This is a genomic window from Bryobacter aggregatus MPL3, from assembly GCF_000702445.1.
GTDB lineage: Bacteria > Acidobacteriota > Terriglobia > Bryobacterales > Bryobacteraceae > Bryobacter > Bryobacter aggregatus.
In genome coordinates this window covers 1,669,264-1,726,934 of record NZ_JNIF01000003.1, presented here as the reverse complement: position 1 = coordinate 1,726,934, position 57,671 = coordinate 1,669,264, and the positions used below count along the sequence as shown (strand labels likewise).

Sequence of the window (57,671 nt, the reverse complement as noted above, 5' to 3'; positions counted from 1 at the left end):
CTCCACTTAACCTACTTGTGCTTTTGATCTGGCGGGTAGTGTCTGCACGAGTTTGATCCGAAAACTCAGGAGAGGTGATACCAGCATGAACGGCGACCTTTGCAGCTTGCGGCGGATTGCCGCTGTGGTTTGTGTCTTGTTGCCGATGACGGTGGAACTCGGTGGCGCAGAAGCTGACAGGCAACTTCGCGTCATTGATGCCCAGAGTGGCGATGCCATCGACGGCGCATTGGTGGTCTTTCGATTCGCTGACGGGACGGCGGCGGAGATTCGACTTGACTCCGAGGGAATCCTGAATCTTCCGAAGGTGCCACAGAGTGGATGTGTGTCCGAGGTCCGGCGTGCTGGCTATCTTTACTTCTCGAATCTGGGCGACGCTTGTTCGCACACGGTCACAACAGTTCCACTTCTGCGCAGTGGAGTGATCAGCGGCTCTGTTCAGTTGAGCTCGCAGCGTCCGGCACATGGCGCGCTTGTCCAGGTGATGCGTGTGGATGACTTCGATCTGAAGACAGAGACCCTCACGCATTGGAGTTGCGATGACGAGGGCAAGTTTCGCGCCTATGGTTTGGCGCCGGGGCGCTATCGCATCACGGCGAGTCTGCCGGAGCTTGGGGCTTCCCTTCCCGTCTACTATCCGGGCGAAACGGAAGTGAGCAGAGCGCAGGAGGTGGAGTTGCGGCCCGGGCAACTTCTCGATGGGCTGCAATGGACGATTCCTTCGTTTGAACGTGCTTCGATCGTTGGCATTATCTCGAACCCAGTGGGGAAACGCGTGGAGATGGATCTGCGTGCGTCGGGTGGAAGGGCGGCCGTTCTCCATACTCGCACCGCGAAGGTGGGCGTCGAGTTTGCTTTCTCAGATTTGGCAGCGGGGAGCTACTCGCTGACCTTTCGCGAATCGCCCGAGGATTGGAGCAGCCAAGGATTGGCTGATGGGTCAGCGGCGCGCGCGGCTGCGTTGGTGGTCGAGACAGGCACGACGACGGAGGTGGCCTTGCTGCCCACTAGTCGCTTTCAGTTTGACTTTATTGGTGAGGCGAGTTGTAAGCGCAGGGGCAGGCTGATTCTCGACTCGACGCAGGCGGCTTGGGAGGATGAGCCCGCGAGCTATGCGCTGACTGGGGCTCCACTGCGTACGCTGCGTCTTCCTCGTTCGACTTACAGTGTTCGCCTTGCTGGTCTTGAGCTGGGCTGTTATCTCGCCAGCCCAGTGGAGGCGCATCTCGCTTCCGATCTCACGCTGCAGCTTGAGTTGCGAAGGGGCAGCGCAACTGTGTCTGGCAAGATTGTTGGTTCCGGGCAGCACGTATTGCTGTGGAAGGATGGCGAAGCCCTGTGGACAGGACGGGTCGAGAGCTTGGACTCTGAGGGCCGATTTGCATTCGTTCAGTTGCGTGGAGGCCGCTACCGAATCCTCGCATTTACAGAGTTCGCCGAAATCGCGAATGGCGTCGCCAGCGCGGGGCAGGCATTGGAAGTAGTCGATGACCATGTTGTGAATCTATCGATTGGAAAGGGCGCACAATGAAGATGCTTTGGGTTCTGATGCTGATTCCGCTGGGTCTCGCGGCGCAAGACAACTGGGAAGTCTCCGGCCGGGTGACGGGTGTGGAGGGCTCGCCAAAGGACTTCTATGTGAACTTACAAGGGCCGCAATATGTGAAGCCGGTGCAGACCGATGGCGACGGACGCTTTTCATTCCAAGGGACACAAGCGGGGGTGTACGTTCTGCATGTCGAGAAGAAGCACAACACGAGCGAGCCACGCTCGCGGACGCTGCGGCTGTCGGCAGGACAGAAGATGAGCGGCATCGAGATCCAGATTCCCGAGGCTGGCGTCATTTCCGGACGCATTCGAGATGACGCGGATCAACCGGTTGCGGGGCTCTTAGTGTTGGCGATGTCGCGGGCTGTGCGAGATGGCAAAGCGCGCTTTGAGCTCAAAGGCAGCGATCGCTCCAATGATCTGGGCGAGTATCGGATCGGAGGGGTTCCACGGGGCGCATACATGATTGTGGCGATGGCTCGGCCGGCCCTGCCCGTCAGCAAAGTTTCCGCGACGCCGACTGCTCCGAAGCCTACTGTAAGCAATGCTCCACTCGTCGTTTTTGCGCCGGAAGGTCGAGCTTACGAAGCAGCCAGCATTGTGAATGTTCAGACTGGAGAGAAGCGGCCAGGCGTCGATATTCGCTGGCGGAAAGAAGCAACGCATTGCGTGAGCTTTGAGGCGACAGGCGCCGTTCGGGATGCAGAAGCTCCCAGCATGCTCTATGTGTCGTTGAAGTCATGGAGCAGCGGAGAGGTGCTGCAATCGATCGCGGAAGGCATGATTGAGGCGAACGAGGCTCATCAGATTTGTGGGGTTCCGTCCGGCAGCTACAAGCTCCATCTCTCCAGCTTCACGAAGGACAGGCGGCGAGGGATTGGCTATACGCGCGTGAGTGTCGAGGTTGGGAAGAGCGCCGTACAGCTTGGCGTCATTCCGTTGCACGCATCGTTGCCGGTAGAAGGGACGATTCGCATAGAGGGCGCGGCGCCGGAAGCGACGGTACCGTCGGGCATGCAGTTCAGACTGGTGCGCGGTGATCGCGGGATTATGATCGGCGAACATCAACAGGAGAAGGTGGATGCGGATGGGAAGTTCCGCTTCCCGGCGATCTATGCGGATGGCTATGGAATGGTGATCGAAGGGATGCCGCAGGGGCATTACATTCGGAAGGCGAATCAAAATGGTCGCAATATTTTGGTGGATGGGCTGAGACCAGGGGATGGTCGCGTGGAGGTTGTACTGGCGTCGAATGGCGCGTCTGTTCAGGGTCGAGTGCTGGGAGAGAAGGATGTCGCCATTCCGGATGCGACGATCTTTCTTGCGCCGCGATCAGGTGGGGAGGCGCTGATTGCGCAGTCTGACCAGCACGGTGTTTTCAGCTTTCCCTCTGGGCTAGCGCCTGGTGAATATTCGGCAGTCGCAGTTGCAGATCTGATGGAAAGCGAACGTCGTTCTGCTCACGTGTGGCAGCGCTATTCCATTCAGACGTTGAGTCTTCGCCTTGGCGAGAAGGAATCGAAGCAGCAGGACCTGAAAGCGATTCCGGCCGTTGCGAGATGATTAGATCTCCCACCGCACCGTCGCGTTAGAAGTGGAGCGCTCCCCGGCGATTGTGAACAGAATCGATTGTGCGAGTGGGAGCTTGGGTGAAGTGAGCCCTAGTTCAAACTGAGGATGTCGACCCGGTACACAGTTGAATTTTATGGCCGATTCGTATCGCGGGAGTAATGATTATTGGCATAGCTGCAGTTTGTGGCCTTCTCCTGTTCGGAGATCGTCAGCTAGCGTTTCGAAATGGAGAAATGGTGTGGGAGGACATTGCAATGCTTTCCGATCTTGATCGGCCTGGGCGTCAGGCTGATCTTGGGGAAGAAGCGGGCGACCGCTTTGTACATCGCTGGACAACAGCTTCCTCCACATGGGTGATCTATGAGTTGATCTGCAATTGGATACTACATCTCAGTCTCTTCTATCTTGGAGTTCTTCTCATCTACATGTCGCCAACTTTTGCAATAGTGGAGCAATAGAAGCGACTTTACGGAAAGCATCAGTTGAGGTCGAAAGCAGATTCCGACCTCAACGCTGCATCTCTTTAGTTCCCTACCTGCACCGTCGCGATTGTGGATGAGATTTCAGCACCAATGGTGAAACGGATCGCTTGTTCTCCGGCTGGGGCGTTGCCGGGAATTCGAGCATTTATCTGACAGACTCCCGCCACCAGGCCCGGCGCGGCGCCCGCGTAGAGAAGTTCCGCCGGGAGCTTCGCGATCTGTACCGTCGTCGTCGCGGCCAAGGGGCCGGCCGCGCTGGCCACCGAGCCTGCCGTGGCTGCAGGATTGGTTTGGCCGCAGCCCGTCAGATAGAAGGTCACAATCGAGTTGCGCGGCGCAGGGTTTGCCGCGGTGTTGAGCATTCCATTCTGATTCAGAGCTGCGGCCAGTCCAGAGCCGCTGCCATCCTGCGTGAAGACAGCAGGTTGACGAGGAACAAAACGGAGCCGCACGGGAGCCGACTGCACATGGTTTCGCTCGACTACCACTTGGAGGAGTTGGTCCGATTCCTCTAGATTCGGCGTGATGGCGCTGGCTTGGTTTGAGAACGTATAGACCATCGGTGCAGGTCTTCCGTTGACCAGGACCCGGGTTCCACCCAGTTGTTCTTTGACGCTGTTGTTCGCATCTAACTGCAATGTCTCAATCGACTCGGGACCCATGTTGTTGCCAAAGAGAGTGATCAGGCCGAGAGGGTTCAAGCTACCGGCGTCGTAGTTTGCCGCATTCAGGACCGCGCTCAGACTGGGCATGCCCACGGGAAGAATCGAGATCGTGAAGGCGCGGCTTGCGCCGTTATCCGCACGGAGCGTGAAGCTGTAATTGCCAGCGAGAGTTGGCGTGCCGCTCAGTGCGCCGTTCGCTTCGAGACGGAGTCCGGGAGGCACGGCAGTTGTAGTCCAGGAATTGGCGGTAGGCGTCGCAGAAAGCGTCGTGTAATAGGATGCGCCGACACTGCCTCCCGGGAGGCTCGGTTCATTGACGGCGGCTGCCCCAGCCCCTGGATGGACTTGCAGCCCCAGAGTGCGCGAGCCATATTCTCCAGTCGCAGAGATTGTCAGCAGCCCGAAGACATAAGCGCCGGGAGTAGTGGGCGTGCCACTGAGCTTGCCGCTCGCATCAATGCTGAGCCCTGCGGGCAGAGCTCCGGGAAAGCTGTTGTCGAGCGAGTATGTCGTGGCGTTGCCACTCAGAGTTTGCGTGTACGAAACACCGACGCTCGCCGCATAGAGGTTTTCCGGAATCGCGATGTCGAGATGGGTCGGCAGTTCGTGCGTTGCTCCGCTTGCGTCGGTAACACGGAGTGTAAAGTTCGAAGCGCCCCAGACCAGGGGACGTCCGAGGACTTGTCCTGACTCTTCGAGCCGCATTCCGCTCGGTAGGGAGCCGCTCGCCAGCGCCCAACGATAGGGCAACGAACCAGCAGCAGCATTGAAGCGGAGCGTGGGCGTTTGTCCATAGAGCAAGCTGTTGACGGGAGGTTCAAGGATGGTGAGCTTTGTCAGCGCGGGTTCGATGTTGAGCGTCGCCTGGGTGTCTGCCGTCTGGTTTGCATCGTCAGTGGCGCGAAACGTTAAGAGGAAGGTGCCAGTCTGAGTGGGTTTGCCGCTTAGCAAACCGGTGCTGCTCAGAGTAAGACCGGAAGGAAGCGCCGTTGCCGCAAGGTAGCGAAGCGCGCCGCCACCACCCTGTGCGCTAATGCGCTGCGAGTAATCGAGATTGACATAGCCTCGCGAGAGTTGTGGCGCGGGGAAGACAATGGGCGTCGAGGTAATGGTGAGCGTGTAGGAGGCATCCGCCGTAACGCCTGTTGCATCGGTAACACGCACTCCGAGAGAAATGCTTGCGGCTTGGGTTGGAGTGCCGGAAAGGAGGCCGGCGGTGCTCAGCGTCAGTCCCGCGGGAAGAGTGCCAGAACGCAGTGAGTAAGTGTACGGCGTGACTCCACCGCTGGCAGCCAGGGTGGCAGCATAAGCGACGCCAGCGCGCCCGCCGGGGAGAATGCCGCTCAAGACAAGAATCGGAGGGTTGATGAGGATCGTCATGAGGGCTTCAGCTTGGCTTGCCGTGCTATCGGTGGCTCGGATGGTGAAAGAGAAGTTCCCATGCTGGGTGGGAGTGCCATTGATGCGGCCCGTGGCGGGAGTGAGGCTGAGGCCCGGCGGTAGGCTTCCACCCACCAATGCATAGGAAACAGGCGAGTTGCCGTTGCTCGAGGTAACGATGTATTCGTAGGCAACGCCGACCCGGCCAGTGGGAGGCCCCGGATTATCGACCGTCAGATTCGACTGCACCACTTTGAAGGTGAGTTGCCCACGGCCTTTGGTGCCAGACCAGTCCGCCGCAACCCAGGTGCTGACAAAGCTACCAAGGGTCTTGGGAGTGCCGGAGATGAGCCCTCTGTCCGTAGCCGAAAGTCCGGGAGGAAGATCGCCACTCTCGAGATAGAAGACGTGGTTGTTGATGCCATCGCCACCCGACGCGGTGAGCTGGTAAGCATAGGGCTTGTTGAGGACTGCAACCGGTGGATTGAGGCTGGTGAGCTTGACAGGCGCGTCGGTAATTCGAATCGTTACGCTTGCAGAAACCGAGCGGCCCGAGGCGTCGATTACGGTGATCCTGCTCTCGGCATTACCGAGAACTGTGGGCGTGCCGGTGATCAGGCCACGCGGAGACATCGAGAGCCCTGGAGGAAAACTTCCACTGGAGAGAAGAAACTGGTAGGGTTCCCGCCCGTTGTCGACCGAGAGTTGCTCCCGGAAGGGTTCCCCGAGGAAGCCATAGAAGAAACTCCCCGAGAGGAAGAGTTGAGCCTCCTGGATGCGGATGACAATGCGTCGCGTATCACTTCCATTTGCATCATTGAGCTGGGCGTGGAACGCAAACTCGCCGCTAGTGGTGGGCGTGCCCGAGATGAATCCGCTCGCGGAAAGAGAGAGCCCGGGCGGAAGGCTGCCCCCACCAACCGAGAAGACGATTGTTGTGGGAGCTTCAGAAATATATTCGAGCTGCGTGCCATAAGGCTCGCCGATCTTACCGGAGGGCAGATTCTCTGAGTTGATGGCGGGACGAGAGGCCGCCAGAGCAATGTGTGTGAAAAAGACCAGGGAAACAACGAGGGTACCGAAGGACTGACGCATGAACTCCTGCCAGTGTAGCGAAGTACCTCATAGATCAGAACTTAGCGTAGTTCGACAATCGTTGCCCCGCTGCCGCCTTCCGCGTTAGTTGCTGCAAAGTGATTGGCGACGTGCGGATGTTTTGCGAGAAGTTTTTGGATCGCCTTCTTCAACACACCAAAGCCGTGGCCGTGGATGATACGCACGCGAGTGATCGAGCCAAGCGATGCTTTATCGAGGAAGCGGTCGACGTTATCAATCGCTTCTTCGGCGTGTTGGCCGATGACGTTGATCTCGCGCGTCGGCGTGTCCCAACTAGGGCCGGGCTCAAAGCGCACATTGCTGGGGAGCTGCTTGGCCGCCGCCGCATTCGAGAGGACTTCCACAATCTCGTCGCGCGAGACCTGCATCTTGAGAAAGCCAGCCTGCACCTCGACACGGCCGTTGTCGAGTAGGCGAAGCACCTGCGCGGGTTCGCGGACACCTTCGATCTTGACCTTGACGCCGATGGCAAGCTTCGCTTCCTTCTGCGCCGCGGGCTGGCCTTCGGGCCGCACCGCACTCTGTACTTCTGCCTGGAATTCGCGCTTGAACTTGGCCGCCTTCAACTGCGCTTGCTCCCCGGCCTTGCGGGCGTCGGAGCCTTGCTTGATCTGCTCGATCGTTGCGCGGGAGTTGCGTTCAAACTCATCAAGCAGCTTGGCCGTCTTGGTTTCGAATTCGCGAATCCGTTGGCGGTCGCGCTTGTCGAAGTTGTCTTGCAGTTCTTTCTCGCGCCGGGTGAGTTGCTGGTCCTTCTGGCGCCAATCCGCTTCAAGAGCCGTTGCGCTATCGAGCTTCTGCTGCAGCTCATTGAGGAAGCGGGCGATGTCGAGATCACGCGTCGTCATCGCGGCGCGGGCCCGATCAATCACCTCAGGCAGAATGCCAAAGCGCGCCGCGGTATCGAGACCCGCCGAGCGGCCCGGTGCACCCACACGGAGCTCAAAGGTGGGCAGCAGCGTCGCGTCATCGAAGCCCATCGAGGCGCTGAGCACGCCTTCGTGATTGACGCCGTAGATCTTCAGCGCGAGTAAGTGCGTTGAGGCGAGCGTGAAGCAGCCGTCGCGATGGAAGCGATCGACAATTGCGACGCCCAGCGCACCGCCTTCTTCAGGATCTGTCGAGCGCCCGATTTCATCGAGGATAACGAGGCTATCAGGCGAGGCTTGGTCGAGCAGTTCAGCCACATGACGCATATGCGAGCTGAAGCTCGACAAGCTGGTCTCAATCGATTGGCTGTCGCCGATATCGGCGAGCACCTGATCAAAGATCGGCAGTATCGCTTCTTGCGCAGGCACCGGCAGCGCACTTTGCGCCATCAGCGCCAACAGGCCGACCGTCTTCATTGCCACCGTCTTGCCACCGGTATTGGGACCGCTGATCAGAAGCGTGCGCAGGCCTTCGTTCAAATCAAGATCGAGCGGCACGGCGCTCAGGCGCTTGCGTCGCAGGACGTCAGTGAGCAGCGGGTGTCGCGCTTGCTTGAGGTGCAACGAGCGATCGCGATCGCTCGAAAAAGTGGGAATCGTACAGAGGAACTCCGCACCAAAGCGGGCCTTGGCGAAAACGAATTCGAGCGCACCCATCACCTCCACTGCTTCGGCAATCTCGACGTGCTTCTCGCGCATGAAGCCGGTGAGTTCACGCAGGATGCGATGGCATTCGCGCAGTTCTTCTTCAATCAGCCGCACCAGATCGTTGTTCAGCTGGATGGTCTCGATCGGTTCGACAAAGAGCGTTTGTCCAGAACCACTCGCGCCATGCACCACGCCTTGCACGCGTCCTTTGAAATTGGCGGCAACAGGCACGACAAAGCGATCGCCACGCACTGTGACATAGTCGTCCTGCATGACGCCATCGTCGCGGTGCGACTTCATGAAGCGTTCAAGCGAACGCTGGATGTTTTCGCGCTGGCGGCCAAGCTCCTGCCGCAGCCGCTTCAGCGCGACGCTTGCGTCATCTTCGAGCATACCGTCGGGACGGATCTTGCCGTCGAGCGAACGTAACAGAGAACGGAAATCCGCAATGCGTTCTGCTTTGTTCCAGAGAAGAGGAAAGCGGTGTGGCGATTCGCTGAGACCTTGGCGGAATTCAGTCGCACGTTGCAGCCAGGCACGGACGGCCAGAATCTCCAGACCATCGAGAACAGCGCCTTCAATCCGGATGCGAGCAACGGGCTCGGCCACGTCTTCGAGATTGGTGAAGCGCAGCCGCGGCAGGCCGGAATCTTCGCTGTCTCCTGCAGTAAGGAACTCAAGAGCCTCGCTCAGTTCGGAGAGCTTTGCTTCGAGAGTGTCGCGATCGCTCGAGGGCTGCATCGCTTCGAGTTGCCTGTGTCCAGCGGCTGAAGAGACATAACGTCCCAACAGGCTGCGCAGTCCCTCATACTCTAATAATTCTTCGCTCCAGTTCGGCATCGCTCCACTACTTCCAGGGTGCCCGAGGTGACGGACACCGTATTCAATTCTTCCGGGCTAAACCAACGTACGTCGGCCGAGTCGCTTCCCGATTTGAGGACTCCGCCTGTCACTTCGCAAATGTAATCGAGCATGACGTAGTGATACTCGACATTGCCTGCGGAGTCGTGCATGATGCGCTCAAAGATCTCGCCGAAGCGGACGATGCGAACGATCAGGTTCGTCTCCTCCAGCACTTCACGGATCATCGCGTCCTCCAGACGCTCTCCGGTTTCGACAGCACCACCGGGCAGGCTCCACCATCCCTTGAGAGGCTCTTTGCCGCGTTGGACGAGCAGAATGCGATCCTCATCGAAGATGAGTGCGCCGACACCGAGGATAGGTTTCGCCGGGTAACGCCGGACATCAAGTTGCGGGGTTATTCGGCGACAGCTCCCTTAACCTTCAGTTTGACACGATAGACACTTGTTTTTGCGGTGATGAACAGCGTCATCAAGTCGGCCTCGCCGAAGGCGAGATTCGATGGCTTGTCGCTGACGTGCAGCGTATGGAGCAATTTGCCATTCGGGGAGTAGATAAGGACATGATTCGCAGCAATGTAAAGGTTTCCTTTCTCATCGGTGCGGAGCCCCCCGGGTACGCCATCAAGCTTCTCCAGAATGACTCGCTCATTCGCCGCATTGCCACGCCCGTCCAGATCGTAGGCGTAGATCTTACGCTCATCAGAGTTCGCCACATAGAGAATCTTGCCATTCGGGGATAGCGTAATTCCGTTCGGACGCCCCTTGGGCTTTGCAATCAGGCTGAGCGCGCCCGTCGGACTCAGGTGATAAATGCCGTCAAAATCGAGCTCCCGCGCATCAATTTGCGAGCCGTAGGCTGGATCTGTGAAATAGATATGTCCGTCTTTGCGGACCGCAAGGTCGTTTGGACCATTGAGGCGCTTGCCTTCAAAACGTTCGGCAAGAACTTCGATTTTAGGATTGGACGAGAGACTCGTACGCACAATGCGGCGTAGTTTCGATTGCGCGATCAGCAGTTTGCCGTTGAGATCGAAGGCGAGGGCCGTCGGCCCGCCCATCTCTTCCCGAAACTTAGCCAGCCCATTCCCAGGAAGCAAGGCGTGGATGGTGCCAGTGGCCGCATCGCAGAAGAGCAAAGCGTTGTTCTCTTTGGACCAGAGCGGCCCTTCCGCAAAACGCAGGCCACCAGTCGCTTTCTCTACTTGTACTTCGGAATAGTCCTGCGCACACAACACACAGGCGATCCACAAAAGGCCGAATCGCATGCGCTTGATTCTACATCTTACCGATGAGAAAGTAGATCTTCGGTATGCCGATCAAGTCTTGGGTGATCCCTGCCATTGCAATGAGTATGAGCCTTTCCGCCGCTGACCCTGCCTATGAGAAGAGCATTCTCGAGTACCGGAAGAAGATCGAGACGACGCTGAAGTCGGATACCGGATGGCTGACGGTGGCTGGTCTTTATTGGCTGAAGCCGGGGAACGCCACAGTGGGGAGCGCTCCTGAGAGTGACGTTGTACTTCCCGAGGGCAAAGCGCCGAAGAAGGTTGGCGTGTTCCATTTCGATGGGAAGAAGGTGCAGCTGAGCGTCGAACGTGGCGTCAGTTTGCAGATGAACGGGAAGCCGTTTGCGAAGGGTGTGCTGGGTGACGATGGGAACGGTCGCACGGCAGACATCGCGAGCATTGGCGATCTGAGTCTGACGGTGATCGAGCGGGGCGGTAAGTATGGGATTCGGCTCCGCGACAAGTCGAGCAAGTATAGGCGTGAGTTTACGCATCGCAGTTGGTTTCCGGTGAAGGCAGAGTACAAGGTCACGGGGAAGTTTCTGCCGTATGCGACGCCGAAGAAGTTGAAGGTGGCGACTGTCATCGATGGCGTCATCGAAGACCATGAGAGCCCGGGCGAGATTGCGTTCGCGTTGGCTGGACAGCAACTGAAGGCGCAGGTGTTGAAGGGCGAGGAGCCGAATGAGCTGTGGCTGATCTTTCGGGATCGATCGAGTGGCAAGACGACCTATCCGGCGGCGCGCTATTTGTACGGGATTCAGAAGCCGGGTAATGTCGTCGAGTTCGATTTCAATAAGGCTTATAACCCGCCGTGTGCGTTTACGCCGTTTGCTACCTGCCCGTTGCCCGTGCGGCAGAACTGGTTGCCGATTGCGATCGAGGCTGGCGAGCTGAACTATCATACGGACAAGTAAAATGCATCAGATCGCAAGTCGAAATTTTTATTAATTGTATCTTGACATCCCCTACCAATTCTATATCATCCCTATATGCTATCTTTCCGAGTAATACTCCTTTTGGGAATAATGACATTCGGTGCGACTCTCAAGGCGCAATGCGTAGGAGACTGCAATCGAGATTACAACACGTATTTAAGCTCTTTGATGTATGGCAGATACTTATGCCAATCTTCTACTAATGCGTGGGCATCAGAATGCTACTACCTCGCCGCGGACTATTATTGGTACTGTGGCTCGCTGACTGATGTTAATATCCAAGGACTCTGCTATCAGTACCAGTATGCTTGGTATTCATTTTGTGCATCCGAAGAACTGGCTCGGTTTACGCAATGCGAGAACGACTATTTCTTTGCTAAGTCAAACCTAGATCAGATGCTAGAAAACTGCCTTTCGTGCTGCGCTAATCCGCCGGCATGTAACATGGCGGCTAGAAAGACATTTATATTATTTCGACCTGACAGCTCGCCCTCTCCACCATGTCAGCCATTCGCCAATTCTTCCGGAAGAACTTTATCAGCACCAACTTCTTTATTTTAGCCCTTTGAGGAGTTAATTATGAATCCAATATTTCGATCACCATTTTTGTTCCTGTGGCTGCTCGCAGGTACCTTTTTGCCCAGCACCTATGCACAGGGCGAGAATCAGATGAAGGACAGCCAAGTGGTTGCCATAATTGACCGAATCAGCTCTGCCGTCGCGCTTTCCGACTATGCCGCGGCGGCTCAATCAACAATTCGAGTCCACCACGAACTAGCCAAACAGCTGCCACGAGATAGCTCTCCCTCCACGCATTACGGAAAACCTGACATCGCGAATTCCAATGCTGAGCTGAGTATCCTTATTTCCTCATTGCGAACTTCGATGATGGCGAAAGACTATCCAACTGCACTGCAAAAAGCTTCTTCGCTGGGCCTTTCACTCATGAGGATGCAACAAGCGGCGGGACCGCTAGCAATGTACGATTCTCAGCGAAAGAGTTTTACAACTTCGAGTTCGATTTTTGAAGAAGCATCTTCAGCACGTTCTGCATATCTGGCAAACAAACCGGTAGAGGCCCGACTACATGCATTGCGAGTTATTGAACTAAAGAAGAATCAGAAGTCTCCGCTCTCCTCAGACCTTTACGTACATCAAGCGTATACGATATTGGGGCTGTTGGACCTGAAAGATAACGACATGCAAGGAGCAGGCGAAGCGCTTTTATCATCCATCCGAAACATGAGTGATGGATCCATCACTAACACTATGCCCAATTACATTCTCGCTCAGAAACTTCTAGACGCAGATCATCGGGAAGTAGTAGGAACATACTTACAGCTCTGCACCCAAATTCCCTGGAGGCATCCTAAGTCTCTTGAACTAGTCACAAATCTAAATAGAGACTTCCAGAACGGCTCTCTGAAATCGTTTGGAACTCATGGGAAGATTATTCACTAAAATGGGGATACAGGGAGGCTTTCACTTGAGATCAACTCTAATCGTTGTACGTAGAATCTTGACCAGTTTCAGCAATATATAAATCGTTTAGGGTGTCGGCAGGAAGCGAAACTCTTTGCGATAGCCGGTCATCTCGAGATAACCCTTGCCGTTGTGGCTACCGCTGAACTGCATCGCGCCCTCCCAATAGGTGGGCGTGAGGCTGCTCTTGCTGACCAACTCCTGCGCGTCGAGGCGCGGGGTCGCTTGGATGTCGATACCTAGCTTTGGCACGGCGATGCGCCACTCCACTGGATAGGTGTTCCAAGTGCGGAGCGGCTGGAGTTGCAGATCGGAACTTGCGAGAGATGTCGTCTTGCCATTCGCGTCGATGAAGGTGCCAGCAGAGTAGCGATCGACTCCTCCATCGCGACGTCGCAGACGGAAGAGCATCAGCTCCGTGTTGTTATCGAACTGGATCGAGAACCAGTCCCAGCCGATGAGCCCGGGGTCGAGTTGACTTGAGAAGAACTCGTGATCCATCCAGGCATCGCCGCTCACTCGGAACTGCTGCGAGCCGAGTTGCAATGTGCCGCTGGTAGCAAGTCGCGGGAAGCTGATGTAGTGCGAGCCTTGGCCAGCGACCCCACCCTTCTGACTGACGCCATTCTCTCCGTGGATGACGAAGTGCTTGGCGGGCTTCAACTGCAAGCTGAACTGAAAACGTTCATCGATCGCCTTCAGCTCATGGACAGTCTCAGTGAGATGTACGGACCAGTTGCCGTTCCAGATGCGTTGCGCTTTGAGGTCTGCGCCAGCGATTCCCGGGCCGCTTCGATTGAGTCTTTCTGCGTGGAAGAACTGCTTGCCCGCAATGTCAGTCAACGCGAGGTGCGCCATCCAGACATCGCGCGTGGTCCATACCGATTTGATCTCGACATCGGGCTCCAGCGCTTGCCGGAAGAAGGTGAGCTCGAAGCCGAAGGGTCGGCCTTCTGTGCTGGTTAGATTGCCCGTGTAATACCACCACTCCGTCTGAAAACCCGGATGCGAGAAGTGATCGCGAGGGAACTCATAGCGATAGCCGGGCAGCGCTTTGAGGAAGCTGGCAGCAGCGAGGAAGTCGCGACGCGAAAGGGGATTGCTCATTGCTCGTGCATCACCTCAATGGGATTCAGACGTGTGGCGACACGCGCCGGGTAGAGACCTGCAACTATGGTGCCGACAAAGACGAAGGCGAGCGCACTCAGCAAGGACGCGACAGGCAGATGGAACTCAATGGTCCAACCGAAGCTCTGTTTGTTGATGACGAAGATGAGCACCAGACTCAGCAGGCCGCCTGAGACCACGCCAAGGATTTGCGAGAAGAGTCCGATGTAGCCAGCCTCGAAGAGAATCATCTTGCGCACCTGGGTCTTGTCCGCGCCGAGAAAGCGAAGTAGCCCGATCTCGCGACGGCGATCGATGATGAGCGCGAGCATCGCGCCAGCCACGCCCATCACCGCGATGAAGATGGCAACCGCTTCGAGCGCGTAAGTGACGGCGAAGGTCTGATCAAAGATCCGCACCGCTTCGCGGCGCAGCGCGCTGTTCTCGAACACAACAATCCTTCGCGGCGCATAAGCGGCTTCAATCGCCGCGCGGAGTTGTTTGCGATCGGCATCGGGCGCAACATAGACGGCTAAGTTGGAAGCTTCTTCATTCGGCAGATACTTTCGCAGTACAGACTGGTCGAGGATGATGTAGCCATTCTCGCTGGAGTAATCGCGATAAATCCCTGCCACACGAAAGCTGGGGCGCGCCGTGCCGATGGGTAGCGACAAGCGGTCTCCCACCTTCACATGATGCTTTTCGCTGAAGGGCTCGCTGACAATAACAGCCTCGCCCGCCTGCATGCCGAGCAGTGCGTCTTGGGTGTCGCCGCTTTGCAGAGCAGTGCGGCCATAGCGCATCTGCGCCTGCGCATCGCCAGCGGCAAGCGTCACCGGGAGCCCGTTGTAGCGGATGGCATAAGCACGAAAGCGATCGACAGCCAGCACTCCGGGCAGTGCTTCGATCTCGCGTGCAATGTCTTCGCTGATCGTGGGATGGCGATCCATGGCAGACTGGCCCGCAGGCCGTAAGTAGAAGTCCGCTTGTACCTGCCGATCAATCCAGGTGAGCATCGTTTCGCGGAAGCTGCCGACCATGATGCCGACACTGGTCATCATTGCGATCGCGCTAGCCAAGGCCGCAACCAGAACACTGCTGCGGCGCAAGGCGCCGGCGAGGCTCCGCCCCGCAAGGAGCGATTCCACACCGCCAAAACGAGCAAGACACCTGCCTGCATACTCGATGAGACTTGGCGCACAGAGACTCGCGGAGGCGACCAAGGCCAGAGTCGCAAGATAGCCACCGAAAGGCTTGCCTGCAACCGGAGGCAGTTGCGACAGCAGCAAGGCAGCAAAGGCCAACACAAGAGCGAGGAACAAATGCTGCGTGGAAGCTTCTTGCAATTGCGTATCAATGCGTCCACGAGCCATCGCGTCAGTTGGTGGCACTTGGCCGGCCTCGATGGCGGGAGCGAGCGCAGCCAGCAGAGAGACAGCAAGCCCTGAGCCCAGAGCCACGGCGGCGGAAGCAAAGTCGAAACGGATTGCCGATGCCGTCGAGGAGACATAGAGCGCCTGCACGGTCAGCCCGACCAACCGCACTGCGCCTTCTGCAAGAAAGCGCCCAAGCACCAGGCCGATCACACCACCCACCACACCAAAGAAGACAGCCTCGATCAGAAAGGCAACGATCATCAAGCGCTGCGTCCCCCCGACGGCGCGGACAATACCGATCTCTGCCCGCCGCCGCACCACCGAAACACTGATCGTGTTGTAGATCAGGAAAGCACCCACCATCAGCGCAATGTAACTCAGTACGCGTAGATTCCAGCGGAAGGCGGAGAGCATTTTGCGGTTCTCCTCCGTTCGCGCACCAATGGGACGGATTGTGGCGCCGGGCGGCAGATAAGGGCGCAGGCGCTCCACCCACGCATCCACGTTCTCCTTCTCTTGCGCAGGCAACGACACCAGGATGCGATCGATGCGGCCGATGCGACTCGTCACGGCCTCGGCATCTTCGATGTCCATCACGATCAGGTCCCCGGACAACTGCTTCGCGTCGATGACTGCGGCCACCGTGTATTCCAGCGGCTTGTCGTTGATCTGGAGCTGGATGCGGTCGCCTCGCTTGCCGAGACTGGGGCTGACAAAAATGCCGTGGCTCTTCAGGTCAGAAACAGGCGGGTCGCCGTCCATCTGGAGCGCGTTGGCAAACACGTCGACGCCAAGGAGCGGCACGCTGCGCTTGCCGTTGACAATCGCAAAGTCCTCGATGCGGGGCGCAAACTGGAGCGGCAGCGGGAGTTGGCTGAGATCACCAAGCAACTCCACAGGCAAGCCTCCGGTAGCAAGGATCTCGATGTCATCCGGCCCGCTCACCACATCCATGGAAGAGCGAAAGCTACCCGCGGCGGCTTCACTCGCAAGATCCATGGCAAAGATCACGGCAACGCCAAGCGCGATCGAGATCAGCGTGACCGAGCTCCGTCCACGCTCGGCCCAAAGGGGACGCAGAATCAGACGCTGGACCAGGCGCATCATCGGATGCGGCCGTCCAGCATGGCGATCGTGCGGTCCGTAACGCGGCCGGACTCCACCGAGTGCGTCGCCATAAGAACGGCGGCATTGAAATCCTTTGCGGCACGGCGGAGCAGGTCGAGGATCCGGTCACCGGTAGTGGTGTCGAGATTGCCCGTCGGTTCGTCGGCAAGCAGAAGCTTAGGCCGGTGCACAAGCGCCCTGGCGATGGCGACGCGCTGCATCTGCCCGCCAGAGAGCTGATGCGGCATACGATTCCCATAGTCACTGAGTTCTACCCAGGCAAGTGCTTCGAGACTCCGTGTTCGTTCCTGTGGCTCGCCCGCCAGCAACAGCGGCAGTTCGACGTTCTCAACGACACTCAGAGTGGGAAGTAGTTGGAAATTTTGAAAGATAAACCCGACCTTCCGGCGCCGCAGCGTGGTAAGTGCAGCATCATCCAGACTCGTTGTCTGCTGGCCATCGATCGAAACCGTACCCTCGCTGGGGAAATCCATCGCCCCGGCCAGGTGGAGGAGCGTTGATTTGCCACAGCCACTGCGTCCAACAAGTGACACAAACTCTCCCGGAGCGAGGGTCAAGCTGACACCAGCAAGTGCCATCACCTCCTGGCCCTGTGCAAGATAACGCTTCTTCACATCTGAGATTTCGAGGATTAGCACGGATTTTGTAGATTCCTAATCGGAGTCAAGTAAGGTAAAAGAAATGGCTTTCTTTCTGATGGGTGACTCGGCAGCAGTTGGGCTGCTCATGCAGATGCTCTTGCTGTTTGGAGCTGCCAAGTTATTTGCGGAATTCGCCCAACGCCTGGGACAACCGGCCGTCGTCGGAGAACTGATCGCCGGGGTCCTGATCGGACCGAGCGTGCTCGATTGGGTGCGGCCGAATGAATTTCTCACGGTCTTCAGTGAATTGGGAGTCCTCTTCCTATTGTTTCAGGTTGGCCTGGAGCTGAAGGACTTCAAATTGATGCGAGTGGGCTGGGACGCGCTGCTGATTGCCGTTGCCGGTGTGCTGTTGCCTTTTATCGTTGGCCGGCAGATCATGTTGGCGCTGGGACATCCAGGCTTGGAAGCTGCCTTCGTCGGCGCCAGTATGGTGGCGACCAGTGTCGGAATCACCGCGAAGGTCTTGGCCGACCTGAAGTTGCTGAACGTACGGGCCAGCAAGATCATTCTCGCCGCGGCCATCATTGACGACGTGCTCGGTCTGATTGTGCTGGCCGTGGTGTCGAGCCTGGCCAAGGGCACGGTGAACTACTACGAACTGGGAATCACCGCAGTTCTGGCCATCGGCTTCACACTGATCGTCGCGCAGTTTGGCACCAAGGCCTTTGAAAAACTGGTGCCGCGCATGGACCGCCGCATGAGCGGAGCGCATAACCAGTTTGTGCTGTCGATCCTCCTGCTGTTTGCTCTTTCCGTATTGGCGAGCATCGCCGGAGTGGCCGCCATCATTGGCGCGTTTTTAGCTGGGATGGCGCTCGCCTCCAGCGTCGACGAACACACGAAGGAACAGACTGCCGGCGTGACTGAGTTTCTGGTTCCCTTCTTCCTTGCCGGGATTGGGCTCCATATGGACTTGAGCGTCTTTCAGAACCCGTCGACACTCTGGGTGTGCGGGCTCATTCTATTGGCCGCTATCCTCTCGAAATTCCTTGGATGTGGATTGGGTGCGTTGCGCCTGGGAGTGCGGGACGCGGCGCGGGTGGGAATCGGAATGGTGCCGCGGGGAGAGGTCGGAATGGTGGTGGCGCAGATCGGCAACAGCATCGGAGTGATTCCGAAGGACGTCTACGCCATTGTGGTGTTTATGTCGATTGCGACGACGATGGTGGCGCCGCCGCTTCTCAAACTTGCTTATCGCGACCTGATCAAGCAACAGGCCCAGGAGCCGACGCAATCCCTTTGATGATCGCCGAGGCGCGCTCAAACAGCATCGCCGTTTCATTTGCGCAGCCAAGGAAGGTGAAGCCCTTCTCTTTCCACATCTGCATCAATTCGAGCGAACGATTGTGCGTGCCGGGCGCGATGCCGCGCTTGAGACAAGCGTCGCGGATCTTCTCATAAGCAGCAACAAACTTCGGATGAGTGAATTCACCAGGAACACCAAGTGATACGCTCAGATCCGCCGGTCCGATCATGACAACATCGATGCCAGGAACGTCTAACAGCGCATCGAGATTGGCCACCGCCGTCTCGGTCTCAATCTGCAACACAACCATCGTCTCTTCGTTGTAATGCGCAATCGCCTGCGGAATGCTGACCGCGGCGTAATCGTAGTTCACCGGCGTCAGGCCATAGCCGCGCACACCAAGCGGGGGGAACTTGGTCCAGGAGATCGCTTGCGCCAGCAACTCTGGCGACTCCACTCGCGGGAAGATGACGCCCATCGCGCCAACGTCGAGCGCACGGGCGACCAGCGAATACTGCAGGTCGGCAACGCGCACCAAGGGTGTGAAGTTTACGAAGGGTGCAATGCGGAGCAGGTCTTGCACTGTCTCGAGATCGAAGCCGCCATGCTCGCAATCAACGAAGGCCCAATGAAAGCCTGCGGCAGCAAGAAGCTTGATCACTTCCTGCGAACGCAACTGCCCGAATCCACAGCCATACTGGCATTGGCCCTGCTTCAGAGCCTCTTTGAGAATATTTTTACGGAGTCCCACGAGTTAGGCTTCTAGCCTAACAAAAGCACCTGATGATCAAAGCAGTTGGTGTGGATGTTCTCGAGGATGGTGGGGATGAAATCGGGCCCCGAATCGGAGAGCAGCGCGAGCAGTGAATAGTGCCGCTCCTGCAGATGCCCATGCGGGGCCAGGCGATGCGAGATGTGCGCGGCCTGGCGCTGGGTCTGTTCGCTCTTGCGCAACATTTCGCGCACCACCTTCGTGTGATTCTTCGCAAACTGGTAGCGCACCTTGCGCAGCGAGGCATCGAGCGCGCGCGACAGCGTTGGATCAAAGTTTTCGAGCTTCGCGCCAAGAGTGCTGAAGGCGCGGTTAATGCTGTTTTCGGCGTTGTGGAGAGATTCGGTGAGATCGGGTGGCACCAGCCGCTTAGCCAGGGTCTCGCGCACATGCTCTTCGCTTTGCAGCATGTCGGCATAGCGGACCCGGAATTTTTCAACAATTTTCGCGGTCTTCGAGTCGACGATCGTAAAGAAAGCTCGCGGCACGACAACCGGCATGCGGCCGAGCAGAATGCGATACAGCACTTCCGATTGCGCAAAGTAGGCAAGTTCGCCGGGGCCGCCAATGAGAGCGGCAGTAGGAAAGAGCCAATCCTGCCAGACCGGACGGAGCAGGGCATTCGGCGACAAGGCCACGCCTTTGGCAGCCATGGCCGCCGCATCATAAGTCTTCGAATGAAAGATCAAATGCTCACGCTGGCCGTTTTCAAGCAGAAAAAAGAAGGAAGTGTGATCGCGCTCAAAATGAACTTGCGCGTGATAGCCCGCTTGGATCAAAGCCCGGTTGCGTTCGAGCACCGCCTCGCCCAGTTCGACGGCTTTCTCCGCCGCTTGCGATAAAAACGGCGCCCCAGCGGCACGCAGTGTCGGCTCAAGCGGATCGGCAAAGAGCAAACCCAGCGGCGCCAGCAACTCCTGCAACATGCCGAGAAAACTCTGTCCAAAGCTGCGGCCATTCACATAGTGGCGATGGGCCAGGGCGGCAATCTCATCGGAAAGCGGCAGATCGTCCGGCAAGCCCGCGAGCAAATGATTGCCAGCCGGGCGGCCGTCGGACTTCGCATCGGCCGTAATGTCGCGATCCCAAAAGGCGGCACTGCGGATTTCTTCAACATCATGATCTTCCGTAGCCAGCCAGAAGATCGGCACCGCCGGAGTGCCCTTGGCCGTGAGTTCGCGCGCGGTCTTGATCGCGCTCAGCGCCTTGTACAGCGTATAAACCGGCCCGCCATAGAGGCCCACCTGCTGGCCCGTGAGCACGGCAACGGTTCCAGGCTGTGCAAAGAGTTCTAGAGAAGGATTGCCAGCGTTGAGAACGGCAAGCGCCTGGGCCACTGCGGCCCGGCGTTGGTCGGGATAATCAATCTCGGCAATCGCGCGCGGCAGGCTTTCGGGATCGGAAGGATCGTGCGCGTAAAACGGCGCAACGCGCGGAAAGTTGGAAACAAGATCGACGAAGAGTCTCGAAGACCCTGGTAGTTCGTTATGGCGTATGCAGGCACCGTTCATTCACACGTGTCCCCTGTGTCTACTCTGGAGCCCACAGACGTACCTTAGCAGATGCGGAAACTGGGACGAAAGTCACGAAAAGTTTGTTACCTTTCGAGCAGAGGCTTCTTTTGACGGATTCCGAATTTCAATTGCGTTGTGACACGGCGATGACCGACTTGAACAAGGCGCTGCTGCGAGCCGCCGAGGCTCATGAGTTCGACCCGGACTTCCAGGCCGGCGCACTCACCGTCGAGTTTGAAGAGCCGCGTGAAAAGTACGTTGTCAGCCCGCAAGCGCCTGCATTCCAGGTGTGGGTGAGCGCGCGCGTGAAGAGCTACAAGCTCGACTGGGAAGACGCGCGGCAGGCCTTTGTCCTGCCCGCCACCGGCCAGACCCTCAAGGAGTTGATGGCCGATCTGCTGCAACAACGCATCGGGGAGCCCATCGCGCTCTAATGGCCGGGGTCTACATCTCGTACCCCTTTTGTGCCCAGAAATGCACCTATTGCAACTTTGCGTCAGGTGTTTTTCCCAAGCAGTTGGAGCCGCTCTACCAGCGCCGCCTGCTCGAAGAAATCGAGAAAACAAACTGGAGCTGGACGCCGGAGACAATCTATTTCGGCGGCGGCACCCCGAGTTTGTGGGATACCGGCGAGGTGGAAGCTGTCTTGGCCGCGATTCCGGGAGCGCCCTGGCGCGAAGTCACCATGGAGGCCGCTCCCGGGAGCCTGACGGAGGAACGCGTTGCCGCCTGGGCCCGATTGGGCATCAACCGGGTGAGCCTCGGCGTGCAAAGCCTGATCGAAACCGAATTGCGCCGCACCGGCCGCAAACACACAGCCGCGATAGTCGAAAGCGATGGCGCCCTGCTACGCCGTCACGGCATCACGGAGATCAATCTCGACCTGATTGCCGGCCTGGCCGGCCAGACTCGCGAGAGCTGGCAGCAGAGTGTCGAGGGCGTGATCGCACTCGCCGTGCCGCATGTCAGCGTCTATATTCTCGAGGTCGATGAAGAGAGCCGCCTCGGCCAGGAAGTGCTGTTCAACGGCCAACGCTATGGGGCTCGCGATGTGCCGAGTGACGATCTGCAGGCGGAGTTTTATGAGTACGCCGTCGAGCGGCTCGCCGCGGTGGGCATTGCCCGCTATGAGATCTCCAATTTTGCCCGGCCCGGCCACGAGAGTTTGCACAATTTGAAGTACTGGAAGCTCGAGCCCTATCTCGGCTTTGGTGCGGATGCGCACTCCTTTGATGGCCAGTGGCGCTGGCAAAACGCAGAAGACGTGGAAGCTTATACCAACGGAGCAGCAGCGCCAGAGCGCGAAGCCGCCGACACCGCAGGCGAACGCTACTGGGTCGGCCTGCGGCTCGCAGAAGGCGTGCCGGAAGGCGATGCCGCAAAGGCAAAGATCGAACGCCTGATCGAGGATGGCCTGCTCGAGCGCTTGCAAGACCGCATCCGGCTCACCCCGCGCGGCGTCCTACTGTCAAACGAAGTTTTCCAGGAGTTTTTAAGCGATGGATCTCATTGATCTGCGAAGCGATACGGTAACCAAGCCCACCCCCGAGATGCGCGAGGCCATGGCCGGGGCCGAAGTGGGGGACGACGTCTATGGCGAAGATCCCACGGTAAACCGGCTCGAAGAGCGCTCCGCCGAGATTGTAGGCAAAGAAGCCGCTCTGTTTGTGCCCACAGGCCTGATGGGCAACATGATCGGCCTGAAGGTACATACCGAACACGGGCAGGAAGTGATTTGCGATTCACGCAGCCACATTCAGAATTACGAGCTCTCGATGCTCGCCTGGTTTAGCGGCTGCCTCACCCGCGCGATCCCCACCTCGGATGGGATTCTCGATTGGGCCAGTGTCCAGCGCGAGTATCGACCCGCCGGACTGCATTGGGCCTCGACCGGAGTGATTGAAGTCGAAAATACGCACAATGTTGGCGGCGGCACGGTATACCCGCAAGCCCGTTTGGATGAGATCTGCGATGGCGCGCATGCCCTGGGCCTGCCGGTGCACATGGACGGCGCGCGCATCTTCAATGCGGCAACAGCGCTGGGCACCCCAGTGGGCGCAATCGCCGCCAAGCTGGACACCGTGATGTTCTGCCTGTCAAAGGGCCTCGGCGCGCCGGTCGGCAGCATCTTGGTTGGTCCGCGAAAGCTGATCGAGAAGGGCCGCACCTATCGCAAGCGTCTGGGCGGCGGCATGCGGCAGGCCGGTATTCTCGCCGCCGCCGGACTGATCGCACTCGAAAAGATGCCCCAGCGTCTTGGCGAAGACCACGCAAATGCGCAGAGGCTCGCCCAACGCCTGGCAAAGATGCCCGGCATCCGCATCGACCCCAGCAGCGTCCAGACAAACATCGTGATTTTCGATGTCGCTGCAACCCCCTATGATGCAGCCGCGTTCTCGGCCAAGATGAAAGAGCGCGGTGTGTTGATGAGCGCCTTCGGGCCCACCCTGGTGCGCATCGTCACCCACTACGATGTCCCGCGCGCCGCCTGTGAGACAGCCGCCGAAAAGATTGAGGAGATGTTGAAAGCCGCATGAATCCACTGTTGAGAGTTCCCTTTGAGATCCCCTTCGATCAGATCGAAGTCGCCCACATCGTGCCCGCCGTACGGCAGTTGCTGGGCGAGGCGCAAGCGAATATCGATGCGATCGCCAACTCGACCGAGCCGCGCAGCTTTGCCAATACGATGGCCGCGCTCGACGAAGCAGGGGTCAATCTCGAGAATGCGATGGCCGTCGTGCGCCATCTCGAGTGCGTGTCCAATACACCCGAGTTGCGCGAAGCGATCCAGACCATCGACCCCGAAGTGAGCGCGTTCTATTCAGCAATTCCATTGAATGACAAGCTGTGGAAGGCGATCCAAGGGGTTCCAGAGACGGGTCTTGACGCCGTGCAGAAGCGCTTTCTCACCAAGCAGGTGGATGCGTTCCGCCGCCACGGCGCCGAACTCGAAGCGCCCGCCAAGGCACGGCTCACCGAGATCGATGTCGCCCTGCAAGGCCTGTGCACAAAGTTCTCGCAAAATGTTTTGGACGCGACCAACGCCTATGAGCTGATTGTCGAGGAGGAAGCCAAGCTGGCTGGGCTTCCGGAGAACGCAAAGCAAGCCGCGCGGGCAAGCGCCGAAGCCAAGGCTAAGAGCGGCTGGCGCTTCACCTTACAGGCGCCCAGCTACCTGCCGGTGCTCACCTATCTTGACGATGCGGAGATCCGCCGCCAGATGTGGCAAGCCTATATGAGCCGCGCCACCTCGGGCGAATACGACAATCGCGATCTGATGCGCCAGATTCTGACTCTGCGCCGCGAAAAAGCCCATCTGCTCGGCTACTTCACCTTTGCCGACTTCGTCCTTGCCGATCGCATGGCCCAACGCGGCGTGATCGCCCAGGAGTTTGTCGGCGGTCTGGAGCTGGCCACCCGCGACAAGTTTGGCGAGGAGCACAGCGCGCTCGAAGCCTTTGCCGGCAAGACGCTCGAGCCCTGGGATATCAGCTACTACGCCGAAAAGCAGCGCGAAAAGCTGTATGCCTTCGACGAAGAAGCGCTGCGTCCCTACTTTGCCGTTGGTCCGGTGGTGGACGGCATGTTCCGCCTTTGCGAGAGGCTCTTCGGCATCGAAGTGCAGCATCGCCCGGATGCGAAGGTCTACGAGCCAAGCGTGAACTACTACGAGATCTTCTCGGACGGGAGGATGATCGGCGCGTTTTATGCCGATTGGTTTCCGCGTGAATCCAAGCGCGGCGGAGCCTGGATGGAGCCCGTGCGCACCGGAGGCCCGCAGCCCGATGGCAGTTTTGCGCCGCATCTCGGCGTGATCTGCGGCAACATGACGCCTCCCATGGCCGATAAACCCGCGCTGTTGACGCACCGCGAGGTGGAGACCATCTTCCATGAATTTGGCCACCTGCTGCACCACTGCCTGAGCGAGGTGCCCATCCGTTCGCTGAGCGGCACGAATGTGCCCTGGGATTTTGTCGAGCTGCCCAGCCAGATCATGGAGAACTGGTGCTGGGAGCGCGAGTCGCTCGACTTCTTCGCCCGCCACTATGAGAGCGGCGAGACGATTCCTGAGGAGCTGTTCCAAAAGATGGTGCGTGCGCGGCAGTATCGGGCCGCCTCTGCCCAAATGCGCCAACTCGGCTTTGCGACGGTCGATCTGACGCTCCACACCGAGTTTGACCCGAAGGTGGAAGTGGATCTGCTCGACTTTGCCAACGCCGTACTGCAGCGCTTTGCGGTCACGCAGTTGCCAAAAGACTACGGCATGATTCTCGGCTTCACCCACCTGTTCTCGGGGCCGGTCGGCTACGCCGCCGGTTATTACAGCTACAAATGGGCCGAAGTTCTGGACGCCGACGCCTTCTCGCGCTTCAAGGCCGAAGGGGTGCTGAACGCGGCGACGGGCCGCGAGTACCGCGCCAAGATCCTCGCCAAGGGCAACAGTGAAGAGGCTCGCGATCTGTTCCGCGGCTTTATGGGCAGGGATCCCGATCAGGCCGCGCTGTTGCAAAGAAACGGCTTAGCCTAGGCGCAAGGCAAATTTATCCGTAAAAGGGCGGCAACTCCGGTTGCCGCCCTTTTTGCTTAGCTCTGGTCAAACGTGAGATAGCCCGACAGCATGCACGCGAGCAAAGTAAAGAACAGGATGGTGCCAAAGACCTGCAACAGATAGATCCATCTACTGCGTTTTTCAATCAACATCATCAGCCTCCTAACAATGGTTCCGGTATGGGTTTGGGCTCCGTCCTCGCCAAAGTCTGCAGCCCGTTGCCAGCTTCGATGCGATTTCTTATCGCAACTCACTTGCAATCTGAGGTCGAGTATAGCATCATGGACCAAAATGGTCGCAACAGAAAAGTGACCAGTCGAGCGAAAAAATAAGGGGTTCTTCGGCAGACTTTTGGCGAGGCGCCGAAGAACCCTGGACGACAACCGGAACGGCTGACGACTGCCCACCAGTATAGGCAGGATCACCGTTCGTAGAAACCCGAAAGAGGAGACGAACGCAGCATGGAACAGCAAGCCCTGATTCTGGCGGACACTCCCGGCTTTGGCCGGATTTTCGATTGTGGCGAGTGCGGGCACATCCACGTGACCATTGGTCCCGTGAGCCTCACCCTCGAGATGGAGGCCTACTTTCAACTCGTAGCGCTGGTCCATACGAGCGCCGCCAACTTTGAAACCTATTTGCAGGCCCGGCCCAGCGAGGCAGCCCCCAATTCCGGCACGGAACAGGTGAGCTAGGCCATGAGCAAACTCGGATCCCGCAATCGTTGGAAGGTCCAGCGCCAGCTTGGTTTGGAATTGCCTGGTCTGGGACGCGCCGGCGCCCTCGACAAGAGAAACTTCCCTCCCGGCCAGCACGGACAGGCCCGCAAGAAGAAGATTAGCGGCTACGGACTGCAACTGCGCGAGAAGCAGAAGCTGATTTTCCACTACGGACTGCGCGAAGAACAGCTTCGCCGCTTTGTCCGCATGGCAAAACAGGGCGCCGGTTCGAACTGGATTTCCAAACTGCTCAGCCTGCTCGAGAGCCGCATCGACAATATCGTGTTCCGCCTTGGCTTTGCGCGCAGCATCGCTGGAGCCCGCCAACTGGTGAGCCATGGGCATGTTTTGGTGAATGACCGGAAGCTCACGATTGGCTCCGCTCTAGTCAAAGTCGGCGACCGCATCCAGCTCACCATGAAGGCAAAGGCATTGCCCGGCACCATATTCTCTATTTCTTCGCCTCGCTTGAGCCTGCCATCTTATCTGCAACAGTCGGCGGCCGATGAGCTGGAGGTCGGGATTGTAGTGTCGAATCCCGGGGTCGAACACATCCCATTTGAATTCAATCCGAACCTGGTCGCTGAATTCTATGCAAATCGGGGCGTCAACTAGATCAGAATTTCTGAATTTCAGATATTCTGGGGCATGGCTTCTCAATTTCTTCAGATGGGCAAGCGGGGAACCGTCGTGATTCCCGCAAAACTGCGCAGACAGCTCGGAATGGAAGATGGGTGCCTTTTAATTGTGGACGAGGTCGAAGCGACGCTTCGGCTTCGTCTCGCCAAGCTGCACAACCCCGAACCGGACGCCCGGCTGAAGATGGCGAGCCGTCTGCTGAGCGGAGCCGAGGATCTGGGCGAGTATCTGGCCGCCATTGAAGAAGTGCGGCGCATGGGATTTGAGCCCGAAGATGTGCCGCATGAACGCTATTCTGGTAGCTAGGAGTTTCTAGCCTTGACGTCCAGCCCTATGTTTCTCAAGATCCTCGCGCACCCGGTGTTTGTGAATTTGAACTTTCACATGCCGATGGTGGTCGACCTGTCCCATCCGCTTGTCATGCTGGCGGGCGACAATGGCGCGGGAAAGAGCACCCTGCTCCACTCCATCTACTACGCACTGCGCAATGAGAGCGTCGATGGCTACATCTACCGTCTCGACACTGGTGTCAATAAACTGGGCACGCCCTACATGTTCGATGCGGAACAACACAACCCGCGCATGCAGCTGGATCTGTTCCAGGACAACCCGCAGATGATCGAGTTTCTCCAGATGGCAAGCCACGGCCAGGTGATGCTCGCGATGTTCCGCGAAAACTTCCCGAGCCTGCCCGACGGCACCATCCTGCTGCTCGACGAGCCGGAAATGGCGCTCTCCACCAGCAACCAGCGCCGCATCCTCAAGATGCTGATGGAATTGGTGGATCAGAAGAACTTCCGCATCATTTGCGCGACGCACTCGCCGATCCTGCTCGATTCGAAGGATACCTACGTCATCAACCTCGACGAGCACAAAAACAAGAATGTCGCCGACGGCACCATGGGCGTGCAGGGCGCGACGACCTTAATGTAGCCAGCGAGCGAACCAGTCCAGCACTTCCTGATAGAAAAAGCGGCTGTCCTCGGCCTTGAGAATCCAGTGATTCGCGTCGGGAAAGACAATCAGCTTGGACGGAATGCGCTGCCGTTGCAGGACGCTCCAATACTCGAGTGTGTTGTTGAGCGGCACGCGGTAATCCCGTTCTCCAACCGTCACCAGCACCGGGGTCTTGAAATTCGCGGCATAGCGGATGGGATTCTGCTTGCGCCAGACCTCGCCCTGCATCCAGACCGGCCCGCCATTGTTCACCTCGCGCGAGTAGATCGTGTCGCTGGTGCCCCATTGGGTCTCGAGATTGATGAGCCCGGCGTGGCTGACCAGGCACTTGTAGCGTGTCGTCGTCGCTTGCAGCCAGTTCGCCAGATGCCCGCCATAGCTCGCGCCACCGGCAGCAAGCCGCGCCGGATCGAGAAACGAAAAGCGCTGTAGCGCTTCGTCCACCGCCTGATTGATCTCCTCGCCCGGAGTGGCGAGCGGATCGCCCTGGATGTTTTGCGCAAATTTCTCGCCAAAGCCAGTAGACCCGGTGTAGTTGGTGAGCAGAATCACATAGCCGGGTGAGGCGAGGAGATGGTAGTTCCAGCGGAGGAAAAACTGATCTTTCCACATGCTGTGCGGCCCCCCATGGATCAACGCCAGCAGCGGGTACTTCTTGGTCTCATCGAAGTTCGGAGGCAGGATCAGCAGATTGTGGATCGAGCGGCCTTTCTTCGAAGTGAAGCTGAAGTGCTGGGGAGTGGAGAGATCGAGATCGGCCAGCGCGGTGTCGTTGAAGTGGGTGAGAGTCCGGGTCTTGGCCGGGTCGCGATCGAGAACCTGGATTTCTGCGGGGCGCGTGGCACTGTCGTAATTCGCAACCAGCACTGGGCCGCTTTGCACCAGATTCGAAAAATTACCAGCCGTCTGAGGCTGGTACTCGACGGCAGCCCCGCCTTCCGCAGACATCACGAAAAGCTTGCCCAGCCCTTGCTCATCGGTGCTGAAGACAATTTGCCTGGAGTCGGCGGAAAAGACAAAGGAGTCGATGGATTTGTCGATCGACTCTGAGATCGTGCGGGGCACACCGCCCTGCGGCCAAGGAATCATCGCCAGGCGATTCAAGCTATAGGTCGTGTTGTTGACCCCTTCGCGGCTCTCGATCAGATACAGCGCTTTGCCGTCGGGCCGGAATCTGGGATTGGAGTACGAATAAGCTCCGGCAGACAAAGGCTGCGGCTTGCCGCCCTCGGCCGGGACAAGGAAGATCTTGCTCTTCACCTGCGCAAAGGCCGCTTCGTTGCGATTGATGTCTGATTGGAAGAGGATCGATTTGCTGTCGGGAGTCCAGGTGGCGTTCAGTTCTTCTCCGGTGGTGGTGAGGGTGCCACCCAGATTCGTATTAGCCAGAATGTCGATGGGGGTGGCCCCTGCGTGATCGTCCATCACAAAAATGTGGGCCCGCTTCGCATCGAGCCAATGGTCCCAGTAGCGAATGGGAAAGCCTTCATAGACACGGGCATTCGATTTGCGCTTTGGCGCATCGGAGACATTGGCGGCGAAGAGCAGCTTCTTGCCGTCTGGCGACCAGCGCGGCTCGCTCGCCCCGCCCTCAATGTTGGTGTAGCGCTGCGCTTCTGCGATGCCCAGTTCGAGAACATAAACCTGCGGATCGTTGTCGCCCTCGCGCGTGGTGGTGAAGGCGATGCGCCGGCTATCGGGAGACCAGGCAACCGCAGATTCGGCAGCCCGGGTGTGCGTGAGCTGGCGCGGCGCACTCGATCCGTCCGTTGGCACCGTCCAGAGATCGCTACTTTGCTCTTTGGGATCGTAGGCCGGAAACACCACGCTGAAGACGGCGATTCTGCCGTCGGGCGATAAACTCGGCGCTCCTACGCGCTTCATCAGCCACATCGATTCGTGCGTGATTGGCCGTTTTGCAGCCGTCGCACCGAGACCAAGCAGGAGGAGGGCAAGCAGAGGACGCATCTTAACCTTTATAACTAAAGGAATGGAATATCGTGATCTAGCGGGGAGGATCGACTACCACCTTTCGAGTCCTTTGATGACAGAAGAGCAGGTGCATGAAGGTTGCAGGCGTGCCGCAAGCTATGCCGTGGGCAGTGTGATCGTGAGACCGTGCGATCTCGATTTGGCCCGCAGCTGGGTGCAGGCGCCCCTGCGGCTGGCCAGCAGAACCAGTGCCGCGCCAGGGGATGCGACAACGGCAGTGAAGCTGTTTGAAGTGCAAGACATGCTGCAGCGCGGCGCCTCACTGGCAGAGGCGAAAGTGAATCTGCCCAAGATGATGAGCCGCCAGTTTGCCTACGTCGAAGGCGAGCTACAGCAACTGGTGAGAATCTGCACAGAAACAGGCACGAAGTTGACCGCCAGTGTCGACGTCTCGCTCCTCGATGAAGAGCAGATGGCAAGTCTTTGCGAGATGGCAAAGAACAGCGGAGTTGCAATTTTAAGTGCGAGCGAGTATCGCATTGGACAGGTGGAGATCTTACTGCGGAACTGCGTACCGCAGGTGGAAGTCAAACTCATGATCGATGGAAAGAGTCTGGAGGAAGTTCTGATTCTCAAGGAAATGGGCATTGCCCGATTTGGCGTAAGGCACCCTGCTGCGCTTCTTGATGCGTGGAAGGCTCACCTCGAGACCCTTCCCCATAAAGAAGAGCTAAGTGCAGCGGTGGTAAGCTAGGGGACGTTTTCCAACCTATGTCCACGCGCGCGGCACTACCCAAAGTATGCATCGCTTTGGGTTTACCCACAGTCGAGAAACTGCTGGATCAAGCAGAAAAAGAAGTCGCGGCCGGAGAGCAATTCCTTGAATTCCGGCTCGACTATCTAACCAAGCCCGAGGCGGGTCTGAAAGCGATTACGGCCTTCACGCAGAAGCACCCCGATGTATCGCTTCTTGTGACCTGCCGGCGGCACCAGAACCACGGCAAATACAACGGTGTCATTGACGACCAGATGAAAATTCTGGACGCCGCCATTGACGCCGGCGCTCATGCCATCGATGTCGAAGTGGAAACAGCCGAGAAGACCATCGCGCGCTGCGAACAGTTGCGCGCCAAGGCCCACTTGATCGTGAGTTGGCACAACTATGAGGGCACTCCGCCCCTCGAGCCCGTGCTGCGCCGGATGATGAAAGTTCCGGCGGACGCCTATAAGGTGGTCACCACAGCCCGCAAGCCCAGTGATGCCTCGAAGGTTCTTGCCTTGCAGAAGGCGCACCCGAAGGTGCCGATGATTTTGCTCGCGATGGGCGAAGTCGGATTCGCCACCCGTGTGCTGTGCAATTCGCATGGCGGCATCTACACTTATGCCGCGCCCAATGCCGTAGAGGGCACCGCGGCAGGCCAGGTGGGAGCGCGGCTCCTGCGGCAGCTCTATCGCATCGACAAGCTGACCAAGAGCGCAAAAATTTATGGCGTGGTGGCAGACCCGGTGCGCCATTCGCTCAGCCCCACCGTGCACAATCGCGCGTTCCAGGCGCGACGGCTCGACGCGGTGTATCTTCCGTTTCTGGTGAAGCCCACCCAACTGAAAGACTTCCTCACGCTCTGCGAGAATCTTCCGGTGCAGGGCTTCAGCGTCACTCTGCCGCACAAGCAACGGATCATGCGTTATCTCGATGTGATCGATCCGCTGGCCCGCCGCATCGGCGCGGTCAATACGGTTTGGAAGAAGGCCGGCAAATGGCGCGGCACCAATACCGATGCTGCCGCCGTCACCCAACCGCTCGGCAAGCGAATCAAGTTGAATCGAAGCACCGTATTGCTCGTGGGCAATGGCGGCGCGGCTCGCGGCGCGGCCTTTGCCTTGGCCGACGCGGGCGCCAAAGTTGTCATCAGTGGCCGCAACCCCGATCGTGTTCGTGCTCTTTCCAAAATGTGCGGAGCAGAACCCTTGTTGCGCGAACAGTTGAACGGCAAGAAATTCGATGCGCTGGTGCATGCCACTCCGATGGGCATGTGGCCAAACGTCAAGGACTGCTTCTTCGATGGAGCGATCCCCGCCGACGTCACCTTCGATATGGTTTACAACCCGCTCGAAACAGAGTTGCTGCGCCGGGCAAAGTCGCAAGGCGGCGAAGTCATCCCCGGGCTCGAAATGTTTCTCACCCAGGCTGCGCAGCAGTTCGAGATTTGGATGGGCGAGAGTGCTCCTCACAGCGTGATGGAAAAGGCGGCTCTGGAGGCGCTGAAGTGAAGCGTCGCGATTGGCTGCTCTCCACCACGGCACTCGCCGTCCCGCTACAGGCCCAAACTCCGGAGCTTCTCGAGCAGGCTCGCGCCTCTATGCGCGCCAATCGGGAAGCCCTCGAAAAGGTCAAGCTCCCCATGGCGGTAGAGCCAGCCTTCGTATTCAAGGCATAGAGCATGGCAATTGCCGGTGTCGATCTGTTCTTCGCCTCCGCCACGGAACTGAATGCTGGATGGCGGAAGGGCGACTACTCCAGTGAAGAGTTAACCCGGGCTTATCTCGATCGTCTCGAAGGCATCGGAGGCGAGCACAACGCGCTCGCGCTCAGCCTGCGCAGGGACGCGATTCGCCGGGCCAAGGACGTCGATAAGGACCGCAAGATTGAACGCTTTCGCGGCAAGCTGCAAGGCGTGCCTTTTGGCGCAAAAGATTTGCTCGCCTGGCCCAAGCATCCCACCACCTGGGGCGCCAAGCCCTACGCGGATCAAGTCTTCGACAAGCCCGCAACCGTCCTGACGAATCTCGATAAGATGGGCGCCGTGCTGATTGGCAAGCTGGCGATGATCGAACTCGCCGGTGGCCCCGGCTATCGCTGGGCCAAGGCTTCGCTGACCGGCCCCTGTCTGAACCCTTGGGACAAAACACGCTGGGCGGGTGGATCCTCCAGCGGCAGCGGTGCGGCCGTCGCTGCCGGTCTGGTGAGCTTTGCCTTGGGCAGCGAAACCAGCGGCAGCATTCTGACTCCTGCCGCCTTCTGCGGCATCACCGGCTTGCGTCCCACCTACGGACTCGTGAGCCGGGCCGGCGCGATGGCCTTGAGCTGGACTCTCGATAAGATCGGCCCCATGGCCAGGACAGCCGAAGACTGCGGCGTCATCCTCGACGTCATTGCCGGTGGTGACGACGACGACCCGATGAGCGCAGGCAAGGGTTTCGCCTACACCCCGCAGTTTGCCCGGCCTTTTGCGGATTACACGATCGGCTATGCGCCGGTCGATTGGGAAGAATGGGCAGACCCGGAAGCGCGTTCTGCCTTTGCCGAGACCTTACGGGTGTTTCGAGCGATGGGTTTCCAGTTGAAGGAAGCGGAGCTGCCAGACTTCCCGTATGGCGCCATCCTGAGCACAATCCTGCAAGCCGAGCAGGCCAGTATCTTTGAGGAATTGGTCACCAGTGGCAAGGTGGAGCAGCTTGCCGACGAGAAGCAGATTGCAGGCTTGAAGGCTGCGGGCGAACTCCTGGCCAAGGACTATCTGCGCGCCATGCGGATCCGGCGGCAGGTAATCGAAGCATTCAAGGACTTCTTCTACAACATCGATATGATTCTGGTGCCCACGCGGCGTGGCATTGCCAACGAAGTCGCAGTGCCGCTCGATGCGCCAGGGAGCCCGGTCCCTGCGGGCCGCAAGCGCGGCTTTAACGCTCACACCCCGGCGGGGAATCTGGCGGGCCTGCCCGCGCTCACGCTGCCTTGTGGGTTGGTAAAGGGTTTACCGGTGGGAGTGACGCTCATGGGACGTGCGTTTACCGAGAACGCTCTGCTGGCTGTGGGCCAGGAATTCCAAAAGCGGACGGACTGGCACAAGCGCCGACCAGCGCTGGCTGAGCGCATGCAGTGAGTGCAAACCGAGGAAGAGCATCGAACCTGCGGCCAGAGATTTCAGTTGCTCGGCCCAAACCCCATTGACGCTCATCCCGCCCAGAACCGTCATGAACTGAACCGTAACGACTGCGGCAAAAATCTGCGAATTCCGCTCCAATGCGGCACGGAACAAGATCACCATCGCAATGCCTTCGGGAACCTTATGCAAAATGACAGCAAGGGCGCTAGTGGTGTGTTCGGAGCTCAGGCCGTCGGCAAAAGAATGGAGCGCCAAGGCCAACAACATCGGCATCCCGAAACCATGGAGCCTCGTGGTGCAGGAATCATGTTGATGATCGTGCGTACAGGCCGGGCAGATCGGGTGCACATAGCGATGGATGAGCCAGACCCCCAGAAAACCAGCGACGAAGGCCAGTGGGACGCCAAATCCACCGAGTGCACTGAGCAGCAGAAGTAAACCGCTGCCTGCGGTGAGTCGACGCATGGCTACCGGCGACGGGGTAAAAAATAGACTGACTACACTGGACGCGGTGCCTACGAGGGCGGCCAGCACATGGAGACTCATTACTGATATTTGATTATCGGGGATAAGAAAGGTTTCGAGCAAGTTTCCACATTTTTTACAGAGTGCAGCCAACCGGGACCTTAGCTGCCCCCCAGTCTCTCTCCGCCGCCGACTGAGCATATTTCTCGATTGCGGCAGACGAAAGCGGATCGCTAGCTTCAATCATGAAGCTTTCGCTGTGTTGTTTTTTGGTCTGGGCCCAGGTCCTCTCAGCAAGCAATATCCTCAATACGCCCAGTGTGGATGCGACACTCTTCCGCGTGACGCAGTTTGCGACGGGTCTGCCGCTCCCAAGCAGCGCCATTAAGGCTTCCGATGGCTCGCTTCTGGTGCTGCTTTCCCCGGGCTATGGCACCAGTCAGGTGGTCCGGTTTCAAGATTTGAATTCTGATGGCGTCGCCGATGGCGCGCCCACAATCCTTTACTCAAATGCGAACGCAGGCCCGGCCACACAGATTCGGCAGGCCGGCAAGCTGTATTACATTGCAGAGTTCGGCAACACTGCGATCACCGCACTCGCACCTGGCGTCAGCCCGGAAGACCCTCTGCAGGCAAGCGGAAGTCTCAAATTCGAGTACGCCCCAGACTATGCACATCCAACGCCCGGCATTGCGGTGCGTCCGACCCCAGACAAGCCTGGTTCGATCGATCTCATCTTCAATGTCGGCTCGCAGTACAACGCACAGGCCTCCACATCCCCCGTGACCGTGAGTGGTTTCGGCCTGGCGCCCACCCAATTGCAGGGCGACTCGCTGTACATGATTACCATCGACGAGACAGGCGATGTGCCGATTGCTTCCAATCTGCGCCAGGTCGCCGGCGGCATTCGCAATGTGTACGGAATGGCTTTCGATCCCATAAGCGGTGATCTGTACTTTGCCGACAATGCAATCGATGAGGACAATGTCACCAATTTTTCAGAGCCCTACCAGGCCGATGAACTGAATCGGATTCCTGCCGCCAAGCTCGGCACAGAAGTGCTGCAATTCGGGTTTCCGAATTGCTACCCGGAGTATCGGAGCGACACGCTGATCGAAACGAATCCGGGCGCCTGCAATGGGGTGACCCAAAGCCTGATCAATTTCCAGCCCGTCTCCGGCTTTCGATCGGAAGGCCCCACAGAGATCGCCTTCAGCCCCGCGCTGTTCCCGGCACTCTATCGAAACGGCATTTTTGTTGGGTTCAGCGGCGGGACAGGTCCGGAGGGGACCAACAATCAGAACCCCGTCGTGTTCGCCAATTCCACCTTCACCGAACTGATCCATTTCATCGAGAGCGGCACACTCTCTCACAATCCGGTCGGAATCTATTCGACCGCAGACTCCCTGTTCATCCTGGACTGGGGCGGAGGCTCGATCTATCAGATCACAGCACTCGCCGATGTGCCGGAGCCTGCGGTGTGGTTGCTCGTCTCGAGCGCGTTGTGCTTTTTTGGTCTCCGCAAACGATTCGGACCGAAAGTTAGCGCGTAACCGTAAAGCGGTCGATCTCTTTTCCGCTCGACGAGATCTGACGGACCTTCAGCTCCTTGGCAGAAGCATCGATGACAGTGAAGGAGTGAGTGTCGGAGGAGAACTTCGCGGTGAAATCCTGAAAGGTACTGGGATTGCCATTCTGCTCCGGGTTGTAGAGGGTAGCTCCGCCGGCGCCAGTTACCAGGTAGATGGGCGCATTCGGCTTCGTATTCTTATCACCGTCATAAGACTTGTCGAGCGTCCACTTGCCAGGAACTTCGGTTTTCGAACCCAATTTGAAACCAGCCTCAACAACGAATTTCATCGGATGCGTGCGCTGGTAGTTGTGGACATGGCCGCCGATGACAAGGTCGGCCCGGCCTTCTTCAAAGAGATCGGCAAGCAGACGAACCCGCTGGTCGGTGAAGTGCGCCTTTGAAGAATTGAAGGGTGGATGATGAAAGCCCACAAAGCGCCACTTCGCCTTGGAGGCCGCCTTCAGATCGTTGCGGATCCATTCGCGGAAAGCAGGGTCGGTGAAATCGACGTAGGGATTGCTGTCGATGACCGTCCAGTGGACGTTGCCGTAGTCAAAAGAGTAGTTCGACATGCGCGGGTAGCGGTCGGTGGTGCTCAGAAAAGCACGCTGGGCTGCTTCATTGCCCTTGAACTTCGCGGTATGTTTGCCTCCGGCCTGGATCGAAGGACCATTCATCGGGAGAGACCAGTAGCGGAAGAACGCCAAAGAATCCGGGTAAAGATCGAAATCCGGAACGAGCGGCGAGTCATGATTGCCGATCACACCGGTAAAGAGCGTGCTTCTCAGGAGAGGTGCGCCTGTCGCCGGGCCAGCCGTATCGGCGTTATAGACGGGCCAGAACTTCTCCTCGTACTCAGAAACGCGGCCCCGCGAATAGACGATATCGCCCGCCACAAAGACATAGTCCGGCTTGAGCTTCGACACCTCGTAGGCCACCGCTCGTTGTCCCGGAGTGTTGGCGGCGCAATCGCCAAAGACGACCAGATGGGTGTCTGACTTCTCCGGCTTGCGCGCCTGGGCGGTGGATTCGAAAATCGCTTTGCCCCCAACGAGCACCCGGTAGGGCACCATTTTGCCAGGACTCAGCTTGTCGAGCGAGGCGCGGTAGACCCGATGCGCGACGGTACCAGTGACGGCGACGCGGCGAAGCTGCTGCACTTCTGCTTTGCGCCAGGAGGATCCGGGTTTGTATTCGACCGCGAAATGGGTATCCCGATCGTGGCCAAGCCACATCAGATCGAGTCCTTCGCTTTTCGAATTGGCGGGACGGTCACCGAGCTGAAGATAGGGTTTCTGAAAGAAGTTGGGGTCTTTGGTCTGCGCACAAAGGAAAAATGCGCTGAGAAGGAGGAAGAGGAGCTGCTTCATGTGGGCATTTTCATTATTGTGCGAGAAGTGGTTGCAATAGAATGACGGCGCAGGGGTTTGCTAGATTGGATAATGTCCAAGGGAGTATCTATGAAATTGCGTCCGTTGCACGATCACGTGCTAGTGAAGCGCCTCGAGGCGCAGGGTAATAAGATTGGCAGCCTGTTTGTGCCCGATAGCGCGCAGGAAAAGCCCCAGGAAGCTGAAGTCATTGCCGTTGGGGCAGGGACGCAGCTCAAGGATGGGCGTCGGGTCGCGATGGAAGTGAAGGTCGGCGACAAAATTCTTTTCGGAAAATACGCCGGATCCGAAACCAAAGTGGGCGGGGACGAATATCTGATCTTGAGGGAAAGTGAAATTCTGGCGGTTCTCGGCTAGAGACGCGCGCAAAGGATTGAGGAAAACATGAAGACGACGATGATGAAGGTGGCGCTCGGCGCGTTACTGGCGGTGACGCTTGTTGGTCAGGCGAAGGTTGCGATCCTGAATACGCAAAAGGCCCTGCTCGATACGGCTGAGATCAAAAAGGCCCAAGCCGATCTCGAAGCGAAGTATAGACCGCGCACCGACGATCTAAAGCGGCTGGATTCGGAACTTGTGGACATCCAGAATCGTCTCAATGCAGGAGCGGGAAAATTGACGCCGCAGGTAGAAGGCGATCTCAACGCTCAAGGGACCCGGAAACAGCGCGAGATGCAGCGCAAGCAGGAAGATCTGCAGGCAGACGTCGAACGCGATCGGCAGGAAATTCTGCTGAAGGCCAGCCAGCGCATGCAGGAAGTGGTGAAGAAGTTGTCGGATGAAAAGGGCTACGATGTGGTTTTCGACGTAGCAAATACGGTTCACTTCAAGCCCGCGCTTGAAATCACGACGGAGGCGACTGCAGCCTACGACAAGGCTCATCCCGTCGCAAAGTAGGGATATGTCTTCTTATTTAGACCAATACGGAGCTGGCGAAGAACGGCGCAACAAGATGATTGTTCGCGCCGTTCTTGCTTTTGTGGCCTTGATTGTCCTGGGCATCGCCGGCTATTACGCCTTGCGGAATCACAGCGAGAAGAACAAGCTCGCCGGTTTTCGCGAAATTTTAGAGAAGCAGGATTACCCAGGCGCCTACCGCTATTGGGGATGTACTCCCGAGAAGCCCTGCCGGAACTACGCCTACGAGAAGTTCCTCGAAGATTGGGGCCCAAAGAGCGGCCACACCGAGTTCTCAAAGATGCAGGAGATCCGCAAAGTCACCTGCAAGGATGGTTTCGGAGTCGGTTGGAAGTTCCCCTCCGATACTTTGCATTTGTGGATTGTCCGGGAGGACCAGTCCATGAGCTACGATCCCTTCCCCAGCTGGAAGCAAACCTGGATCGCCGCACTGTTCAACGATTGCAGTGGCATGAATCGTGGACTGCGCGGAAGAACGGCGATGTAGTTCGCCCCCCCTTCACTAACAATAACAAAATATCAATAACACCGATCCCTGCAATTTGCGATCCCATGATCGCTTTTGCAGGGATTCTTCGCATTGTTGTCTGTATGAAATGGATAGTGCTGCTGGTCTTGTCGCAGACCCTGAGTTGGGGACAGGTGGGCGTCTATGTTCTCGAAGGCGTGCACGAAGCCGCATCGGAATTGACGCTCCATGCCGACGGCAGCTTTGCCTTCGGGCTGATCTATGGCGCCGCAGACTACTGGGGTAAAGGAACCTGGAAATTGGAAGGCAACTCCGTCGTCTTGCAAAGCACGGGTAAGGTGGCGCCCTTCTTTCGATTGCTCAAAAGTTCCGCTGGCGATGCGAGTGGAGTGAAGGTGTGGGTCCAGGGCAGTAACGGCCGGGGCGTCGAGAACATCGACGTGGCGTTGAGAACCGGAAGCGAGTCCGTACAGGGCAGGACGAATGAGGAAGGGATTGCCTTCTTTCCGAAATTGAAAGACGTCCGGGAAGTGGGTTTTGAAGTCAGCGTGTTTGGAGTGGAATTTGGCCCCATCCCGGTCGCAAAAGGAATGCGCGACTTCGTGTTTGCGATCGATGGAAACGCAATTCAGGAAATGCGTTTTGAAGCCGAGCGGCTCGTCCATCACAACGGAATGTTAGAGCTGCGAAAGTTCGACCCAGCCAAGCCCTCAATCTACCGCAGGAAATAATCGGGGCCACCAACGATTTACCTTTGCGCGGTAAAGTGCCCAATCTGCCGGGAAGAGCCGGGCAAGCGTCGGCTCCTCGTAGAGCAAAACACGCAGATGGAAGCCAATCGCCAGGAGCGCGGTATACACGGCCAGGAGTGGGGAAGCAACAAGCAGACTCCAGCCCCCGACCCAGGCCAGAACTCCCAGATACATCGGATTGCGCACCCACCGGTACAGCCCGGCAATCACGAGCTTTCGGGGAGGATCCCAAGGGGCGAGTGTACCGCGGCCGGCGACATAAAAATCGCGGACGCTGGCGAGCAAGAGACAAAGGCCCAACACCAGGAGTGGCCAAGCCCAAGAAAATCCCGCGCCCCGCCAACGGTCGTTGGGCAACAAAAGCCAAGGCACCAAAACACTCACCACCACTGGAAGAGCCACGAAGGCAAGCAGGGCGCGAAGGAATAACATCGATTCTCCTCAGGCGAGGGAGACCCAGTCAGGAATGGTAGGGACGGGCAGGGTCGAACTGCCGACCTTCCGCTTAGGAGGCGGACGCTCTATCCACTGAGCTACGTCCCCACTAGCTAATTAGTGTAGCGTTTCAAACCCTTTTGTCCAATGTCGCGGCGGAACTGCATGCCGTCAAAGTGGATGGAGCCCAAGCCGCGATAAGCCCGGTTGAGAGCCTCCTGCAAAGTAGCGCCTCCGGCCGTCACACCGAGTACGCGGCCACCCGCCGTTTTCAGTTCACCGTCTTCGAATTTCGTGCCGGCATGAAAGACCATCGCCTCGCCACTGTTCTCAATGCCGCTGATCCTGTCGCCCGTGCGCACTTTTCCGGGATACCCATGAGCCGCCATCACCACGCAGGCCGTGGCTCCTGTGCTCAGTTGCAAATGAGCCGAAGGCAGACGATGTTCGGTCGCCGCGAGAATCGTATCGACAAAGCCAGCTTCAATGCGCAAGAGCAGCGCCTGCGTTTCGGGGTCGCCAAGACGCACGTTGAACTCAAGGACCTTCACCCCGTCGGGAGTCATCATAAGCCCTGCGTATAAGAAGCCGCGGAAGGGCTTGCCTTCAGAGGCCATGCCGCGCAGGGTTCGTAGAATGACGTTCTCAAGAATTTCGTCTTTCTGTTCTTGGCTGAGAATCCGGTCATCGCAGTAAGCCCCCATGCCACCCGTGTTCGGCCCTTCGTCGTTGTCAAAAATGTTTTTGTGGTCCTGCGTCGGCGGCAGCGCAATCGCGGTGTCATGATCGCAGATCGCAATGAAGCTGACTTCTTCGCCACGCCAGAAATCTTCGATCAAAACGCGAGAACCGGCAGCGCCCACCAGGTCTCCCGAAAAGAGACCTTCGAGCGCGGTCCAGGCATCGGCCTTTGTTTTCGCGATCACGACGCCTTTGCCGGCCGCGAGTCCATCCGCCTTGAGAACCACTGGATATTCAAAGCGGCCCAGACCGAGTTTCGCGTCTTCCAGATTGTCAAAGACCTGAAAGCGAGCCGTGGGGATGCCATGCCGGGCCATGAATTCTTTCGAGAAAGCCTTGCTGCCTTCCAGTTCTGCGGCGGCAGCGGTGGGACCAAAGATCCGGAGGCCGTGCGCCTCAAAGTGATCGACGATGCCAGCCACCAGCGGGACTTCCGGCCCCACAATCGTCAGGTCGGCGTGGATCAACCGCGCCACTTGTAAAAAATGTTCGGGAGTTTGGGTTTCCAAAGGAATGCACTCGGCAACTTGCGAGATGCCGGGGTTTCCAGGGGCGCAGAAGACCTTGTGTCCCTCCTGCGCACAACGCCACGCCATGGCGTGCTCACGTCCACCGGAACCCACGATCAAGATGTTCAAAAGAGAATTTGCCTCCAAAAGTTAGAATAAGGCGTAGAGCGGGGTGAAATGAAGCAAATCCGATATGACGTGATTGTCGTGGGCGCCGGCCACGCAGGCTGCGAGGCGGCAAGAGCGTGTGCCCGCATGGGATTGAAGACCGCGATGATCACCATGAATATTGATCTGATCGCGCAAATGTCGTGCAATCCGGCAATCGGTGGCATCGCCAAAGGCCATCTGGTGCGCGAGATCGACGCACTGGGTGGAGTGATGGGCGAAATCACGGATGCCGTGGGAATCCAGTTCCGCTTGCTGAATACGAGCCGCGGGCCTGCCGTTTGGAGTCCGCGAGCGCAGTGCGACAAGAAGATGTACCGGGTGCGGATGAAAGAAGTGCTCGAGCAGGAAGCGAATTTGAGAATCCTGCAGGCCGAGGTCGCCGCTTTTCTTTTCGATGGAACGAAGGTGAACGGTGTTAGTCTTGCCGACGGAAGAGATCTGTCCGCTGGAGCGGTGATCGTCACCACCGGAACTTTTTTGAAGGGAGTCGCTCACGTCGGCGAAACCCGTTACTCGTGCGGCCGCAACGGCGAGGCGCCGAGCAATCTTCTCGCAGAGCGGTTGCGTGGTTTGGGGCTGCAATGGACGCGGCTCAAAACCGGTACTCCGCCCCGTCTCGACGGCAGGACCGTGGATTGGGCCAAGTTTGAATTGCAGAATGGGGATCCGGTCCCCACGCCGTTCAGCTTTCTCACCGATCGCATCGATCGCCCGCAGATCCAGTGCTTCCTGGCCTATACCAATGAGCGCACGCGGGCGGTGCTGCAGGCAGCAATTCCAAGAAGCCCCCTATATAGTGGACAGATCGAAGGCATCGGTCCCCGCTATTGCCCAAGCATTGAAGACAAGTTCGTGAAATTCCCCGATCGCGAACGGCACCAGATCTATCTCGAGCCCGAGGGGCTGGATACGAATGAGGTCTACGTGAATGGGATGTCCACCAGCATGCCAATTGATGTGCAGGAGGAAATGATCGCCTCGGTCGAGGGATTGGAGAATGCCGAGATGATCCGCCCCGGCTACGCGATCGAATACGACGCCATCGACCCGCGCGAACTCGATCATCGCCTCGAAGTGAAGCGCTACCCCGGACTCTTCCTGGCTGGTCAGATCAATGGAACCAGCGGCTACGAAGAGGCGGGAATTCAGGGCTTGCTCGCGGGTTTGAACGCAGCCTGCAAGCTCGGTAGCCGGGATGAGGTCGTTTTGGCTCGTAACCAGGGATATGGCGGCATTCTAGTGGATGATCTGGTGAGCAAGGGGGCCGATGAGCCCTATCGCATGTTCACCTCGCGCGCCGAATTCCGGCTAACTCTACGCATCGACAACGCCGACGAGAGACTGACACCGATTGCGGAACGGGTCGGATTAGCGAGCGGGGAGCGCATCCGCCGCTTCCGGGAGAAACTGGCAATGAAGGAGAGGTTACTGGCACTTCTCAGCGAGAAACGAGTCGCCCCAGGAATGATTGCGGGCGTTTCGATCGCCTCCGACGACCGCCCAAGCTTTGCGGTGTGGCTCAAGCGTCCGGAATCCAAGATTTCGCAGATCCAGCCCTGGCTCGAGCAGCAACTGGAGACTCCGATCCAGCAGAATGTCCTAACGACGGTCGAGACAGAGATCAAGTACGAAGGCTACATGCTGCAGCAGGAACGGCAGGTGAATCGCTTGCGGGAAGGGGAGTCGCGGAAGCTGGACCGGGATTTCGACTATTCCGGCATCCCGGGGATCTCCAACGAGGTCGTCGACAAGTTAAACCGGGTGAAACCGGAGACCCTCGGCCAGGCAGGCCGGATTCCGGGTGTGACACCCGCAGCAATCGCGATCCTCGACATCTACCTCAATCTCCAGAAACCACGCGCCTGAAGCATCCAAAACGCAGAAAACAGAGACCGGGACCTCGAAAGAGTCCCGGTTTTGCCATTTTAGGGCCTTCGGGGAGGAGAAAGAGGTCAAAATCGGTCCCCACAACCCAGATCGGATTCCTGTCCGGTCGACGACCAGCGCGATGCGTTCCACGTGAAACAAGAGATATACCTCACAACCCCGCAAACCGAGAGACACTCTTCTTTCATTTGAAGCACGACACAGCTGCCTTCATTCCACGCTGCAAAGCAGAACATGTGTCACGTGGAACAACGACAATCGCAGGGAAACCGCCACCGCACCCAACAATCCCGATCAGCGCGAAACAAAGGTATGGTTCCACGTGGAACCATACGGCCACAGCCTAAAGGAGCAACAATCTCGCCCAAGCACTCTACCCGAGGGGGTGATCTCATCTGTTCCACGTGAAACATCATCCCTCAGAGCCATCCTCCGTTAGCCCTCAAGCTTCGGCTCAAATTGGGAAAAGAGGTTCTTTGGGGCTCCTAGAGCCCCCAAACACGCTTTCTCCCCCAAAACTGAGCCTCTCACCGCACATTTCTTCGTTGTTCCACGTGAAACATCCCATCGCTGCCACAGATCCCCGATGAGCAGGTAAATCTCAGCTATCCAATCAAACGAGGGAATAACGACACCACAAGTTCCACGTGAAACCATCACCCGGCCGAACCAGCCCTCGAAACCTGTGGGATGTGTCACGTGGAACACTGAATACCGGATTCTCCAAAAAAATCCGAGCACGAAAACCTACAGGGACCGCACAACCAAGTTTGGTAGGGGATTCCGCCCTTGTTCCACGTGAAACACTCGATCGAGGAGAAGGATCGGAAGCGAAGGCATGGGTTCCACGTGGAACCACAACACAGCACCATCCAGGAGATTCGTGCCATTTTGACCTCCGAGCCACCGAAAACCGGAACTCCAGCCCCAAACATGCGTCTTCCATGGGGTTTCAGCAGTAGTTCCACGTGAAACATTTGCTTCTGCTTCTCATTCCAGAGTTGAAATGAGTTCCGCTGGCTGCACAGAAGGTTGTTCTCGCGAAAAAATGATTCCTTCGGTCCTCAAAACAACCCATCTGAGGACTGAAGAGGGGGAAAATCCGCTCTTCGAGCAGAATCCAACACCTCTGCCTTGATTCCGAAGGTCGTCGAGAGTGGCAATCCGCGCTGTTCCACGTGAAACATGCCATTTCCTCTCTGGAGCACGCATTCTCGCACAGAAAAATCTCTCCTTTCAGGACAGCGAGGCCAAGCAGGCCGCGTTCCACGTGAAACATAGGGAGTGCCCCTTCTCTGCTCCAGCAGCCGGACCGTCACCCCAACTCGGAGTCGCCAGAGTGTTTCTCCCGCCTGCAGAACTTGAATGCGCTGCAGGAGAGATCGGACCGAAAGTTGCCCGCTTCTTCGCCGATCGGCTTCGTTCCACGTGAAACCCTCGCTCCCCTGCCCTCTTTCCTACCTGACTGAAAGCAAAGAAGCTAGCTCACTCATACAGTGCTAAGATATGCCCGTGGGAAAAATCATTGCGATCACCAACCAAAAGGGTGGGGTCGGGAAAACGACGACGGCCATCAATCTGGCAGCGTCCATGGCTCTCAATGAGCTCAAGGTACTATTAGTTGACTGTGATCCCCAAGGTAACGCTACTACTGGTGTGGGAGTGGCCAAAGAGGGTCTGAAGTTCACCTGCTACGATGTCCTGGCCAGCAACTGCACCGCGAGTGAAGCCGCAGTCGCCACCGACTTCGATGGCCTCTATCTCATCCCCGCCGACAAAAACCTTGTCGCCGCCAACATCGATCTTGTCGACGAAGACGAACGCGCCTTCCGCCTTCAGACCGCTCTGAATCTCGTCCGCGCCGATTACCACTACATCCTGCTCGACTGCCCCCCTGCCCTCGATCTGTTGAATCTGAACGCTCTCATCGCAGCCGATTCTCTGATCGTCCCCATCCAGTGCGAATTCTTCGCCCTCGAAGGGGTTTCGCAGTTGATCGACACCATCCAACGCATTCGCGAAGCCTTCCAGCATGAGCTGCCTATTGAAGGCGTTCTGCTGACGATGTTCGACGATCGCACCAACCTCACCCGGCAGGTGGCCAATGACTTGCGCGAGTTCTTTGGCAATCAGGTGTTTGAGACCGTAATCCCGCGCAGCATTCGCCTGGCGGAAGCACCGAGCTTTGGCAAGCCGGTGATCTCGTATGACGTCCGCTCGAAAGGCGCCGAGAGCTACATTAAACTGGCAAAGGAGATCATGGCCAATGAACAAGCCGCACGATCCGCGCAGAGTATTGGGTAAGGGCCTCTCGGCATTGCTGCCGAGCCGTCCGAACACACCCAGCGCCGCGCCCGCGGCAGTGGCCGCTGCTCCCGCAGTGGCACCAGAAGCATCCACCGGATGGATGCAATTGCCCCTCGATTCGGTCATCGCCAACGCGAGACAACCGCGCAGTTTCTTCAGCCCCGAAAAACTGTACGAACTCTCCGAGAGCATCAAGGTGAACGGCATCATCCAGCCGATCCTCGTGCGCAGGCTCGGAGACGACTACGAGATTGTGGCCGGCGAACGGCGCTGGCGTGCAGCCCGCATGGCCGGGCTCACCACGGTTCCCGTCGTCATCCAGGACATCGCCGACGAGAACATTCTCACGCTTGCCCTGATCGAAAACATCCAGCGCGACGATCTCAATGCGATTGAAACCGCGGTTGCCTTTGATCGCCTGAGCCGTGAACTGAATCTCACCCACGAAGAGATTGGCCGCCGCACCGGAAAGGATCGCACGACGATCACCAACTTCCTGCGCCTGTTACGTCTGCCTGTCGAGATCCAAACGCTGTTGAGCGAGAGTCGCATTTCGATGGGTCACGCCCGCGCACTGCTGGCATTGCCCACCGAAGAACTGCAAAAGAGTGTGGCCGAAAAAGTGGTGTCGCAAGGACTCTCCGTGCGCGCCACCGAAGCCCTCGTGCAAAGCATGACGCAGCCCGCGCCGATCAAGGAAGAAAAGAAAGTGCACATCGACCCGAACGTCAAAGCGGCCGAGGAAGAAGTGCAACGGGTGCTGGGAACTCGCGTGAGAATTTTGCCGAAGAACGAAAAGCGCGGCAGAATTGAAATCGAATATTACTCGCCCGATGAACTGGACCGGATCTACCAGCAGTTGGTAGGCGAGAATTAGATTGGTAGCGGATGGTGCCGGCGGGAGGACTCGAACCTCCGACCTAGGGATTATGAGACCCTCGCTCTACCTCTGAGCTACGCCGGCAAGCGGCCTGCGAAACAGGCCCTTTCTTCAGGCTATCCGGCAAGCGCCTTGCTTGTCAAACTAAAAGGAAAGACAACGAATTTAATCTGTGGAAACCGCGGAAGCAACATCGACGACCACGCCCGTCATTGCGTTCGAGAACGTATCCAAGAGCTATGCGATCTACGAGGCGCCATCCGACCGTCTGGTGGAACTGATGACCCTCAATACGGTGAAGAAACACCGTATTTTCAATGCTTTAGAAGGAATCACCTTCTCCGTCCGGGCAGGAGAAACCTTCTGCATCATCGGCGAAAACGGGTCTGGCAAGAGCACGCTGCTGCAGATCATCGCAGGCATCCTGCAACCAAGCGGCGGCACAGCAAAAGTGCGAGGCCGGGTGGCTGCCCTCCTTGAGTTGGGCAGCGGTTTTAATCCAGAGTTCAGTGGCCGCGATAATGTTTATTTGAACGCCGCCATTCTTGGACTCTCTCGCGAGGAAACAGACCGCCGCTTCCAGTCGATCGAAGAGTTCGCTGAGATTGGTGACTTCCTCGATCAACCGGTCAAAACCTATTCGAGCGGCATGACGGTGCGGCTCGCCTTCTCGGTTGCCATTCATGTCGATCCGGAAATTCTGCTCGTCGATGAAGCACTCGCAGTCGGGGACGTCTACTTCCGCCAACGCTGTTTGCGCAAAGTGCATGAACTGCGGCAACGCGGCGTGACGATTCTTTTTGTGAGCCATGCGATGGGCGATGTGAAGGCAATCGGCGATCGGGTGATGTGGCTCGACCATGGCCGCATCCGCGAGCTGGGTTCAACAGAACTTGTTGTCGCAAAGTACTTGGCTGCAATGAGTGAAAAGGATTCCGACTTCGTCGAGCACTACGCCGAACATCGCGCCAATCGCGAAAGCACGGCGGGCATGGCGCCGGAAGTCGTCACCGCGGTTCCGAATGTCGATCACCGCCATGGCGACGGCCGCGCGCAAATCATCGGCATCGCCGTGCTGCGTGAGACCGGCGAAACGGCTCTCATGTTGGAACCCAACACGAAGGCCATCTTACGCATCAGTGCCCGTGCCAACGAACGCATTGATCTCCCGAACATTGGCTTCATGATGCGCAATCATATGGGCTTGGACTTTGCTGGCACCAATACGATTCGCGAGGGGCACGAATTGCCACCGATGGCGCCGGGCGACACGATCACGGTGGATTTTCATCTCGAGATTCCGGCCCTCTATCCATCGCACTTCTCGTTCTCGCCTGCCATTGCCGACGGAAGCCTCACCCACTACAAGATGTGTGACTGGATTGACAACGCGATGATCCTCCAGATGGGCCATAGCGAGGGTCAAATTTATGGCTACCTCCACCTGCCCTGCCGCGTGGAAGTGAATGCCCGCCTGATGCAGACGAGCGAAGTTGAGGTGCTCCGTGGCTGAGTTTACCGGTGAGCGGGTGATCCCGGGCAAGGTCGATATCGACCTTTGGAACGAACATCTTTCCCGTTATTTGTTTGCGTCACGTCTGGCGCGCGGCAAGCGGGTGATCGATCTAGGCTGCGGCGCCGGTTATGGCTCCGCCGAATTGGCGGCCAATGCGGCAAGTGTGATTGGCGTCGATGTCGATCCCGAAGCCGTGACAGAAGCACGCAAGAATTATGTGCGCCCCAATCTGCAGTTCGATGTTGCTTCGCTCGAAGCCCTCCCCTTTGCCGACGGGATCTTCGAGTTGGGTGTCTGCTTTGAGGTGATTGAACATCTCACCGACTATCGCAAGCTGCTGAGTGAAGTCCGCCGCGTGCTGGCCCCTGGCGGCCAGTTCATTGTCTCTACTCCGAACATCAAGTTCTATGCCGAGAGCCGAAAACGCAATGGGCCGAATCCGTTTCATGAACACGAGTTTGAGTTTGAAGAATTTCGAAGTGCTCTGAGCGAGTACTTCCCCCACCAGGCTTTCTTTGTCCAGAACCATGCGAGCGGTCTTGTATTCTTGCCGATCGAAGGAAAGTCCGGCACGGAGTTGCGTCTCGAGGCATCCACTCCCAACCCTGACGAGGCACACTTCTTTGTCGCCGTTTGCGCCTCGACACCCATGATCGGGGGGCCTTCGTACGTGTATGTGCCCACTGCGGCAAATGTCCTGCGCGAACGCGAACACCACATCGAGCGGCTCGAAGCCGAGCTCCAAACCAAGAATGAGTGGCTCGCGCAGACAACTGAGAAGCATCAGTTGCTCGTCGATCAGTTCCGCAATCTCAAGACAGAGATCGAGGCGAAGAACCAGTGGGCACTCGAACAGAACGCACGCGTGGATCAGGCGTCCAAGGAGATCGAGCGGCTGGAATCAGAAATGGACCAGCACAAGCAAGAGGCGCTCTCGATCATCAGCGGCTATGAGGCGGAGATCGCCAAGCACGTGAACTGGTCTCGCGAGAACGAATCCAAATTGAACGCGCAGCTTGCCTCGATCGCCGCTCATGTGCAGAAGCTCGATGAAGAGTTGCGCCAAGCCCACGCTCAAATCGATAGCGCAGAAGCAAGAGCCATGGCAGAACAGACAAAGCGGCAGGAAGCAGAAGCAAAGCTTGCCGCGGTGGAAGCCTCGCGTTGGATCCGAATGGGGAAGGCATTCGGACTCGGGCCGAAGTTTTCATGATTTTGCTAAAGCGGGTTTTGCGGCAACTCCCGATTGTTCTTCTGAGTCCGCTCTTCCTCCTTGTGGAACTGGTCACGCTCTGGCTTGTCGATCTGCTCTGGCATGCGCTTGGTGAAAAGAAGTTACCACCCAATCAGAAGGCCAATCAAAAATCAGCGAGTGTCGTGATTCCGAATTGGAATGGCAAAGATCTTCTCGAGAAGTATCTGCCCAGCGTGGTCGATGCAATGTCTGGACATCCGGACAACGAAGTCATCGTAGTCGACAACGGCAGTGAAGATGGCAGCGCCGCATTTGTCAGAGCTCATTTCCCCAGTGTGAAGTTAGTCGCACTGAAAAAGAATCTTGGCTTTGGCGGCGGATCGAATCGCGGCTTTCGCGAAGCAAAGAATGATGTCGTTGTATTACTCAACAGCGATATGCGCGTCGATCGTGACTTTCTTGCTCCGCTGTTAAAAGGCTTTGCCGATGCGGATGTCTTTGCGGTCTCCTGCCAGATCTTCTTCTCAGACCCGAATAAGTTACGCGAAGAGACCGGACTCACACAGGCGCATTGGAAACGCGGCTTCTTACAACTGCGCCATCGCATTGATGAACAGGTGACCGATCTCTTCCCCTGCTTCTATGGCGGCGGTGGTTCTTGCGCCTTTGATCGCAACAAGTTTTTGGAGTTAGGCGGCTTCGATGAATTGCTGCGACCCTTTTATCTCGAAGATACCGACCTTGGTTATTTAGCCTGGAAGCGTGGTTGGCGGGTTCTGTATCAACCGCAGAGCAAAGTGTGGCACGAACATCGCGGCACCATCGGCAAGAAGTTTTCACGCGAATACATCCAGTCGATTGTGCTCAAGAATTATGTTTTGTTCGCCTGGAAAAATATCCATGCCCCGTCGATGTTACTCGAGCACTTTGCCTCGTCTTATGCCTCGGCCTGGATCAGCCTTCTGTTTGGCGACCGGCCGGGTCGCGCGAACTTCCCCAGTCTCTTTCGCGCTGCACTGCAAATTTTCGGTGCGGCAAAAGCGCGCTGGCGCGCACGCTGCCTGGCCGATGTCGATGACAAGGAAGCAATGCGCCGTCCGATGGGCGGTTACTATCGCGATCGCTTTGAGCCCATCGCCCCCGCCCCTCCTCAAAAGCCACGCGTGTTGATGGTCTCCCCTTATGGCCTCGCGCCCGCTTCGCACGGCGGCGCGGTCTTCATGCAGCTCGCCGTACGCGAGTTGAGCAAGCATGCCGAAGTGCATCTCATCGCCTTGGTCGATGAGGAATGGGAACGCTACGCGCATGAAGAGCTCGAAGATTTCACGGCCAGCATGCAGTTTCTGGTCCGCATGACCGGCAAGCCGGCGGCGCCTTTCAGCCTGACGCCCAGCGCGGTGGAAGAGTTTGCCAACGAAGACCTGGAGTGGATGATCCATCGCACGATCCTTGATCGCAAGATCGACGTGCTGCAGCTCGAGTACACCAATCTCGGCCAATACGCTTGCGATTTCCAGCGGCTGCTCTGTGCCATCTTTGAGCACGACATCTACTTCCAGTCGATCTCGCGGCAGATTGCCACCAACCCAAGTCTGCTGTGGCGCATCCCCGCCAGCATCGAGTATCTGAAAGCGATGCATTGGGAAATGAAGATGCTGGATCGCTGCGACCTGATCGAGGTGTGTACCGGAGCCAATCTCGACTACGTGCAAAGCTTGAAGCCGAGCCTTGCGCCGCGCCTGCGGGATGGCTTGCGTGCTTCGATTCCGGTAAAGAAGTTTCAAGCGAATCTCGAAGCGCGCAACGGCAACACGGTGCTGTTTGTCGGTGGCTTCCGGCATCTGCCGAATCTCGAAGCGTTGCAGTGGTTCTTCGATGCCGTCGTTCCGATCCTCAAGCAGCGCAATGTCGATTTCAAAGTGCTTGCCATTGGCATGGAACCGCCACCCACTTACGCCTTTGCCAATTCGGAAGGCATTCTCGAATTGCCGGGCTACCGGGAAAGCATTGCCAGCGAGATGGCAAGCGCACCGGTGTTCATCTGTCCGATTCTGGCTGGGAGTGGAATTCGTGTGAAGTTGCTCGAAGCCTTTGCTTCGGGCATTCCGGTGGTGTCAACGAGGGTGGGAGCGGAAGGGTTGTCCGAGGTGGACGGAGAGCATTGCCGTCTGGCGACTACGGCGGAGGAGTTTGCCGATGGTCTCGAAGCCTTATTAGGCGACCGGACCCAAGCCACGGCCATGGCCAACCGCGCTCATCAATATGTCAGTCAGGAGTGGGATTCCGAACTGGTGATTGCGCGGCTGGCGGCAGAGTACCGGCGCCGTCTGGCAGAGAAGGCAATTACTTCTTGCCGATGAAGTCTCGTTCCAGCTCCTCAGCAATCTTGCCCGCGGTCCCATTCAGCGTCTTCGGCTGCATGTCTTTTGATGCCTTGTATGTCGACCAGAGCACCAGACGCGAGCGGCGGTCTACCAGGAAGTACGTCCCACGGCCACGGCCGGCGCTGGACGAAATCTTTGGGGCAAACTTGAAGCCTGCGGACGGCGTGTCGCCCACCGGACCCGCATTGTGTGGGATGTCCTGTGGGAGCGGCGAAGTCACCGGCGCGACAGCAGCCACTTTTTCTTTGGCCGCCTCTTCCATTTCTTCGAGCTTCGCCTCAAAGCTGGTCCCGATGCGATCGGTAAAAACAGCATCGGCCTTGGAAGGGTCGGTCACGATGCGAATCTGGTTCACCCCATTGCGCAGGCGATTCGCGAGATATTGGTCAAAGCCATTCGCCATCGGCATGAGGTACACGGTTTGCACCTGGCTCAATTCGGCATTGCCCTGGGCCAGGCCGATCACGGCCGTCAGTGTAGTAGAGACTAGTAGAGCTAGAGTGCGCATGGCATTCTGGAATTTCCTTTTCTGATGTATAACAACCAACGCATCACCGTCATCATGCCCTGCCTCAATGAAGAGCAGGGAATCGAGCAGGTTCTGCTGCGTATGCCGCCCCTGGTCGATGAAGTGATCGTGGTGGACAACGGATCCACAGACCGCACCAGTGAGGTGGCGGCCCGCTTCGGCGCGCGTGTCATTCGCGAAGATGCCCGCGGCTACGGGCGTGCTTATAAGAAGGGCTTTGCCTTTGCCACCGGTGACATTATCGTCACCCTCGACGGGGACCATAGCTATCCTCCCGACGCCATCTCTTATCTGCTCGAAGCCTTCCGTCATTTGGACGTCGATTTCCTCAACGCCTCGCGCTTCCCGGTGCGAGACCCGGAGGCGATGAGCTTCAAGCATAAGATCGGCAACTTCATCCTGTCGATTGCGATGAGCATCCTTTATTTTCGCTGGGTGAGCGACTCACAAAGCGGCATGTGGGTCTTCCGCAGAAGCATCCTCTCTCAAATGACGCTCGAAAGCGACGGAATGGCGTTTTCGGAAGAAATAAAAATCGAGGCGATCAAGGCAGAGAATGTTCGTTTTGCCGAACTCTCGATTCACTATACGTCGCGGCTCGGGGAAATTAAGCTAAACCCGTGGCGGGATGGCTTCTACAACCTATGGTTTCTTCTGAAGAAGCGATTCACGTAGTCGTTCCCACCTGGCGCGGGCGGGAGCATCTGGCGCAATTGTTGCCGAGTCTTGCCGCGCAGACTCTCCAGCCCACTGCAGTGATTCTCGTCGATGGTGCGTCAGAAGACGGTTCGCGCGAAGTTGCTGCAGAATATGGCGCCACCTGGCTCGACCTCGGCAAAAATCTGGGCTTTGCCGCAGCCGTCCACGCCGGCATCGAAGCGTCAACCGCCCACCGGATCGCAATTCTCAACAACGACATTCGCCTCGCGCCGGACTGGCTCGAGTGCCTCGCCCGCGTCGATGCCAGCTTCGCCGTCGGCAAAGTCCTGCAATGGCAACACCCGGAGCGGATCGATGCCACCTGGGATCTGGCCAGCCTCAGCGGGGTGCCGATGCGCGCTGGAGCGGGCAAACGGGATAGCGCCTATTGGAATCGCGGCCGCTCGATCGATCTCGCCCCCTGGACGGCGATCCTCCTCAACCGGGAGTACTGGGAGGCCACCGGCGGGCTCGACCTCAGCTTTGAAAGTTATCTTGAAGATGTCGATATCGGCTTGCGCGGCAGCAAACTCGGGCTGCGCGGCATCTATGAACCGGCGGCGGTCGCCTGGCACCGGGGTAGTTCGACGCTCGGCGCCTGGCACCCCCGCCAGGTGCAACTCACTTCGCGCAACCAACTGAAACTCGTCGCCAGGCACGGCGGCGATTGGTGGAAAGTGATAGTCGGCCAAGGACTTTGGGGTTTTGCCGCGGCGCGCCATGGCTGCTTTCTCCCTTGGCTCGAAGGCAAACTCGAAGGAATTCGGAACTTCAAAAACGAAGCCGATTCGACGGCTCTACTGTCGCGATTGGAAAGCGAGATCTTCGCCTCTGACGCCGCAACCGGCAGCGACCGCTTCTGGCGCTGCTACTGGATGCTCACATGAGCGCCAGCATCGGCGCCGTCATTGTCACCTGGAATTCCGCCGACGAAATCGCCGCCTGCATCGAAGCGCTCGACAGGGCCGGATTGCGCGAGATCGTGGTGGTCGATAACGGATCAACAGACAATACCAGAAATATTGCCGCCTCCTATCCGCAGGTGAAACTCCTCTACTACCCCGAGAATCTAGGCTTCAGCGGAGGAGTAAATCGCGGGGTGATGGCGCTTGCAAGTGAGTTTGCACTGATTCTCAATCCCGATACCGTCGTCCAAGGAGGTCTGTCAGAAATGGCGGCGGCGGCGGGTGGGGGAGCGGCAGGCGGCATGTTGTCTGGATTGGATGGCGCGCTGCAAAGCGGCTTTGCTATCCGGCGTCTGCCCACTCCCGCCACGTTGATCTTTGAAACCCTCGGTTTCAACCGGCTCTTTCCGGGCAATCCGGTGAACCGGCGCTATCGCTGCGCGGGCTTTGACGCCTCAAAAGCGCAGGAGGTCGAACAGCCTCCCGGCGCCTTTCTGATGGTCAAGCGCGACATCTTCGAGCGTCTCGGCGGCATGGATGAGCAGTTCTGGCCGGTCTGGTTTGAAGATGTCGACTTCTGTGCGCGGCTGCTGGACCATGGCTTCTCCATTCGCTACACTCCTTTAGCCCAGGCAAAACATGCCGGCGGGCGCAGCATCCGGAAAATTGAGTGGTCCTTTAAAGAGTTAACATGGTATGGTAGCCTTCTAAGGTACGCCGCCAAGCGTTTTGGGTGGTGTTCCCGGTGTTTGGTTGGTTTGGCTGTAGCCGCTGCGTCCGTCCTGAAGATGTTTTCTAGGATTATTTTCCGGCCCGAGAGTGCCCGCACTCCCGGCGTCTATGTCAGCGTTCTGCGACTGGCATTGGTGAGTCTCATCAAGGGCCGGGTTGATACCCTCCGGCCAGGCCGGCAGGTGGAAGGCCCCGATCATATCGACAATGCATAACGGCTTAGTCTCAGTCACAATCGTTACGTACAACAGCGGACGTTTCATCAAACGATGCTTGGAATCGGTGTTAGCGCAGCGCTACACACTGAAGGAAATCATCGTTGTCGATAACGGCTCCACCGATGGCACCCTCGACATCCTCGACCAGTTCACCGATCGCATCCGCTTAGTCACCAACGAAGAAAATGTTGGGTTCGCCGCTGCCCAGAATCAGTGCATTCACATGTCGAATGCCGAATGGATTCTCACCCTCAATCCCGATGTTCTGTTGATGCCAAACTTCATCCAGAGCCTCGTCGATGCCGGCAATCGCGACCCTCAAATTGGCACCGTCTGCGGCAAGCTGATGGCCATGATGGCCACCTTCGATCTGCCGGAGAAGTCGATGGTCGATTCCACCGGAATCTACTTCAATCCGATGCTGCGCCATCTCGATCGCGGCAGCCAGGATGTCGATAATGGCCATTACCTGAATTTTGAATATGTCTTCGGCGCCACTGCCGCCGCTGCGCTGTACCGCCGCGAGATGATCGACGATATTTCGATCTACAACGAATTCTTCGACGCCGACTTCTTTGTCTACCGCGAAGATGCCGACGTTGCCTGGCGCGCCCAGCTCTATGGCTGGAAGACTCTTTATACGCCGCATGCCCGCGGCTATCATGTCCGTACGGTTTTGCCTGGCAACCGCCGTTCTCTTTCTCCCGCTATCAACATGCACTCCGTCAAGAATCGCTTCCTGATGCGAGTGAAGAACATGACCCCCGATCTCTACCTCCGCAATTTCATCCCGATCACGTTTCGAGACATCGTCGTGGTCGGTTGTTGTTTGTTGCAGGAACGATCCTCGCTGAAGGCCTTCTGGCTGTTGGCCAAGAAGTGGAAGAGCGTCCGGGCCAAGCGCAAGATCATCATGGCCAACCGCAAGGTCAGCGATGAATACCTGGCGAACTGGTTCCAGTTCCAACCGGTCAGCCAACCGGCTCCCAAGACCGTCCGCGTTGCGGCACGGGTTAAAGAAGCGCGTAGCTCGTAGACTGTAAGTTGCGGATCGCGATTCTGGGCACACGCGGCATTCCTGGCCGCTATGGTGGATTTGAGACCTTCGCCGAAGAGTTATCCTGGCGCCTGGTCGAGCGCGGCCATTCCGTAACGGTCTATTGCCGGGAGCGCGAACCTGAAGGTTTCTATCGCGGCGCCAAGCGGCAATATCTGCCCACCATCCGCCACAAGTATTTCGACACCCTCGCCCACACCGGCTTCTCCACCGCCCACCTCCTCGCGCACCCCGTCGATGTTGTGCTCTATTGCAACGGAGCAAACGCGATCTACACCTGGCTGCCTCGCTTGTTCGGCATGCCGGTTGCGATCAATGTCGATGGCCTCGAGCGCAAGCGTAAGAAGTGGAACGCGCTTGCCAAGAAGTGGTATCACCTATCCGAATGGCTTTCCACTTTCTGCCCCACTCGCATCATCACCGATGCGCTCGAGATCGAACGCTACTATCGCGAAGCCTATCACGCCGAATCCACCTTCATTCCCTATGGCGCCGAAACGGAACCGGTTGCCTGGAAACCCATCCTCGGCCTGGAGCCGCGGCAATACTTTCTGTACGTGACGCGCTTTGAACCCGAGAATAACCCCTTGCTGGTGCGAGAGAGCTTTGAAAAAGTCAGCACAAGTTTGAAGCTCGCTCTCATTGGCGATGCGCCTTATGCCCACGACTACATTGCCCGCGTTCGTGCGACCGAAGATCCGCGCGTGCTGATCCCGGGCGCCATCTTCGGCGAAGGTTACCGGGTTCTCCAATCGCATTGCTTCGCCTATGTTCATGCCACCGAGGTGGGCGGTACGCATCCGGCCTTGATTGAAGCGATGGGCCGCGGCGCGTTGATCCTCTACCTCGATACGCCGGAGAATCGCGAAGTCGCGGGCGATGTGGGTATTGCCTTTGATCCAAAGACGCTGAGCCACGCAATGCAGCAAGTGATTGAGATGCCGGAAGAAAAACGCGAAGCGATGCGTGCCGCCTCGATCGAGTGTGTGCGCCAGCGTTACAGTTGGGATGTAGTGACGAATCAGTACGAAGCTCTGTTTGAGGGTTTATGCCGCGGACGTGGTTAGAAGTTTCTTTAGACCGGATTGCGTTGAACTATCGGATGATCCAACGCACTGCGGGCTCGGGCATCGAAACGATGCCGGTTGTCAAAGCCGATGCTTACCGCCATGGGGCGACTGCGGTATCCCAGGTGCTCGAGCGCGAAGGCGCAAAGTGGCTCGCCGTCAGCAACATTGAAGAGGGCAAAGCGCTGCGGGATGCCGGCATCCGGACCCGCATTCTCGTCATGGCCGACCGTGTCGATAGCGACGCCAATGCCTGGAGCCAAGCGCGCCTGACTCCGGTGATCCATGACCTCCGCGAGATTGCCACCCTCCACCCCGATGTTTCTTATCACCTCAAAATCGATAGCGGCATGGCCCGTCTCGGCACCAATGAAAGTGCGGAGACCATTATCGCCGCCGTTCGTGGCACCCGGATCGAAGGCCTGATGACGCACTATGCTTCTTCGGCAAACTTCGAGAGCGAGCAGACCAAATCGCAGCAGCAGTATTTTGAAGGCATTCGCCTGGCGCTCGAAGAAGCAGGCATCCGACCCCACTATCTCCACCAGGCCAGCACCAATCCCTTGCACTTTGGCCTCCGCCAAAGCTGGGGCAACCTGGCTCGTCCAGGCTATGCGATCTATGGCTTTGTCTCACGTCCCCAAGGCAAGGCGCCGACAGAACTTTTAGATGTCGTGCCCGCCCTCTCCTGGAAGGCAAAGATCCTGCTGACCAAAGAGATTCCGGCTGGGGCGCCAGTCGGCTATGGCGCGCAGTTTGTCGCTGACAAGCCCATGAAGATCGGCATCCTCGGAGTCGGCTATGCCGATGGCCTGCCCCATCGCCTGGGCAATCGCGGGCAGGTGATCGCCGCCGGCAAGTATGCCAGAATCCTTGGCGCGGTCTCGATGGATGTCACCACCGTCGATCTGACCGGCACGCCGCAACTCAATGCCGGAGATTCCGTCACCCTGTTGGGCAGTGAAGGCGAAGTGTCGATCGATGCCCGGCAGATGGCTCGCGAGGCCGGCACCATTGCCTATTCCATTCTTTGCGGCATCTCAACGCGGGTCCCCCGGCACTACGTCTAATTCTGCCTATCGGAGCGATAGGCAAATGTGTCTGGTTTGAATTGTGTTCTGCCGATAGGCTGGCTGTCAGGACACACCATGAAGAAACTCCTGACTGCTCTCCCTCTGTTTGCCGTGCTGAGCCTCGCGCAAAAGCCCGTGCTCACCACCAACGGCGGAGTCCCCGTGGGCGATAACCAGAACTCCAAAACCGCCGGCGCCGATGGGCCCGTCGTACTCGAAGACATCCACCTGATCGAGAAGCTGGCCAACTTCGATCGCGAACGCATTCCAGAACGCGTGGTCCATGCACGAGGCACAGGTGCGCACGGCGAATTCGTCAGCGCCGGTGATTTCAGCTCGCAAACCAAGGCCGCCTTCCTCTCTGCGCCCGGGAAGAAGACCAATGTCTTTGTCCGCTTCTCCACCGTCATTCATAGCCA

General features: G+C 57.9%; 50 protein-coding genes and 2 tRNA genes (1 of these 52 running past the window's edge). 36 read left to right on the top strand and 16 right to left on the bottom strand.

What is annotated here, in order from left to right:
- Positions 1-85: 85 nt before the first annotated feature.
- The 3 genes from M017_RS0108245 to M017_RS26410 all read left to right on the top strand — a co-directional run bounded on the left by M017_RS0108245 (position 86) and on the right by M017_RS26410 (position 3,578).
- Positions 86-1,531, top strand: coding sequence for a carboxypeptidase-like regulatory domain-containing protein (locus M017_RS0108245; protein WP_031497244.1), 1,446 nt, complete (start codon positions 86-88; stop codon positions 1,529-1,531).
- Positions 1,528-3,111 carry a carboxypeptidase-like regulatory domain-containing protein gene (locus M017_RS0108240; protein ID WP_031497243.1) on the top strand — a complete coding sequence of 528 codons (1,584 nt, stop codon included), beginning with the start codon at positions 1,528-1,530 and terminating at the stop codon, positions 3,109-3,111. The genes M017_RS0108245 and M017_RS0108240 overlap by 4 nt, the downstream gene beginning before the upstream one ends.
- Before the next feature lie 167 nt (positions 3,112-3,278).
- Positions 3,279-3,578 (top strand): hypothetical protein, encoded by a 300-nt coding sequence (locus tag M017_RS26410; RefSeq protein ID WP_035957732.1) that lies wholly within the window; start codon positions 3,279-3,281, stop codon positions 3,576-3,578.
- Positions 3,579-3,643: 65 nt separating this feature from the next.
- On the opposite strand, the gene M017_RS0108230 is transcribed toward M017_RS26410, so the two are convergent.
- From M017_RS0108230 to M017_RS0108215, 4 genes are read right to left on the bottom strand one after another with little or no spacing between them, the layout of a single operon-like run.
- Positions 3,644-6,742: a putative Ig domain-containing protein gene (locus tag M017_RS0108230; protein WP_031497240.1), complete on the bottom strand. Its 3,099-nt coding sequence runs from the start codon at positions 6,740-6,742 to the stop codon at positions 3,644-3,646.
- Positions 6,743-6,783: 41 nt separating this feature from the next.
- The gene (locus tag M017_RS0108225; RefSeq protein WP_031497237.1) at positions 6,784-9,180 is read right to left on the bottom strand and encodes an endonuclease MutS2; all 2,397 of its coding nucleotides are present in this window, start codon (positions 9,178-9,180) and stop codon (positions 6,784-6,786) included.
- Entirely contained in the window at positions 9,153-9,560 is a 408-nt protein-coding gene (locus M017_RS0108220) for an NUDIX hydrolase (protein WP_031497236.1), read from the bottom strand. The genes M017_RS0108225 and M017_RS0108220 overlap by 28 nt, the downstream gene beginning before the upstream one ends.
- A gap of 38 nt (positions 9,561-9,598) precedes the next feature.
- Entirely contained in the window at positions 9,599-10,468 is an 870-nt protein-coding gene (locus tag M017_RS0108215; protein ID WP_051669637.1) for an SMP-30/gluconolactonase/LRE family protein, read from the bottom strand.
- Between the two features lie 44 nt (positions 10,469-10,512).
- Here M017_RS0108215 and M017_RS0108210 point away from each other — a divergent pair, with 44 nt between their 5' ends.
- On the top strand, positions 10,513-11,406 hold the full coding sequence (locus tag M017_RS0108210; RefSeq protein ID WP_051669635.1) for a DUF1684 domain-containing protein: 894 nt from the start codon (positions 10,513-10,515) through the stop codon (positions 11,404-11,406).
- Positions 11,407-12,006: 600 nt separating this feature from the next.
- Positions 12,007-12,888, top strand: a complete 882-nt coding sequence (locus M017_RS0108205) for a hypothetical protein (protein ID WP_155121308.1) — start codon at positions 12,007-12,009, stop codon at positions 12,886-12,888.
- Between the two features lie 87 nt (positions 12,889-12,975).
- On the opposite strand, the gene M017_RS0108200 is transcribed toward M017_RS0108205, so the two are convergent.
- The 3 genes from M017_RS0108200 to M017_RS0108190 are packed head-to-tail and all read right to left on the bottom strand — an operon-like array spanning position 12,976 to position 17,158.
- Positions 12,976-14,016, bottom strand: coding sequence for a lipocalin-like domain-containing protein (locus M017_RS0108200; RefSeq protein WP_051669633.1), 1,041 nt, complete (start codon positions 14,014-14,016; stop codon positions 12,976-12,978).
- Positions 14,013-16,499: an FtsX-like permease family protein gene (locus M017_RS0108195; RefSeq protein WP_031497228.1), complete on the bottom strand. Its 2,487-nt coding sequence runs from the start codon at positions 16,497-16,499 to the stop codon at positions 14,013-14,015. The genes M017_RS0108200 and M017_RS0108195 overlap by 4 nt, the downstream gene beginning before the upstream one ends.
- The gene (locus tag M017_RS0108190; RefSeq protein WP_031497226.1) at positions 16,496-17,158 is read right to left on the bottom strand and encodes an ABC transporter ATP-binding protein; all 663 of its coding nucleotides are present in this window, start codon (positions 17,156-17,158) and stop codon (positions 16,496-16,498) included. Before M017_RS0108190 ends, M017_RS0108195 begins: the two co-directional genes overlap by 4 nt.
- A 43-nt stretch (positions 17,159-17,201) precedes the next feature.
- Here M017_RS0108190 and M017_RS0108185 point away from each other — a divergent pair, with 43 nt between their 5' ends.
- Positions 17,202-18,407 carry a cation:proton antiporter gene (locus M017_RS0108185; protein ID WP_031497224.1) on the top strand — a complete coding sequence of 402 codons (1,206 nt, stop codon included), beginning with the start codon at positions 17,202-17,204 and terminating at the stop codon, positions 18,405-18,407.
- On the opposite strand, the gene M017_RS0108180 is transcribed toward M017_RS0108185, so the two are convergent.
- On the bottom strand, positions 18,370-19,161 hold the full coding sequence (locus M017_RS0108180) for an HpcH/HpaI aldolase family protein (protein WP_031497223.1): 792 nt from the start codon (positions 19,159-19,161) through the stop codon (positions 18,370-18,372). The genes M017_RS0108185 and M017_RS0108180 overlap by 38 nt on opposite strands.
- Before the next feature lie 11 nt (positions 19,162-19,172).
- Positions 19,173-20,693, bottom strand: coding sequence for a bacillithiol biosynthesis cysteine-adding enzyme BshC (gene bshC / locus M017_RS0108175; protein WP_031497220.1), 1,521 nt, complete (start codon positions 20,691-20,693; stop codon positions 19,173-19,175).
- 110 nt (positions 20,694-20,803) lie between these two features.
- Here bshC and cyaY point away from each other — a divergent pair, with 110 nt between their 5' ends.
- The 8 genes from cyaY to M017_RS0108130 all read left to right on the top strand — a co-directional run bounded on the left by cyaY (position 20,804) and on the right by M017_RS0108130 (position 27,536).
- Positions 20,804-21,130 (top strand): iron donor protein CyaY, encoded by a 327-nt coding sequence (cyaY, locus tag M017_RS0108170; protein ID WP_031497219.1) that lies wholly within the window; start codon positions 20,804-20,806, stop codon positions 21,128-21,130.
- Positions 21,130-22,209 (top strand): coproporphyrinogen-III oxidase family protein, encoded by a 1,080-nt coding sequence (locus M017_RS0108165; protein ID WP_031497218.1) that lies wholly within the window; start codon positions 21,130-21,132, stop codon positions 22,207-22,209. Before cyaY ends, M017_RS0108165 begins: the two co-directional genes overlap by 1 nt.
- Positions 22,196-23,233 carry a threonine aldolase family protein gene (locus tag M017_RS0108160; RefSeq protein WP_031497216.1) on the top strand — a complete coding sequence of 346 codons (1,038 nt, stop codon included), beginning with the start codon at positions 22,196-22,198 and terminating at the stop codon, positions 23,231-23,233. The genes M017_RS0108165 and M017_RS0108160 overlap by 14 nt, the downstream gene beginning before the upstream one ends.
- On the top strand, positions 23,230-25,224 hold the full coding sequence (locus M017_RS0108155) for a M3 family metallopeptidase (protein WP_031497214.1): 1,995 nt from the start codon (positions 23,230-23,232) through the stop codon (positions 25,222-25,224). The genes M017_RS0108160 and M017_RS0108155 overlap by 4 nt, the downstream gene beginning before the upstream one ends.
- Positions 25,225-25,706: 482 nt before the next feature.
- Complete coding sequence (locus tag M017_RS0108145) at positions 25,707-25,940, top strand: hypothetical protein (RefSeq protein ID WP_031497210.1); 234 nt, start codon at positions 25,707-25,709, stop codon at positions 25,938-25,940.
- A 3-nt stretch (positions 25,941-25,943) separates the two neighbouring features.
- The gene (gene rpsD, locus M017_RS0108140) at positions 25,944-26,579 is read left to right on the top strand and encodes a 30S ribosomal protein S4 (RefSeq protein WP_031497208.1); all 636 of its coding nucleotides are present in this window, start codon (positions 25,944-25,946) and stop codon (positions 26,577-26,579) included.
- A 33-nt stretch (positions 26,580-26,612) separates the two neighbouring features.
- Entirely contained in the window at positions 26,613-26,909 is a 297-nt protein-coding gene (locus M017_RS0108135) for an AbrB/MazE/SpoVT family DNA-binding domain-containing protein (RefSeq protein ID WP_031497206.1), read from the top strand.
- Positions 26,910-26,921: 12 nt separating this feature from the next.
- Entirely contained in the window at positions 26,922-27,536 is a 615-nt protein-coding gene (locus M017_RS0108130; RefSeq protein ID WP_155121307.1) for an AAA family ATPase, read from the top strand.
- Here M017_RS0108130 and M017_RS0108125 read toward each other — a convergent pair.
- Positions 27,528-29,528: an alpha/beta hydrolase family protein gene (locus tag M017_RS0108125; RefSeq protein ID WP_031497204.1), complete on the bottom strand. Its 2,001-nt coding sequence runs from the start codon at positions 29,526-29,528 to the stop codon at positions 27,528-27,530. The genes M017_RS0108130 and M017_RS0108125 overlap by 9 nt on opposite strands.
- Positions 29,529-29,550: 22 nt before the next feature.
- On the opposite strand from M017_RS0108125, the gene M017_RS0108120 reads away from it, so the two are divergent.
- From M017_RS0108120 to M017_RS0108095, 5 genes are all read left to right on the top strand, one after another.
- Positions 29,551-30,246 carry a beta/alpha barrel domain-containing protein gene (locus M017_RS0108120; protein WP_155121306.1) on the top strand — a complete coding sequence of 232 codons (696 nt, stop codon included), beginning with the start codon at positions 29,551-29,553 and terminating at the stop codon, positions 30,244-30,246.
- Positions 30,247-30,263: 17 nt separating this feature from the next.
- Positions 30,264-31,763, top strand: coding sequence for a shikimate dehydrogenase (gene aroE, locus M017_RS0108115; protein WP_031497200.1), 1,500 nt, complete (start codon positions 30,264-30,266; stop codon positions 31,761-31,763).
- The gene (locus M017_RS29220; protein WP_155121305.1) at positions 31,760-31,930 is read left to right on the top strand and encodes a hypothetical protein; all 171 of its coding nucleotides are present in this window, start codon (positions 31,760-31,762) and stop codon (positions 31,928-31,930) included. The genes aroE and M017_RS29220 overlap by 4 nt, the downstream gene beginning before the upstream one ends.
- A gap of 3 nt (positions 31,931-31,933) precedes the next feature.
- Entirely contained in the window at positions 31,934-33,376 is a 1,443-nt protein-coding gene (locus M017_RS0108105; protein ID WP_031497198.1) for an amidase, read from the top strand.
- A gap of 713 nt (positions 33,377-34,089) precedes the next feature.
- The gene (locus M017_RS0108095) at positions 34,090-35,397 is read left to right on the top strand and encodes a PQQ-dependent sugar dehydrogenase (protein WP_031497194.1); all 1,308 of its coding nucleotides are present in this window, start codon (positions 34,090-34,092) and stop codon (positions 35,395-35,397) included.
- On the opposite strand, the gene M017_RS0108090 is transcribed toward M017_RS0108095, so the two are convergent.
- The gene (locus M017_RS0108090; protein WP_031497193.1) at positions 35,387-36,787 is read right to left on the bottom strand and encodes a metallophosphoesterase; all 1,401 of its coding nucleotides are present in this window, start codon (positions 36,785-36,787) and stop codon (positions 35,387-35,389) included. The two genes, M017_RS0108095 and M017_RS0108090, sit on opposite strands and share 11 nt — an antisense overlap.
- 90 nt (positions 36,788-36,877) lie before the next feature.
- Between M017_RS0108090 and M017_RS0108085 the strand changes: the two genes are divergently transcribed.
- From M017_RS0108085 to M017_RS27510, 4 genes are all read left to right on the top strand, one after another.
- A complete protein-coding gene (locus tag M017_RS0108085; protein ID WP_031497192.1) occupies positions 36,878-37,165 on the top strand; it encodes a co-chaperone GroES in 288 nt (95 codons plus the stop codon).
- Positions 37,166-37,192: 27 nt separating this feature from the next.
- Positions 37,193-37,705 (top strand): OmpH/Skp family outer membrane protein, encoded by a 513-nt coding sequence (locus M017_RS0108080; protein ID WP_031497190.1) that lies wholly within the window; start codon positions 37,193-37,195, stop codon positions 37,703-37,705.
- 4 nt (positions 37,706-37,709) lie between these two features.
- Positions 37,710-38,213 carry a hypothetical protein gene (locus tag M017_RS0108075; protein ID WP_031497188.1) on the top strand — a complete coding sequence of 168 codons (504 nt, stop codon included), beginning with the start codon at positions 37,710-37,712 and terminating at the stop codon, positions 38,211-38,213.
- 104 nt (positions 38,214-38,317) lie between these two features.
- Complete coding sequence (locus tag M017_RS27510) at positions 38,318-38,926, top strand: hypothetical protein (protein ID WP_155121304.1); 609 nt, start codon at positions 38,318-38,320, stop codon at positions 38,924-38,926.
- On the opposite strand, the gene M017_RS0108065 is transcribed toward M017_RS27510, so the two are convergent.
- The 3 genes from M017_RS0108065 to purD form a co-directional block, all read right to left on the bottom strand.
- The gene (locus tag M017_RS0108065; protein WP_031497185.1) at positions 38,906-39,379 is read right to left on the bottom strand and encodes a methyltransferase family protein; all 474 of its coding nucleotides are present in this window, start codon (positions 39,377-39,379) and stop codon (positions 38,906-38,908) included. The two genes, M017_RS27510 and M017_RS0108065, sit on opposite strands and share 21 nt — an antisense overlap.
- Before the next feature lie 35 nt (positions 39,380-39,414).
- A tRNA-Arg gene (locus M017_RS0108060) sits at positions 39,415-39,490 on the bottom strand.
- Between the two features lie 5 nt (positions 39,491-39,495).
- The gene (gene purD / locus M017_RS0108055) at positions 39,496-40,761 is read right to left on the bottom strand and encodes a phosphoribosylamine--glycine ligase (protein ID WP_031497184.1); all 1,266 of its coding nucleotides are present in this window, start codon (positions 40,759-40,761) and stop codon (positions 39,496-39,498) included.
- A gap of 48 nt (positions 40,762-40,809) precedes the next feature.
- Between purD and mnmG the strand changes: the two genes are divergently transcribed.
- The 3 genes from mnmG (at position 40,810) to M017_RS0108040 (ending at position 45,874) form a co-directional block, all read left to right on the top strand.
- Positions 40,810-42,669: a tRNA uridine-5-carboxymethylaminomethyl(34) synthesis enzyme MnmG gene (gene mnmG / locus M017_RS0108050; protein WP_031497182.1), complete on the top strand. Its 1,860-nt coding sequence runs from the start codon at positions 40,810-40,812 to the stop codon at positions 42,667-42,669.
- Between the two features lie 1,533 nt (positions 42,670-44,202).
- Positions 44,203-44,994, top strand: a complete 792-nt coding sequence (locus M017_RS0108045; RefSeq protein WP_031497179.1) for a ParA family protein — start codon at positions 44,203-44,205, stop codon at positions 44,992-44,994.
- Positions 44,957-45,874 (top strand): ParB/RepB/Spo0J family partition protein, encoded by a 918-nt coding sequence (locus M017_RS0108040; RefSeq protein ID WP_031497178.1) that lies wholly within the window; start codon positions 44,957-44,959, stop codon positions 45,872-45,874. Before M017_RS0108045 ends, M017_RS0108040 begins: the two co-directional genes overlap by 38 nt.
- Before the next feature lie 12 nt (positions 45,875-45,886).
- On the opposite strand, the gene M017_RS0108035 is transcribed toward M017_RS0108040, so the two are convergent.
- Positions 45,887-45,961, bottom strand: a tRNA-Met gene (locus M017_RS0108035).
- Between the two features lie 88 nt (positions 45,962-46,049).
- On the opposite strand from M017_RS0108035, the gene M017_RS0108030 reads away from it, so the two are divergent.
- The 3 genes from M017_RS0108030 to M017_RS0108020 are packed head-to-tail and all read left to right on the top strand — an operon-like array spanning position 46,050 to position 50,948.
- Entirely contained in the window at positions 46,050-47,390 is a 1,341-nt protein-coding gene (locus tag M017_RS0108030) for an ABC transporter ATP-binding protein (protein WP_051669629.1), read from the top strand.
- Positions 47,383-48,606: a class I SAM-dependent methyltransferase gene (locus tag M017_RS27505; RefSeq protein WP_051669627.1), complete on the top strand. Its 1,224-nt coding sequence runs from the start codon at positions 47,383-47,385 to the stop codon at positions 48,604-48,606. The genes M017_RS0108030 and M017_RS27505 overlap by 8 nt, the downstream gene beginning before the upstream one ends.
- Positions 48,603-50,948 (top strand): glycosyltransferase, encoded by a 2,346-nt coding sequence (locus M017_RS0108020; RefSeq protein ID WP_031497174.1) that lies wholly within the window; start codon positions 48,603-48,605, stop codon positions 50,946-50,948. Before M017_RS27505 ends, M017_RS0108020 begins: the two co-directional genes overlap by 4 nt.
- On the opposite strand, the gene M017_RS0108015 is transcribed toward M017_RS0108020, so the two are convergent.
- Positions 50,932-51,480 (bottom strand): LPS-assembly lipoprotein LptE, encoded by a 549-nt coding sequence (locus M017_RS0108015; protein WP_031497172.1) that lies wholly within the window; start codon positions 51,478-51,480, stop codon positions 50,932-50,934. The two genes, M017_RS0108020 and M017_RS0108015, sit on opposite strands and share 17 nt — an antisense overlap.
- Before the next feature lie 24 nt (positions 51,481-51,504).
- Here M017_RS0108015 and M017_RS0108010 point away from each other — a divergent pair, with 24 nt between their 5' ends.
- The 7 genes from M017_RS0108010 to M017_RS0107980 form a co-directional block, all read left to right on the top strand.
- Entirely contained in the window at positions 51,505-52,176 is a 672-nt protein-coding gene (locus M017_RS0108010; RefSeq protein ID WP_031497170.1) for a glycosyltransferase family 2 protein, read from the top strand.
- Positions 52,146-53,087, top strand: a complete 942-nt coding sequence (locus M017_RS0108005; RefSeq protein ID WP_031497168.1) for a glycosyltransferase family 2 protein — start codon at positions 52,146-52,148, stop codon at positions 53,085-53,087. The genes M017_RS0108010 and M017_RS0108005 overlap by 31 nt, the downstream gene beginning before the upstream one ends.
- Entirely contained in the window at positions 53,084-54,052 is a 969-nt protein-coding gene (locus M017_RS0108000) for a glycosyltransferase family 2 protein (RefSeq protein WP_031497167.1), read from the top strand. The genes M017_RS0108005 and M017_RS0108000 overlap by 4 nt, the downstream gene beginning before the upstream one ends.
- Positions 54,045-55,091, top strand: coding sequence for a glycosyltransferase family 2 protein (locus M017_RS0107995; protein ID WP_031497166.1), 1,047 nt, complete (start codon positions 54,045-54,047; stop codon positions 55,089-55,091). Before M017_RS0108000 ends, M017_RS0107995 begins: the two co-directional genes overlap by 8 nt.
- A gap of 8 nt (positions 55,092-55,099) precedes the next feature.
- The gene (locus M017_RS0107990) at positions 55,100-56,179 is read left to right on the top strand and encodes a DUF1972 domain-containing protein (protein WP_031497164.1); all 1,080 of its coding nucleotides are present in this window, start codon (positions 55,100-55,102) and stop codon (positions 56,177-56,179) included.
- Positions 56,161-57,249, top strand: a complete 1,089-nt coding sequence (alr, locus tag M017_RS0107985; protein ID WP_031497162.1) for an alanine racemase — start codon at positions 56,161-56,163, stop codon at positions 57,247-57,249. The genes M017_RS0107990 and alr overlap by 19 nt, the downstream gene beginning before the upstream one ends.
- Before the next feature lie 78 nt (positions 57,250-57,327).
- A protein-coding gene (locus tag M017_RS0107980) for a catalase (protein ID WP_035957730.1) crosses the window boundary here: on the top strand, positions 57,328-57,671 show its 5' end (the start). Its footprint extends 1,189 nt past the window's final position; the window shows 344 of its 1,533 coding nt (coding positions 1-344); the start codon lies at positions 57,328-57,330; its stop codon lies beyond the right edge, outside the window.

Bases quoted from the DNA above. Each gene is read 5' to 3' on its own strand.
- M017_RS0108245 (WP_031497244.1), top strand. From the start codon at position 86: ATGAACGGCGACCTTTGCAGCTTGCGGCGGATTGCCGCTGTGGTTTGT.
- M017_RS0108240 (WP_031497243.1), top strand. From the start codon at position 1,528: ATGAAGATGCTTTGGGTTCTGATGCTGATTCCGCTGGGTCTCGCGGCG.
- M017_RS26410 (WP_035957732.1), top strand. From the start codon at position 3,279: ATGATTATTGGCATAGCTGCAGTTTGTGGCCTTCTCCTGTTCGGAGAT.
- M017_RS0108230 (WP_031497240.1), bottom strand. From the start codon at position 6,742: ATGCGTCAGTCCTTCGGTACCCTCGTTGTTTCCCTGGTCTTTTTCACA.
- M017_RS0108225 (WP_031497237.1), bottom strand. From the start codon at position 9,180: ATGCCGAACTGGAGCGAAGAATTATTAGAGTATGAGGGACTGCGCAGC.
- M017_RS0108215 (WP_051669637.1), bottom strand. From the start codon at position 10,468: ATGCGATTCGGCCTTTTGTGGATCGCCTGTGTGTTGTGTGCGCAGGAC.
- M017_RS0108210 (WP_051669635.1), top strand. From the start codon at position 10,513: ATGCCGATCAAGTCTTGGGTGATCCCTGCCATTGCAATGAGTATGAGC.
- M017_RS0108205 (WP_155121308.1), top strand. From the start codon at position 12,007: ATGAATCCAATATTTCGATCACCATTTTTGTTCCTGTGGCTGCTCGCA.
- M017_RS0108200 (WP_051669633.1), bottom strand. From the start codon at position 14,016: ATGAGCAATCCCCTTTCGCGTCGCGACTTCCTCGCTGCTGCCAGCTTC.
- M017_RS0108195 (WP_031497228.1), bottom strand. From the start codon at position 16,499: ATGATGCGCCTGGTCCAGCGTCTGATTCTGCGTCCCCTTTGGGCCGAG.
- M017_RS0108185 (WP_031497224.1), top strand. From the start codon at position 17,202: ATGGCTTTCTTTCTGATGGGTGACTCGGCAGCAGTTGGGCTGCTCATG.
- bshC (WP_031497220.1), bottom strand. From the start codon at position 20,693: ATGAACGGTGCCTGCATACGCCATAACGAACTACCAGGGTCTTCGAGA.
- M017_RS0108165 (WP_031497218.1), top strand. From the start codon at position 21,130: ATGGCCGGGGTCTACATCTCGTACCCCTTTTGTGCCCAGAAATGCACC.
- M017_RS0108160 (WP_031497216.1), top strand. From the start codon at position 22,196: ATGGATCTCATTGATCTGCGAAGCGATACGGTAACCAAGCCCACCCCC.
- M017_RS0108155 (WP_031497214.1), top strand. From the start codon at position 23,230: ATGAATCCACTGTTGAGAGTTCCCTTTGAGATCCCCTTCGATCAGATC.
- M017_RS0108145 (WP_031497210.1), top strand. From the start codon at position 25,707: ATGGAACAGCAAGCCCTGATTCTGGCGGACACTCCCGGCTTTGGCCGG.
- rpsD (WP_031497208.1), top strand. From the start codon at position 25,944: ATGAGCAAACTCGGATCCCGCAATCGTTGGAAGGTCCAGCGCCAGCTT.
- M017_RS0108135 (WP_031497206.1), top strand. From the start codon at position 26,613: ATGGCTTCTCAATTTCTTCAGATGGGCAAGCGGGGAACCGTCGTGATT.
- M017_RS0108125 (WP_031497204.1), bottom strand. From the start codon at position 29,528: ATGCGTCCTCTGCTTGCCCTCCTCCTGCTTGGTCTCGGTGCGACGGCT.
- M017_RS0108120 (WP_155121306.1), top strand. From the start codon at position 29,551: ATGGAATATCGTGATCTAGCGGGGAGGATCGACTACCACCTTTCGAGT.
- aroE (WP_031497200.1), top strand. From the start codon at position 30,264: ATGTCCACGCGCGCGGCACTACCCAAAGTATGCATCGCTTTGGGTTTA.
- M017_RS0108105 (WP_031497198.1), top strand. From the start codon at position 31,934: ATGGCAATTGCCGGTGTCGATCTGTTCTTCGCCTCCGCCACGGAACTG.
- M017_RS0108095 (WP_031497194.1), top strand. From the start codon at position 34,090: ATGAAGCTTTCGCTGTGTTGTTTTTTGGTCTGGGCCCAGGTCCTCTCA.
- M017_RS0108090 (WP_031497193.1), bottom strand. From the start codon at position 36,787: ATGAAGCAGCTCCTCTTCCTCCTTCTCAGCGCATTTTTCCTTTGTGCG.
- M017_RS0108085 (WP_031497192.1), top strand. From the start codon at position 36,878: ATGAAATTGCGTCCGTTGCACGATCACGTGCTAGTGAAGCGCCTCGAG.
- M017_RS0108080 (WP_031497190.1), top strand. From the start codon at position 37,193: ATGAAGACGACGATGATGAAGGTGGCGCTCGGCGCGTTACTGGCGGTG.
- M017_RS0108075 (WP_031497188.1), top strand. From the start codon at position 37,710: ATGTCTTCTTATTTAGACCAATACGGAGCTGGCGAAGAACGGCGCAAC.
- M017_RS27510 (WP_155121304.1), top strand. From the start codon at position 38,318: ATGAAATGGATAGTGCTGCTGGTCTTGTCGCAGACCCTGAGTTGGGGA.
- M017_RS0108065 (WP_031497185.1), bottom strand. From the start codon at position 39,379: ATGTTATTCCTTCGCGCCCTGCTTGCCTTCGTGGCTCTTCCAGTGGTG.
- mnmG (WP_031497182.1), top strand. From the start codon at position 40,810: ATGAAGCAAATCCGATATGACGTGATTGTCGTGGGCGCCGGCCACGCA.
- M017_RS0108040 (WP_031497178.1), top strand. From the start codon at position 44,957: ATGAACAAGCCGCACGATCCGCGCAGAGTATTGGGTAAGGGCCTCTCG.
- M017_RS0108020 (WP_031497174.1), top strand. From the start codon at position 48,603: ATGATTTTGCTAAAGCGGGTTTTGCGGCAACTCCCGATTGTTCTTCTG.
- M017_RS0108015 (WP_031497172.1), bottom strand. From the start codon at position 51,480: ATGCGCACTCTAGCTCTACTAGTCTCTACTACACTGACGGCCGTGATC.
- M017_RS0108010 (WP_031497170.1), top strand. From the start codon at position 51,505: ATGTATAACAACCAACGCATCACCGTCATCATGCCCTGCCTCAATGAA.
- M017_RS0108005 (WP_031497168.1), top strand. From the start codon at position 52,146: ATGGTTTCTTCTGAAGAAGCGATTCACGTAGTCGTTCCCACCTGGCGC.
- M017_RS0108000 (WP_031497167.1), top strand. From the start codon at position 53,084: ATGAGCGCCAGCATCGGCGCCGTCATTGTCACCTGGAATTCCGCCGAC.
- M017_RS0107995 (WP_031497166.1), top strand. From the start codon at position 54,045: ATGCATAACGGCTTAGTCTCAGTCACAATCGTTACGTACAACAGCGGA.
- alr (WP_031497162.1), top strand. From the start codon at position 56,161: ATGCCGCGGACGTGGTTAGAAGTTTCTTTAGACCGGATTGCGTTGAAC.